This window comes from Cupriavidus sp. IDO, assembly GCF_000812465.1.
Lineage (GTDB): Bacteria > Pseudomonadota > Gammaproteobacteria > Burkholderiales > Burkholderiaceae > Cupriavidus.
In genome coordinates this window covers 1-52,685 of record NZ_JWMA01000025.1, presented here as the reverse complement: position 1 = coordinate 52,685, position 52,685 = coordinate 1, and the positions used below count along the sequence as shown (strand labels likewise).

The 52,685-nt window shown below is 67.5% G+C and carries 46 protein-coding genes and 1 pseudogene; 30 read left to right on the top strand and 17 right to left on the bottom strand.

Annotation, left to right across the window (positions count from 1 at the left end; all coding sequences use genetic code 11):
• Nucleotides 1-1,102, bottom strand: a pseudogene (locus RM96_RS08315) (mechanosensitive ion channel family protein); the annotation flags it as partial.
• A gap of 307 nt (nt 1,103-1,409) precedes the next feature.
• On the opposite strand from RM96_RS08315, the gene RM96_RS08310 reads away from it, so the two are divergent.
• Both RM96_RS08310 and RM96_RS08305 read left to right on the top strand, forming a co-directional pair.
• Nucleotides 1,410-2,192: an SDR family NAD(P)-dependent oxidoreductase gene (locus tag RM96_RS08310; protein ID WP_039009621.1), complete on the top strand. Its 783-nt coding sequence runs from the start codon at nt 1,410-1,412 to the stop codon at nt 2,190-2,192.
• 69 nt (nt 2,193-2,261) lie between these two features.
• Nucleotides 2,262-3,845: a fatty acid--CoA ligase gene (locus RM96_RS08305; RefSeq protein ID WP_039009619.1), complete on the top strand. Its 1,584-nt coding sequence runs from the start codon at nt 2,262-2,264 to the stop codon at nt 3,843-3,845.
• Between the two features lie 106 nt (nt 3,846-3,951).
• Here the strand turns inward: RM96_RS08305 and RM96_RS08300 are convergent, their stop codons facing one another.
• Complete coding sequence (locus RM96_RS08300) at nt 3,952-4,938, bottom strand: Bug family tripartite tricarboxylate transporter substrate binding protein (RefSeq protein ID WP_039009617.1); 987 nt, start codon at nt 4,936-4,938, stop codon at nt 3,952-3,954.
• A 195-nt stretch (nt 4,939-5,133) separates the two neighbouring features.
• Nucleotides 5,134-6,234, bottom strand: a complete 1,101-nt coding sequence (locus RM96_RS08295) for a porin (RefSeq protein WP_039009615.1) — start codon at nt 6,232-6,234, stop codon at nt 5,134-5,136.
• A gap of 600 nt (nt 6,235-6,834) precedes the next feature.
• Between RM96_RS08295 and RM96_RS08290 the strand changes: the two genes are divergently transcribed.
• The 13 genes from RM96_RS08290 (at nt 6,835) to RM96_RS08230 (ending at nt 20,156) form a co-directional block, all read left to right on the top strand.
• Nucleotides 6,835-7,728, top strand: a complete 894-nt coding sequence (locus tag RM96_RS08290) for an alpha/beta fold hydrolase (RefSeq protein WP_052279388.1) — start codon at nt 6,835-6,837, stop codon at nt 7,726-7,728.
• Nucleotides 7,729-7,958: 230 nt separating this feature from the next.
• Complete coding sequence (locus RM96_RS08285; protein WP_039009613.1) at nt 7,959-8,279, top strand: recombinase-like helix-turn-helix domain-containing protein; 321 nt, start codon at nt 7,959-7,961, stop codon at nt 8,277-8,279.
• A 23-nt stretch (nt 8,280-8,302) separates the two neighbouring features.
• Nucleotides 8,303-9,364, top strand: coding sequence for an aromatic ring-hydroxylating dioxygenase subunit alpha (locus RM96_RS08280; RefSeq protein ID WP_039009612.1), 1,062 nt, complete (start codon nt 8,303-8,305; stop codon nt 9,362-9,364).
• The gene (locus RM96_RS08275) at nt 9,357-10,130 is read left to right on the top strand and encodes an SDR family oxidoreductase (RefSeq protein WP_039009610.1); all 774 of its coding nucleotides are present in this window, start codon (nt 9,357-9,359) and stop codon (nt 10,128-10,130) included. The genes RM96_RS08280 and RM96_RS08275 overlap by 8 nt, the downstream gene beginning before the upstream one ends.
• 34 nt (nt 10,131-10,164) lie before the next feature.
• Nucleotides 10,165-10,701 (top strand): cupin domain-containing protein, encoded by a 537-nt coding sequence (locus RM96_RS08270; protein WP_039009608.1) that lies wholly within the window; start codon nt 10,165-10,167, stop codon nt 10,699-10,701.
• A 38-nt stretch (nt 10,702-10,739) separates the two neighbouring features.
• Nucleotides 10,740-11,597 (top strand): IclR family transcriptional regulator, encoded by an 858-nt coding sequence (locus RM96_RS08265; RefSeq protein ID WP_039009606.1) that lies wholly within the window; start codon nt 10,740-10,742, stop codon nt 11,595-11,597.
• 5 nt (nt 11,598-11,602) lie between these two features.
• Entirely contained in the window at nt 11,603-12,406 is an 804-nt protein-coding gene (locus RM96_RS08260) for an SDR family oxidoreductase (RefSeq protein ID WP_039009604.1), read from the top strand.
• Nucleotides 12,399-14,108 (top strand): thiamine pyrophosphate-binding protein, encoded by a 1,710-nt coding sequence (locus tag RM96_RS08255; protein ID WP_039009602.1) that lies wholly within the window; start codon nt 12,399-12,401, stop codon nt 14,106-14,108. Before RM96_RS08260 ends, RM96_RS08255 begins: the two co-directional genes overlap by 8 nt.
• Nucleotides 14,109-14,122: 14 nt before the next feature.
• Nucleotides 14,123-14,923: an aspartate dehydrogenase gene (locus RM96_RS08250; protein WP_039009599.1), complete on the top strand. Its 801-nt coding sequence runs from the start codon at nt 14,123-14,125 to the stop codon at nt 14,921-14,923.
• 41 nt (nt 14,924-14,964) lie between these two features.
• Nucleotides 14,965-16,443, top strand: a complete 1,479-nt coding sequence (locus tag RM96_RS08245) for an aldehyde dehydrogenase (RefSeq protein ID WP_039009597.1) — start codon at nt 14,965-14,967, stop codon at nt 16,441-16,443.
• Nucleotides 16,444-16,466: 23 nt separating this feature from the next.
• The gene (locus RM96_RS08240) at nt 16,467-17,441 is read left to right on the top strand and encodes a VOC family protein (RefSeq protein WP_039009595.1); all 975 of its coding nucleotides are present in this window, start codon (nt 16,467-16,469) and stop codon (nt 17,439-17,441) included.
• A gap of 19 nt (nt 17,442-17,460) precedes the next feature.
• Nucleotides 17,461-18,417 (top strand): PDR/VanB family oxidoreductase, encoded by a 957-nt coding sequence (locus RM96_RS08235; protein ID WP_039009593.1) that lies wholly within the window; start codon nt 17,461-17,463, stop codon nt 18,415-18,417.
• A 431-nt stretch (nt 18,418-18,848) separates the two neighbouring features.
• A complete protein-coding gene (locus RM96_RS08230) occupies nt 18,849-20,156 on the top strand; it encodes an MFS transporter (protein WP_238587156.1) in 1,308 nt (435 codons plus the stop codon).
• A gap of 70 nt (nt 20,157-20,226) precedes the next feature.
• Here RM96_RS08230 and RM96_RS08225 read toward each other — a convergent pair whose 3' ends face one another.
• From RM96_RS08225 to RM96_RS08215, 3 genes are all read right to left on the bottom strand, one after another.
• Complete coding sequence (locus RM96_RS08225) at nt 20,227-21,180, bottom strand: tripartite tricarboxylate transporter substrate binding protein (RefSeq protein WP_039009591.1); 954 nt, start codon at nt 21,178-21,180, stop codon at nt 20,227-20,229.
• Nucleotides 21,181-21,262: 82 nt separating this feature from the next.
• A complete protein-coding gene (locus RM96_RS08220) occupies nt 21,263-22,150 on the bottom strand; it encodes an isocitrate lyase/PEP mutase family protein (RefSeq protein WP_039009589.1) in 888 nt (295 codons plus the stop codon).
• Nucleotides 22,147-23,319 (bottom strand): TauD/TfdA family dioxygenase, encoded by a 1,173-nt coding sequence (locus tag RM96_RS08215; protein ID WP_039009587.1) that lies wholly within the window; start codon nt 23,317-23,319, stop codon nt 22,147-22,149. Before RM96_RS08215 ends, RM96_RS08220 begins: the two co-directional genes overlap by 4 nt.
• 106 nt (nt 23,320-23,425) lie before the next feature.
• Here RM96_RS08215 and RM96_RS08210 point away from each other — a divergent pair, with 106 nt between their 5' ends.
• Nucleotides 23,426-24,325 (top strand): LysR family transcriptional regulator, encoded by a 900-nt coding sequence (locus RM96_RS08210; protein WP_039009585.1) that lies wholly within the window; start codon nt 23,426-23,428, stop codon nt 24,323-24,325.
• A 34-nt stretch (nt 24,326-24,359) separates the two neighbouring features.
• On the opposite strand, the gene RM96_RS08205 is transcribed toward RM96_RS08210, so the two are convergent.
• Complete coding sequence (locus tag RM96_RS08205) at nt 24,360-24,878, bottom strand: MarR family winged helix-turn-helix transcriptional regulator (protein WP_039009583.1); 519 nt, start codon at nt 24,876-24,878, stop codon at nt 24,360-24,362.
• A 323-nt stretch (nt 24,879-25,201) separates the two neighbouring features.
• Between RM96_RS08205 and RM96_RS08200 the strand changes: the two genes are divergently transcribed.
• From RM96_RS08200 to RM96_RS08170, 7 genes are all read left to right on the top strand, one after another.
• Nucleotides 25,202-26,194 carry a Bug family tripartite tricarboxylate transporter substrate binding protein gene (locus tag RM96_RS08200; RefSeq protein ID WP_039009581.1) on the top strand — a complete coding sequence of 331 codons (993 nt, stop codon included), beginning with the start codon at nt 25,202-25,204 and terminating at the stop codon, nt 26,192-26,194.
• Between the two features lie 49 nt (nt 26,195-26,243).
• Nucleotides 26,244-28,535, top strand: coding sequence for a xanthine dehydrogenase family protein molybdopterin-binding subunit (locus RM96_RS08195; protein WP_039009626.1), 2,292 nt, complete (start codon nt 26,244-26,246; stop codon nt 28,533-28,535).
• Nucleotides 28,528-29,394 (top strand): FAD binding domain-containing protein, encoded by an 867-nt coding sequence (locus tag RM96_RS08190; RefSeq protein ID WP_039009579.1) that lies wholly within the window; start codon nt 28,528-28,530, stop codon nt 29,392-29,394. Before RM96_RS08195 ends, RM96_RS08190 begins: the two co-directional genes overlap by 8 nt.
• A 9-nt stretch (nt 29,395-29,403) precedes the next feature.
• Entirely contained in the window at nt 29,404-29,880 is a 477-nt protein-coding gene (locus RM96_RS08185) for a (2Fe-2S)-binding protein (protein WP_039009578.1), read from the top strand.
• Nucleotides 29,870-30,601 carry a CoxG family protein gene (locus RM96_RS08180; protein WP_039009576.1) on the top strand — a complete coding sequence of 244 codons (732 nt, stop codon included), beginning with the start codon at nt 29,870-29,872 and terminating at the stop codon, nt 30,599-30,601. Before RM96_RS08185 ends, RM96_RS08180 begins: the two co-directional genes overlap by 11 nt.
• A gap of 135 nt (nt 30,602-30,736) precedes the next feature.
• On the top strand, nt 30,737-31,558 hold the full coding sequence (locus tag RM96_RS08175) for an IclR family transcriptional regulator (protein ID WP_039009574.1): 822 nt from the start codon (nt 30,737-30,739) through the stop codon (nt 31,556-31,558).
• Between the two features lie 77 nt (nt 31,559-31,635).
• Nucleotides 31,636-32,631 (top strand): tripartite tricarboxylate transporter substrate binding protein, encoded by a 996-nt coding sequence (locus RM96_RS08170; RefSeq protein WP_443112245.1) that lies wholly within the window; start codon nt 31,636-31,638, stop codon nt 32,629-32,631.
• A 281-nt stretch (nt 32,632-32,912) separates the two neighbouring features.
• On the opposite strand, the gene RM96_RS08165 is transcribed toward RM96_RS08170, so the two are convergent.
• Together RM96_RS08165 and RM96_RS08160 are read right to left on the bottom strand one after the other, a co-directional pair.
• Complete coding sequence (locus RM96_RS08165) at nt 32,913-34,148, bottom strand: acyl-CoA dehydrogenase family protein (protein ID WP_039009570.1); 1,236 nt, start codon at nt 34,146-34,148, stop codon at nt 32,913-32,915.
• A gap of 49 nt (nt 34,149-34,197) precedes the next feature.
• A complete protein-coding gene (locus RM96_RS08160; protein ID WP_039009569.1) occupies nt 34,198-35,343 on the bottom strand; it encodes an acyl-CoA dehydrogenase family protein in 1,146 nt (381 codons plus the stop codon).
• Nucleotides 35,344-35,575: 232 nt separating this feature from the next.
• Here RM96_RS08160 and RM96_RS08155 point away from each other — a divergent pair, with 232 nt between their 5' ends.
• Both RM96_RS08155 and RM96_RS08150 read left to right on the top strand, forming a co-directional pair.
• A complete protein-coding gene (locus tag RM96_RS08155) occupies nt 35,576-37,120 on the top strand; it encodes an AMP-binding protein (protein ID WP_039009566.1) in 1,545 nt (514 codons plus the stop codon).
• Nucleotides 37,121-37,285: 165 nt separating this feature from the next.
• Nucleotides 37,286-40,063 carry a LuxR C-terminal-related transcriptional regulator gene (locus tag RM96_RS08150; protein WP_039009564.1) on the top strand — a complete coding sequence of 926 codons (2,778 nt, stop codon included), beginning with the start codon at nt 37,286-37,288 and terminating at the stop codon, nt 40,061-40,063.
• Between the two features lie 21 nt (nt 40,064-40,084).
• On the opposite strand, the gene RM96_RS08145 is transcribed toward RM96_RS08150, so the two are convergent.
• Nucleotides 40,085-40,756 carry a nitroreductase gene (locus RM96_RS08145; protein ID WP_039009562.1) on the bottom strand — a complete coding sequence of 224 codons (672 nt, stop codon included), beginning with the start codon at nt 40,754-40,756 and terminating at the stop codon, nt 40,085-40,087.
• A gap of 43 nt (nt 40,757-40,799) precedes the next feature.
• Complete coding sequence (locus tag RM96_RS08140) at nt 40,800-41,675, bottom strand: crotonase/enoyl-CoA hydratase family protein (protein WP_039009560.1); 876 nt, start codon at nt 41,673-41,675, stop codon at nt 40,800-40,802.
• Between the two features lie 65 nt (nt 41,676-41,740).
• On the opposite strand from RM96_RS08140, the gene RM96_RS08135 reads away from it, so the two are divergent.
• From RM96_RS08135 to RM96_RS08125, 3 genes are all read left to right on the top strand, one after another.
• On the top strand, nt 41,741-42,859 hold the full coding sequence (locus RM96_RS08135) for an NAD(P)H-dependent flavin oxidoreductase (protein WP_274520158.1): 1,119 nt from the start codon (nt 41,741-41,743) through the stop codon (nt 42,857-42,859).
• 5 nt (nt 42,860-42,864) lie between these two features.
• Nucleotides 42,865-43,308, top strand: a complete 444-nt coding sequence (locus RM96_RS08130; protein ID WP_039009556.1) for a PaaI family thioesterase — start codon at nt 42,865-42,867, stop codon at nt 43,306-43,308.
• 166 nt (nt 43,309-43,474) lie between these two features.
• Nucleotides 43,475-44,653 (top strand): acetyl-CoA C-acetyltransferase, encoded by a 1,179-nt coding sequence (locus RM96_RS08125; protein WP_039009554.1) that lies wholly within the window; start codon nt 43,475-43,477, stop codon nt 44,651-44,653.
• 153 nt (nt 44,654-44,806) lie between these two features.
• On the opposite strand, the gene RM96_RS08120 is transcribed toward RM96_RS08125, so the two are convergent.
• From RM96_RS08120 to RM96_RS08105, 4 genes are all read right to left on the bottom strand, one after another.
• Nucleotides 44,807-45,481: a histidine phosphatase family protein gene (locus RM96_RS08120; RefSeq protein ID WP_039009550.1), complete on the bottom strand. Its 675-nt coding sequence runs from the start codon at nt 45,479-45,481 to the stop codon at nt 44,807-44,809.
• A gap of 211 nt (nt 45,482-45,692) precedes the next feature.
• Entirely contained in the window at nt 45,693-46,382 is a 690-nt protein-coding gene (locus RM96_RS08115) for a TetR/AcrR family transcriptional regulator (protein WP_039009548.1), read from the bottom strand.
• 105 nt (nt 46,383-46,487) lie between these two features.
• On the bottom strand, nt 46,488-47,228 hold the full coding sequence (locus RM96_RS08110; RefSeq protein ID WP_039009546.1) for a VIT1/CCC1 transporter family protein: 741 nt from the start codon (nt 47,226-47,228) through the stop codon (nt 46,488-46,490).
• Nucleotides 47,228-48,118: a LysR family transcriptional regulator gene (locus tag RM96_RS08105; protein ID WP_039009544.1), complete on the bottom strand. Its 891-nt coding sequence runs from the start codon at nt 48,116-48,118 to the stop codon at nt 47,228-47,230. The genes RM96_RS08110 and RM96_RS08105 overlap by 1 nt, the downstream gene beginning before the upstream one ends.
• Before the next feature lie 110 nt (nt 48,119-48,228).
• Here RM96_RS08105 and RM96_RS08100 point away from each other — a divergent pair, with 110 nt between their 5' ends.
• A complete protein-coding gene (locus RM96_RS08100; protein WP_039009542.1) occupies nt 48,229-48,870 on the top strand; it encodes a glutathione S-transferase family protein in 642 nt (213 codons plus the stop codon).
• A 34-nt stretch (nt 48,871-48,904) separates the two neighbouring features.
• Entirely contained in the window at nt 48,905-49,870 is a 966-nt protein-coding gene (locus tag RM96_RS08095) for a pyridoxamine 5'-phosphate oxidase family protein (RefSeq protein WP_039009540.1), read from the top strand.
• Between the two features lie 239 nt (nt 49,871-50,109).
• Here RM96_RS08095 and RM96_RS08090 read toward each other — a convergent pair whose 3' ends face one another.
• Both RM96_RS08090 and RM96_RS08085 read right to left on the bottom strand, forming a co-directional pair.
• On the bottom strand, nt 50,110-50,442 hold the full coding sequence (locus RM96_RS08090) for a hypothetical protein (RefSeq protein ID WP_338011403.1): 333 nt from the start codon (nt 50,440-50,442) through the stop codon (nt 50,110-50,112).
• 234 nt (nt 50,443-50,676) lie between these two features.
• Nucleotides 50,677-52,275, bottom strand: coding sequence for a 3'-5' exonuclease family protein (locus tag RM96_RS08085; RefSeq protein WP_039009536.1), 1,599 nt, complete (start codon nt 52,273-52,275; stop codon nt 50,677-50,679).
• Between the last annotated feature and the right edge of the window lie 410 nt (nt 52,276-52,685).

Here is a 52,685-nt window from a genome sequence, read left to right as displayed (position 1 = left end):
CCACCACCGCCAGCACAGGCAGGTGCCAGGACTGTCCGGCCAGGCGCAGCAGATCGGTCATGGCGGGGTGGGTTTGCCGGAATTCCAGCGGCCGCTGGCTGATCAGTTGCCCGATCTGCCGGCGAAAGCGCAGCGCGAACACGCCGATCAGCAGTGCCGCGCCGATATTGGCAATGGTCGAGACCAGGGCGCACAGGTTGGTGCCGAGCACGGCAATCACGCGGCTGTCGGTGGCACTGTTGCCCAGCGCGGCCAGTGCGCCGGTGCAGAACAGCAGCATGCGCGAATGCGTCAGCAGCTGGCGCACCGCAAGGCTGCGATGGGCCGACCGGAACAGCGCAAAGATGACCTGGCTGACCGCCGATGCGAGGGCGCCGGCCACGATAGCATAGGCCACCAGTACCCCGGCAACGCTGGCCGGAGACTGGGAGAAGGCTCGGTAGGCCAGCAGTATCGTCAGCCCGAATGCCACGATCCACGGCACGATCCGCCGCAGCATATAGATACCGACGTCGATCCAGGAAGGCAGCTCCGGCAGGCTGCGCTGTGGCTGAGTCATGTGACGCAGGCGGATGCGGTGTCCGATCTCCCACAAGACCCATCCGCACAGCGCCCAGCCCACGATCACGGTAGCGAACTCGCGCAGCGAAACCAGTGCAGCGCGCGTGCCGTTCATGGTCACCCCGGCGCGCCATTCCTCGGCGGCGAACTGCGTGCGCCAGCGCCAGTAGTGCCAGGGGCCGTGGTCCTTGCGCAGGTGGGTATCCACCTCGTCGAGCGCCTGCGCGACGGCGCCGATCAGGCCGGGCGCGGATGCCGGTGCGGCGGGCGCCGCGGCCGATGCGTCCAGCCCGCGGCGCAGCACCTGCAACTGGTCGACCAGCGCTTTGCGCTGCGTGTCGTTCTGCAGGGTCCCGATGACCTGGTCGAGTGACTGAGCCAGGGGCTCGCTCGCCGCTGGCGGCCTGGCTTCGGCATGCTGCACCGCGGCGGCCAGTGGATTGGCCGCCGCGGCCAGCGCAGGCTGGACCAGCAGGAAGGCCAGCAGCAGCCAGCTGCACAGCCGGAGCAAAACGGGGGCGTCGGATTTGGTTTTGTGCATAGGCTCTCGGGCCGCGCCGGCTGGCGGACGTCCGGCAATCCGCCGCGGCGCGGAATGTCGCCGTCTATGCGCGACACTGTAGCGCATTGGCCCCTCCCCAGCTGCTGATTCGGGCCGCGCCGGCGCGCCCGAAAGTGCCTTATCCCTGCATTCGTCGCTTCCGACGATGCGTGAGAACGTCCGATCCACGAATCTCGACCCACTCCGGCGCATGCGTCTTTTCTGCGCGTGCGCCGGCCCTGTCACAACGGCTGGCAGCGCCGCGAATCCCGCGCGTAAGCCTGCACGAGAACACAAGGAAGACGGCATGGAACTCAATGCATCGGTATCGGCAGTGGTGACCGGCGGCGCCTCGGGACTGGGCGAAGCGACGGCACGCGCACTGGCAGCACACGGCGTTCGCGTCGCGGTGTTCGACCTCAACGCCGAAAAGGGCGAAGCGCTGGCGCGCGAGATCGGCGGCGTGTTCTGCCAGGTCAACGTGACCTCGGAGTCCGATGTCGAGGCCGGCTTTGCCAGGGCCCGCGCGGCCATCGGCCAGGAGCGCATCTTGGTCAACTGCGCCGGCACGGGCAATGCGTTCAAGACCGCGTCGCGTGCCAAGGAGGCGCCGGACCAGATCAAGTTCTTCCCGTCCGATGCCTTCGAGCGGATCATCCAGATCAACCTGATCGGCACCTTCCGCTGCATCGCGCGTTCGGCGGCGGGCATGCTGACGCTCGATCAACGCGACGGCGACCGCGGCGTGATCATCAACACCGCGTCCGTCGCGGCACAGGACGGCCAGATGGGCCAGGCCGCCTATTCCGCATCCAAGGCCGGCGTGGTCGGCATGACGCTGCCGATCGCGCGTGACCTGGCGGGCGAAGGCATTCGCGTCAACACCATCCTGCCGGGCATTTTCAATACGCCGCTGCTGCAGGGCGCGCCCGAGAACGTCAAGGCCGCGCTGGCCGCATCGGTGCCGTTCCCCAAGCGTCTCGGCCAGCCCGACGAGTTTGCCTCGCTCGCGCTGGAGATGTGCCGCAACGGCTATTTCAATGGCGAAGCGGTGCGCCTGGACGGCGCCATCCGCATGGCGCCGCGCTGAAGGCATAGCAGTCTTCGCGCAGGCCCGGATCTGCCGGGCCGCGCCACGCCAACAATCCAGGAGACGCGGATGGATTTCAGCTACCTGACGACCCTGCCTCACGCACTGCGTCATTTCGCCAGCCTCAGGCCCGATGCCGTGGCCTACTCGTTCGAAGGCAGGCAGACCACCTACGCCGGGCTCGACCGCAATACCGACCGGGCCGCGCAGGCGCTTGTCGCGGCGGGCGTCGGCCCGGGCGACCGCATCGGCTATATCGGCAAGAACAGCGATCACTACTTCGAGCTGCTGCTGGCCGCCGGCAAGACCGGCGCGGTGATGACGCCTGTCAGCTGGCGGCTGGCGCCGCCCGAGGTGGAATTCATCGCCGGCCACTGCGATGCCGTGCTGCTGTTCGTCGGCGCCGAGTCCGCGGCGATGGTGAGAAATCTGCTGCCGTCGCTGCCGATGGTGCGCAAGGTCGTCGCCATGGAAGCCGGCGCGGAGCAGGGCGACTGGCAGGCCTACACCGAGTGGCGCGACGCCTGGCCGGCCACGCCGCCCGCCCATCGGCCCGAGGCGCACGATGTCGTGCTGCAGCTCTATACCTCGGGCACCACCGGCAGGCCCAAGGGCGCGATGCTGACGCATCGGAACCTGATCATCGGCACTGAGGTCAGCGAGCGCGAGACCATCCCGTGGTCGCACTGGACTGCGGACGATATTTCACTGGTGGCGATGCCAGTCGCCCATATCGGCGGCTCCGGCTGGGGCCTGCGCAACCTGCTGTCCGGCGCCAGGGGCGTGGTGGCGCGCGAGTTCGATCCACGCACGGTGCTCGATTTCATTGAGCACGAGCGCATCAGCAAGCTGTTCATGGTACCGGCCGCGATGCAGATCGTGCTGCGCGATCCGCGTGCGCGGCAAGTCGACTACTCGCGGCTGAAGTACCTGCTGTACGGCGCGGCACCGATTCCCGCGGCGCTGCTGCGTGAAGGCATCGAAGTGTTCGGCTGCGGCTTCGTGCAGCAATACGGCATGACCGAGACCACCGGCACCATCGTGGCACTTCCGCCGGAAGATCACACCACCGAAGAAGTGCCCCGCATGCGCGCCGCCGGCAAGCCGCTGCCGGGCGTGGAGCTGAAGGTGGTCGACTATGAAGGCCGTGAGCTCGCGCCGGGCGAAGTCGGCGAAGTGGTGATCCGCTCCGCGCACAATATGGCCGGCTACTGGAAGCAGCCCGAGGAAACCGCGCGCGCCATCGACGCAGAGGGCTGGCTGCGCACCGGCGATGCGGGCTACACGGATGCCGACGGGTATCTGTACATCCACGACCGCGTCAAGGACATGATCATCAGCGGCGGCGAGAACGTCTATCCCGCGGAAGTGGAGAGCGCCATCTATGAGCATCCGCAGGTAGCGGACGTGGCGGTCATCGGCGTGCCCGACGAGAAGTGGGGCGAGGCGGTGAAGGCGATCATCGTGCTCAAGCCCGGCCAGGCGGCCGACCACGACAGCATCGTGGCGTGGGCGCGGCAGCGGCTGGCGGGGTTCAAGATCCCCAAGAGCATCGATTTTGTCGATGCCTTGCCGCGGAATCCTTCGGGCAAGCTGTTGCGCCGGAAGTTGCGTGAGCCGTACTGGGAGGGGATGGGGCGGCGAGTGAACTGATGCGTCCTGGTTGCTCATGCCGATTACATGGCACGTGGCGCCGAAGTGCAGAGGGCCCGGTCTCCCGTGAGGGAGCCGGGCCTTCTATCATGCAGCCTGCCTCAATTCAATCCGCCTGAATCCCGAACTCCTTCACGATCTTCGTATAGCGCGTGGTATCCGCGGCGATCAGCTTCGACAGCGCAGCCGGGTCGCCGCCGGCCGGCGTCACGGCAATCGTCGCCATGCGGGCGATCACGTCAGGCATCTTCAGGATCTCGTTCATATGCGTGTTGAGCGTGCGGACGATTTCAGGCGGCATGCCCTTCGGACCGAGCATGGCCTGCCACGCGCCGATCTCGACATCCTTGTAGCCAAGTTCCGCCAGCGTCGGCACGTTGGGTGCGAACGGCGAACGCTTCAGGCCGGCCACGGCCAGCGGCACCAGGCTGCCGTTGCCCACGTACTGCGCGACCGCGCCATAGGTGACGAACGTGACCGGCACCTGGCCGCCCAGTACGTCCACGATGGCGGGCGCCAGGCCGCGGTAGGGCACCTGGTTGATCTTGACCCCGGCCGACTTGTTGAACAGTTCGCCCATGATGTGCATGGGCGAGCCATTACCCGGCGTGGCATAGGTTTCGACCTTGCCGGCCCTGGCGCGCGCCACGAGGTCGCTCACCTTGGTGATCCCGCTGCCCTTGTTCACCACCACGAACAGCGACTGGGTGCCGATCTGCGAGACCGGCGTGAAGTCGTGCTGCACGTCATAGCTGGCGCCGGTGCCGGCCTTGAGCACCAGCGGCGCGATGGCGACGGTATTGGGGGCCACCAGCAGCGTGTAGCCGTCCGGGTTGGCGCGTGCCACGTAGGCGCTGCCGATGGTGCCGGCGGCGCCGGTGCGGTTTTCCACCACCACCGATTGCTTCAGGCGCGTGCCGAGCTTTTCGGCGAACAGGCGCGCCAGCACGTCGACGTCGCCGCCGGCCGGGTAGGCAACCACGATGGTGATCGGCTTGTTGGGGTAGGCACCCTGGGCCAGGGCAGTGCCCGCGGCGAGCAGGGCAGTGGCGGCGCCGAGGGTGGCCAGGACTTTGCAGCGTGCAGGTTTCATGTGGAGAACCTCTGGAAAACGATGTGTCCGGCGCAGTGCTTGCGCGCGAACGAATTGGCTAGTGATGGATGCAGCCGGCGGGCGGGAGAATTCAGGGAATGCACCGCAATCGGAGTTGTGCCAGGGGATGGTTTGCCGCCGGCGCGGCGGGCGGTGGCTGCTGCCACCCGCCGCGCCGGCATGCTGACCTTCTCTTCAGAAGATGTGCTTGATGCCGACCATGGTGCCGAACTGGTTGCCGCCCGGCTTCGGGTTCGAACCCGCCGAGCCGCCGCTGACCGACATGGCGAGCTGGCCGCCATTGTTGATGTAGCCGGCGGTGGCGTAGACCGAGGTCCGCTTGCTGAAGCTGTACATCGCGCGCAGCGCATACAGCATGGCCTTGTTGTCGCTGCCGTGATACTTCAGGTAGTAGACCTGGCCGGCCAGGTTGACGGCGGGCGTGATGTCGTGGGACACGCCGGCGTAGTACAGGTCGCTGAGCGGGGTGGGGCTGCCTTCGTTGTCGCGGCGGATCCAGCCCGCGCCGATCTTGGTGCGCTCCAGCAGCATGTAGCCGCCGAGCGAGAGACGGTCGTCGGTCAGGTTGCTGTTGGTGAGGCCGCCGAACGCGCCCGGACCGCCGCGCTGCGAGTCATAGGCAGCGCTGACACCCCAGGTCTTGTTGTCGTAGCCGATCATGGCGGACCACTCGCGGCAGGCCTTCTTGTCGGCCGGGTTCTCGCCGGCGCAATTGGTGCCGGACGGGCTCGGGCCCGCGTTGACCGAATCACGGCCGAAGCTGTACGTGCCGCCGAGGACCAGGCCGCCGAAATTGCCCTTGTAGGAGACCGCATTGTCGGCGCGGGTGTTGGGCAGGTAGCTGTCGAGCGAGCCTGAGCCGTACACGTTGGGGCCCAGGATATCGCTGTCGAGCGTGGCCCAGAACAGCATCGTGTACTGGCGGCCGAACGAGACCTGGCCGTACTGGTTGGTCAGGCCGACCAGCGCCTGGCGGCCAAACAGCCGGCCGCCCTGATTGGACGTGCCGGAGTCAGGCGAGAAGCCCGATTCCAGCACGAAGATGCTCTTCAGGCCGCCGCCCAGGTCTTCGGTGCCACGCAGGCCCCAGCGCGAGGGGACCGTCGCGGTCAGGTTGGGCATGCGCACCAGCCCGTGGCCAGCGGCGCCAACGTTGCTCACATATTCGACGCCGGTGTCGACCACGCCATACAGCGTGACCGCCTGCGCCGAGACCAGCAGGGGGGCCGCTGCCAGGACGCCCGCAGCGCCCGCAGCAAATCTTGCAAGTTTCATCTACCGTTTCCTTGTTGGTTCCGTCTTCTAATCTTTTTTGGCTCGTTGTGTATGTGGGGGCCCTAACGTCCTGGCGCCCGGTTGTGGCGTCATGCTCTGGTGCGGGGTTTCCTCCTGTCCTGTCAGGCTCTGTTCAGCTGGCGCCGGCAGGCGCCCCGGCTGGCTGGGCTGTTTTTCGTCTATGCGCTCTGTCAGCCTCTTTTGCGTTTCATATATAAAACAACGAACAACATAAGAAACGTTAAGGCAAAATATAGCGGCGCTGACGCGAAGGAGAGAGGAGGGTTATCCCTAGTGATGCCGCCGAGCGACGAGGCAGGCAGGGGCCGCGCCAGGCGAAATGCGCCTGGTGCCGCATGCCGCTGAAATGCCTTTCCCGGCTGGGATGGACGGCCACGAATATCAACCGATGCACCAGAAAGCCATGCGGGACGTACGTTTCGGGGTTTGCCGGCAGGCGCGCAGGAACGATGCCGGAATCAGGGCGCATCAGCGCAGCCGGGCACGGCTGCATTGCAGATTGATCGTTAACCCTGATCACACCTGTCCGCTGCAGCCTCTATATTCGAAAAGTTTTATGAAATAACTAAGGTTTCATATATGGAACAAATAAGCCGCAATTTTCCGCCGATGCCATCGCACGAGATGCTGGCCGCCCTCGACAGCGGGTTTGCGGAGCGCTCGGTCGAAGCCGGACCCGATGGCGCCCGCGTGAGCTACCGCAGCGGCGGCAGCCAGGGGCCGGTGATCGTGCTGTTGCATGGCATCAGTTCCGGCGCGGCATCGTGGCTGCCTTGCGCGAGCCTGCTGGCGGCGCGCGCGCGAGTGATTGCGTGGGATGCGCCGGGCTACGGAAACTCCACCCCGCTGCCACAGGCGGAACCGAAGGCGTCGGACTACGCGCAGCGGCTGGAAGGAATGCTCCACGCACTGGGCGTCTGCCCCGACCTGGTCGTCGGCCATTCGCTGGGCGCGCTGATGGCTGCGGCCTTCGTGGCACAGGCCGGGCCGGACTGCCTGCCCGAGCGGTTGCTGCTGCTCAGCGTGGCCCAGGGCTACGGGGCGGCCGGGAATGAGGAGAAGTCGCGCGAGGTTTCCCGCCAACGGCTCGATGCGCTGGCTTCGCTCGGCGTAGACGGGCTGGCGCAGCGCGGCCCGACCCGCCTGCTCGGCCAGACCGCCAGCGAGAGCGCCCAGGCCTGGGTGCACTGGAACATGCAGCGGCTGCGGGCCGATGGTTACCGGCAGGCGGTGGCCATGCTGTGCGGCGACGACATCAACGCCTATCTGGCGCGCCGTCCCGGTGGGCTGCCGGCGCAGATTGCCTGCGGCGTACAGGACATCGTGACCACGCCGCTCGCCTGTGGAGCACTGGCAGAGCGTTTCGGGTTGCCGTTCGCGATGGTGCCCGACGCCGGCCACGCCTGCTATATCGACCAGTCCGGCGCCACGGCGCGCCTGATCGCCGCGGCGCTTCCCCCCGGCGCAGCCTGATTGCACAAGCGGCGAGCCGCGCCGGCCTGCCGCTTGCTGCATTTTCACCCGTTGCCGTTCAAATCGCGGCGCATTTCGCGGGTTAACCCCAGTCTATTTTTCAGCTGTCGTTGTCTATAGTCGTATCTGTGTTCAATATCTAAACCACCGTTTCATTGGTAAAACAAAACGCCGCAAGATTCACGATGTCCGCGGCGCGATGAAACCCCGGTGTCCCCGCAAAAGCAGACATGGAGCAAAGCGCAATGGAGAGCCTCTCGTACAACCCGAACCTGGTCCCCTGGGAGCGCCCGGCTCCGAACAACGTTGCCGGCAAGGGCCATATCGAGCAGCCGGGCAAGGTCGCCAATATCGTCTGGCAGACCCGGGCCGCCGCGCCGAGCGCCTACGAGAACGCATTGGGTGATGCGCTGGAAGCGGCCTTCGAAGGCGGCGCCCGGAACCCGGCCGATATCGTGCGCGCCTTCAATGCCTCCAGTTTCCTGAGCGCCGACGGCCAGGCCTGGACCGAGGAGCGCTTCCTCTCCGAAATGCGCCGCCTGGGCGCCTGAACCGCGTCGACAGCGAGAACAACATGGAATCGAACAAGCAAGCCCGCGCAGAAGCCCGCCTGAACACCGGCCTGCGCAACTACTGGTACCCGGTGGCCGCCTCCTGGGCGGTCACGCATGCGCCGATCGGCATCACCCGCCTGAGCCAGAACATCGTGCTGTGGCGCGATGGCGCCGGCGAGGTCCACGCGCTGGAAGACCGCTGCCCGCACCGCGGCGCGCGCCTGTCGATGGGCTGGAACCTGGGTGACCGCGTCGCCTGCTGGTACCACGGCGTGGAAGTGGGCGGCGACGGCCAGGTCAAGAGCGTGCCCGCCGTCGAAAGCTGCCCGCTGGAAGGCCGCACCTGCGTGCGCAGCTACCCGGTGCAGGAAAAGGCCGGCGCGATCTTCCTGTGGTTTGGCGACCAGGCCCCGCAAGGCGAGGGCAGCCCCGACGAACTGCGCCTGCCGGAAGAGCTGGTCAGCGAAGAACACAGCAACTTCCTGTGCGTGGCGCACTGGGACTGCAACTACCGCTACGCCATCGACAACGTCATGGACCCGATGCACGGCGCCTACCTGCACGCGGTCTCGCACTCGATGGCCAGCGGCGAGAAGTCCGCCGTGATGCAGGTCCGCGAGACCGAGCACGGCCTGGTGTTCGAGAAGACCGGCCAGCGCGGCGTCAACTTCGACTGGGTGGAATTCGGCGAGACCGGCACGCTGTGGCTGCGCCTGGCCATTCCGTACCGCGCCAGCGTCGGCCCCGGCGGCCCGTTCGGCATCGTCGGCATGGCTACGCCGGTGGATGAGGACCACTGCATGGTGTTCTTCTGGCGCACCCGCCACGTGCAGGGCTGGGAACGCGACGTGTGGCGCTTCCTGTATCGCAACCGCCTGGAGCAGCTGCACTGGGACGTGCTGGAGCAGGACCGCGTGGTGCTCGAAATGATGGCGCCGAACGCGCGCGATCACGAGATGCTGTACCAGCACGATGCCGGCATCACGCGCGTGCGCCGTCTGCTCAAGCGCCGCGCCGACCAGGAGATCGCCGACGAGCCGGTCGCCATGATCCAACCCGCCGGAGCCGCCAGCCATGCCTGAGGCAATTTCCAAGAACACGCTGCTGGCCGGCCGCAAGGTGCTGGTCACCGGCGCTGCGCGCGGACTCGGCCTGGCCTTTGTCAAGGCGCTGGCCGAGGCGGGCGCCTCGGTGGCGATGGCCGACATCCTGGCCGAGCGCCTGCAGCAGGAAGCCGATGCGCTGCGCGCACGCGGACTGAAGGTGGTGCCGGTCACGCTCGACCTGTCTGATCCGGCTTCGGTGCAGGCTTGTGCCGACGCAGCCGTCAAGGCCCTCGGCGGACTTGACGGCCTGGTCAACAACGCCGCCGTGACCGACTCGGGTGGCCGCGACGCCGCCGCCATCGACATCGCCACCTGGGACCGCGTGATGAACGTCAACGTGCGCGGCACCTGGCTGATGACCACGGCCTGCCTGCCGGCGCTGCGCGCCAGCGGCCGCGGCGCGGTCGTCAACCTGGCGTCGGACACGCCGCTGTGGGGCGCGCCCAACCTGCTGGCCTACGTGGCGAGCAAGAGCGCCATCATCGGCATGACCCGTTCGCTGGCGCGTGAGCTGGGCCGCGACCAGATCACCGTGAATGCGGTGGCCCCGGGCCTGACGCTGGTGGAAGCCACCGAATACGTGCCGCAGCACCGGCACGACCTGTATCGCGAGCAGCGTGCGATTTCGCGCGAACAGCTGCCCGACGATGTCTGCGGCGCGGTGCTGTTCGCACTCTCCGACCTCGCCCGCTTCGTGACCGGCCAGACGCTGGCGGTCAACGGCGGCTTTGTCATGCACTGATCCAACTGATCCACTGAAAACAGAAGGAATCCAAATGAGCGATCTTTCCCAACAAGCCAACATCAAGCGTTCCTGGGAACAACCGGACGGCGCCTCGTTCGACCAGTGGATGGAAAGCCGCGTCGCGCGCTTCGCCACGCGCAAGTACGACTGGGACGCGCTGAAATTCCAGGCCGACCATGATCCCAAGTACCGTCGCGCGCAGATGCGCTACCTGGGTACCGGCGGCACCGGCGTGTCCGCGGATACCAATACCGTGCCGAGCGAGAACTTCACCTTCTCTACGATGATCATCCCGGCCGGCCATGAAGGTCCGTCGCATATCCACACCGATGTGGAAGAGGTGTTCTTCATCCTGCGCGGCAAGGTCAAGCTGATCCTGGAAAAGGACGGCGAGCGCTACGAAACCATCCTGACCGATCGTGACCTGGTCTCGGTGCCGCCGGGTGTCTACCGCGAGGAAATCAACATCGGCGAAGAAGACGCGCTGATGTGCGTGATGCTCGGCGCCAAGAAGCCGGTCACGCCGACGTACCCGCCCGAGCACCCGCTCTCGAAGATCAAGCGTTGATGCCGGCAACAGCCCGTCCTCCAGCAAGCACCGAAGCCATGAACACCATCGCTCTGCCGACCACGCAAGCCGCCGCCAGCGAGACCCCGGACAAGTACATCGTCCCGGGCCTGGAGCGCGGGCTGCGCCTGCTGGGCGAGTTCAGCAGCAAGGAACGCACGATGTCTGCAGCGGAACTGGCGCGCCGGCTGAAGGTGCCGCGCTCCACCGTGTTCCGCCTGCTGGCCACGCTGGAAATGATGGGCTTTGTCGAACGTGCAGACGGCGGCCGCGATTTCCGGCTCGGCATGGCGGTGCTGCGGCTCGGGTTCGAGTTCCTCGCGTCGCTGGAACTGACCGAGCTGGGCCGCCCGCTGCTGGAGCGGCTGCGCGACGAGATCGGCTACCCCACCAACCTGGTGGTGCGTGACGGGCGCTCGATCGTGTATGTGGCCAAGGCCGTGTCGCCGCGCCCGTTCGCGAGTTCCGTCAATGTGGGCACGCGCCTGCCGGCGCATGCCACGGTGCTGGGGCGCGTGCTGCTGGAAGACCTGTCGCTGGACGAACTGCGCAGCCTGTATCCGGAGGCGCAGCTGGAAGTGTTCTCCGAAAACACGCCGCGCACCGTCGGCGAGTTGCACGAGATCGTCCAGCACGACCGCCAGCGTGGCTACGTGCTGCAGGAAGGCTTCTTCGAAGCCAGCATCTCGACCATCGCGGCGCCGGTGCGCGATCGCAGCGGCAAGGTGGTGGCGGCGCTGGGCGCCACCATCCCGGCCGCGCATATCGATCCGGAACAGCTCGACGTGATGGTGGAGAAGGTCAGGCATACCGCGGGCGAGCTGTCGCGCCTGCTCGACTACCGCCCGTCGCCGCAAGGCACCGGCCGCAAGGTAGTGAATCTGTATCGGGAGTGAGGACAATGTCCATGATTGAACTCGACGGCATGGTTGCCGTCGTCACCGGCGGGTCCTCCGGCATCGGGCTGGCGACCGTCGCACTGCTGCTCGATGCGGGCGCTTCCGTCGCCATGTGTGGCCGCGATGAAGCCCGCCTGCGCAGTGCCGAAGCGCGCCTGCGCGAAACGTATCCGGGCTGCCGGCTGTATGCGGCCACCTGCGACGTGCTCAAGCCTGAACAGGTCGCTGCCTTTGCCGCCGCCGTGCAGGCCACGCTGGGCAATGTCGACATGCTGGTCAACAACGCCGGCCAGGGCCGCGTGTCCACCTTCGCGAACACCGAGGACGCGGCCTGGATGGAAGAACTGCAGCTCAAGTTCTTCTCCGTGATCCACCCGACGCGCGCGTTCCTGCCGCAGCTGGAGCAATCGGGCCAGGGCGCCGTTGTCTGCGTCAACTCGCTGCTCGCGCAGCAGCCGGAGCCGCACATGGTGGCGACTTCCGCCGCGCGCGCCGGCGTGCTCAACCTGGTGCGCTCGATGGCCACCGAGTTCGCGCCCATGGGTGTCCGCGTCAACGGCATCCTGATCGGGCTGGTCGAATCGGGCCAGTGGCGCCGCCGCTTCGAGGCGCGCCCCGAAGAAGACCGCCACCTCGACTGGGCCGCTTGGACCGCGCGCCTGGCCCAGCAGAAACATATTCCCCTTGGCCGCCTGGGCCTGCCTGTCGAGGCAGCCCGCGCCATCCTGTTCCTTGCCTCGCCGTTGTCTTCGTACACCACGGGCAGCCATATCGATATCTCCGGAGGACACTCCCGTCATGCCTAATCAACCACAGTACGAACAACAGCAGGTCACCGTGGGCTGCGCCATCACGGCGTTTCTCGAGCAGTGCGGCGTCAAGGCCGCGTTCGGCGTGATCTCGATCCACAACATGCCGATCCTCGATGCCATGGGTGAGCGCGGCAAGATCCGCTTCGTGCCGGCGCGCGGCGAAGCGGGCGGCACCAATATGGCCGACGCCTATGCCCGCACCACCGGCGGCCTGGGCGTGTGCCTGACCAGCACCGGCACCGCCGCGGGCAATGCCGCCGGCGCCATGGTCGAAGCCCTGACCGCCGGCACGCCGATGCTGCATATCACCGGCCAGATCGAGACGCCGTACCTCGACCAGAGCCTCGCCTATATCCACGAAGCGCCGGACCAGCTCACCATGCTGAAGGCCGTGTCGAAGGCCGCCTTCCGCATCCGCAGCGCCGATACCGCCATCAGCACCATCAAGCTGGCCGTGCAGACCGCGCTGACGGCACCGACGGGCCCGGTCAGCGTGGAGATCCCCATCGACATCCAGGCCGCGCTGATCGACATGCCGGCCGACCTGCAGCCGCTGCCGGTGCCGCAGCACGTGCCGTCGGCGCACGCGCTGGACGCGCTGGCCGAGCGCCTGGTCAAAGCGAAGCGTCCGCTGCTGTGGCTGGGCGGCGGTGCCCGTCACGCCAGCAAGCAAGTGCAGCGCCTGCTGGACCTCGGCTTCGGCGTGGTCACCAGCACGCAGGGCCGCGGCATCGTGGCGGAAGACGATCCCCGCTCGCTGGGCGCCTTCAACCTGCACAAGCCGGTCGAGAACTTCTACCAGACCTGCGACGCAATGCTGGTGGTGGGCTCGCGCCTGCGCGGCAATGAAACGCTGAAGTACGAACTGAAGCTGCCGCGCCCGCTGCTGCGCATCGACGCCGATCCGGCCGCAGAAGGCCGCTGCTACCAGAGCGACTACTTTGTCAGCGGCGACGCCGCGCTGGCGCTGGATGCACTGGCAGACCGCCTGGAAGGCCGCATCAAGGTCGATCCGGCCTTCGCCGCCGACCTGCGCCGCGCGCACGACGTCGCCGTCAATGGCCTGGTCGATGGCCTCGGCCCGTATTCGGCGCTGGTGCAGGCGCTGCAAGGCGCAGTGGGCCGCAACTTCAACTGGGTGCGCGACGTGACCGTGTCGAACAGCACCTGGGGCAACCGCCAGCTGCGCATCTTCGATTCGCGCGCCGGCGTGCATGCGCTGGGCGGCGGCATCGGCCAGGGCCTGGCGATGGGCATCGGCGCCGCGATCGGCGCCGCGGCGACCGCATCGGGCAAGAAGACCTTCACGCTGGCCGGCGACGGCGGCTTCATCCTGAACCTGGGTGAACTGGCCACCGCCGTGCAGGAACGCGCCGACATGGTCATCGTGCTGATGAACGACAAGGGCTACGGCGTGATCAAGAACATCCAGGACGCGCAGTACGGCGGCCGCCGCCACTACGTGGACCTGCATACGCCGGATTACGCCACGCTGGCCAGGTCGCTGTCGTTGCGCCACGCACGCGTGAGCAGCCTGGCGGAAGTTGGCACGGCGCTGGAACAGGCCACGATCGAGCCCGGTCCGTTCCTGCTGGAAATCGACATGCTGTCGATCGGCAGCTTCAAGACCGTGTTTGCCGGCCCGCCGGTGAACAAGGAAACCCCGGCTTCGGAACAGGCCACCATCAGCGCCTGAGGGAGAGCATAAAAATGCTGCATGTGTCCATGATTGGGTGCGGTGCGATCGGCCGGGGCGTGCTCGAGTTGCTCAAGAGCGATCCCGACGTCGCCTTCGACGTAGTGATCGTGCCGGAGAACGCGATGGACGAGGCCCGCGGCGCGCTCTCCGCGCTCGCGCCCGGCGCCCGCGTGGCCACGCACCTGGACGACCAGCGCCCCGACCTGCTGGTCGAGTGCGCCGGCCACCATGCGCTGGAAGAGCACATCGTGCCGGCGCTGGAGCGCGGGATCCCGTGCATGGTGGTGTCGGTGGGTGCGCTGTCGGAGCCCGGCATGGCCGAGCGGCTGGAAGCGGCCGCGCGCCGTGGCGGCACGCAGGTGCAGCTGCTGTCCGGCGCGATCGGCGCCATCGACGCGCTCGCCGCGGCACGTGTCGGCGGCCTGGACGAGGTCATCTACACCGGCCGCAAGCCGGCGCGGGCCTGGGCCGGCACGCCGGCCGAGCAGTTGTTCGACCTGGGCGCGCTGACCGAGGCGACCGTGATCTTCGAAGGCACGGCGCGCGACGCGGCACGCCTCTATCCCAAGAACGCCAACGTGGCCGCGACGGTCTCGCTGGCCGGCCTCGGGCTGGATCGCACCTCGGTGAGGCTGCTGGCCGATCCGCATGCGGTGGAGAACGTGCATCACGTGGAAGCGCGCGGCGCCTTTGGCGGCTTCGAGCTGACCATGCGCGGCAAGCCGCTCGCGGCCAATCCCAAGACTTCGGCGCTGACGGTGTTCAGCGTGGTGCGCGCGCTGGGCAACCGGGCCCACGCGGTATCGATCTAGCCCCGGCAGCCACGCTCCCACAGACTTAGCAGGCAACGACAATGAAGACGCAAGAAGTACTCCCCATCTGTATCGCGGGCGAATGGCGCCTGGGGACCGGCGACCGCTACGGCACGCGCTACCCGGCCACCGGCGAAGTAGTGGCCGAACTGAACGCCGCCAGCCTGGCGGACGTGGAAGAGGCGGTGCAGGGTGCCCATCAGGCTTTCCTCACCAGCGGCTGGGCTCAGCGCAAGCCGCACGAGCGCGCCGCCGTGCTGTACCGCGTGGCCGAGCTGATCCGCGCCCAGGCCGAGCCCCTGGCGCAGCGCCAGCGCCTGGACAACGGCAAGCCGATCAGCGAGACACGCGCCCTGGTGGCCAGCGCCGCCGGCACGTTCCAGTTCTTTGCCGCCGCCTGCGAAACGCTGGAGGAAACCATCACGCCGCAGCGCGGCGACTGCCTGACCATGAGCGTGTATGAGCCGATGGGCGTGGTCGCGGCGATCACGCCGTGGAACTCGCCGATCGCCAGCGAGGCGCAGAAGATGGCCCCCGCGCTGGCCGCGGGCAATGCCGTGGTGGTCAAGCCCGCCGAGGTCACGCCGCTGATGGCGCTGGAACTGGCGCGCATCTGCGAACAGGCTGGCGTGCCCAGGGGCCTGGTCAGCGTGCTGCCGGGCAAGGGCTCGGTGATCGGCGACGCCATCACCAAGCATCCGCTGGTGCGCCGCGTGTCGTTCACCGGCGGCACCACCACCGGCAAGCACATCGCGCATATCGCCGCGGACAAGATGATGCCGGTGTCGCTGGAGCTCGGCGGCAAGTCGCCGACCATGGTGTTCGACGACGCCGACCTGGACCACGCGGTCAACGGCGTGCTGTACGGCATCTTCAGTTCGTCAGGTGAATCGTGCATCGCGGGATCGCGCCTGTTCGTGGCACGCTCGCAGTACGAGGCCTTTATCGACCGCCTGGCGGCCGGCGCCGCGCACCTGCGCGTGGGCGACCCGGCCGACGAGCGCACCCAGATGGGGCCGCTGATCACCGATCGTCACCGCGACAGCATCGAATCGTACGTGGCAGCAGGCGTCGATGAAGGCGGCCAGCTGCGCACCGGCGGCCTGCGTCCCGACGTGGCCGGCCTGCCCAACGGCTATTTCTACACGCCGACCATCATCGAAGGGCTGGATAACAACGCCCGCACCTGCCAGGAAGAGATCTTCGGGCCGGTGCTGGTGGCGATCCCGTTCGACGACGAGGACGACCTGATCGCGCAGGCCAACGACAGCGTCTACGCGCTGGCCGCCGGCATCTGGACGCGCGACTACAAGCGCGCCTGGCGCGTGGCACGCGCCGTGCAAGCCGGCAATGTGTGGATCAACACCTACAAGCAGTTCTCGATCGCGACGCCGTTCGGCGGCTGGCGCGACAGCGGCCTGGGCCGCGAGAAGGGGCGGCTTGGCATCCTGCAGTACATGGAGCAGAAGAGCGTGTACTGGGGCCTGAACGAACAACCGCTGCCGTGGGCCAACCACTGAACCCGGCAGGCAGGAGCAAAGCAATGATCAAGGTATTGGGGATCGACGAGATCGTCTACGGCGCGGATGACTTTGACGCCTGCCGTGGCTTTTTCTCCGACTGGGGCCTGGCCATCAAGCGCGACGACGCGCAGGGCCTGGACTTCGAAACGCTCAACGGCTGCCGCGTGCTGGTGCGCCGCATCGACGACGCCACGCTGCCGCCCGCCATCGAGGCCGGCCCGACGCTGCGCGAAGTGGTCTGGGGCGTGGACTCGCAGGCGTCGCTGGACCACATCGCGGATGCGATTGCCGACGCGCCGGGCTTCGTGAAGCAAGGCGAGGGCAATACGCTGCGCGTCGGCTGCACCGACCCGAACGGCCTGGCCGTGCGATTCCAGGTGACGCGCAAGCATGATGTGCAGGTTGAATGCGCACGGATGAACACGTGGAACGAGAAGCCGCGCCTGAACCAGCGCAGCCCGATCTATGACCACGCCACGCCGATCGAAGTGGGCCACGTGGTGTTCTTCGTGAAAGACGTAAAGGCCACGGAGCGCTTCTATGTCGAGAAGTTCGGCTTCGTGCCGTCTGACCGCTACCCGGACCGCGGTGCCTTCCTGCGCTGCACGCCCGAGGGCGGCCACCACGACCTGTTCCTGCTGCAGCTGCCGGAACCGAAGAGCGGCCTGAACCATGTCGCCTTTACCGTGCGCGACATCCATGAAGTCTTCGGCGGCGGCATGCACGTATCGCGCAAGGGCTGGGATACGCAGCTCGGCCCGGGCCGGCACCCCATCTCGTCGGCCTACTTCTGGTACTTCAAGAACCCGGCCGGCGGCCTGATCGAGTACTACGCCGACGAAGACCAGCTCGACGAACACTGGGAGCCGCGCGCCTTCGAGCCGGGCCCGACCATGTTCGCCGAGTGGGCGATCGAAGGCGGCATCGACGGCAACACCCGCCGCCAGAAGAACGCGGGCGGCCCGGCAGGGAAGTTCCTGACCGAGAAGCGCTAAAGCAACGAAGGAAGCAGCAATGAGTGCCCACCAGACCCTGACCCTGCGCGTCCAGGCCATGCGTTTTGAAGCGCGCGGCGTGGTCAGCATCGAACTGCAAGATCCCGACGGGAAGACCCTGCCTGAGTACAGCCCCGGCGCCCATATCGACCTGCATTTGGGCAATGGCCTGGTGCGCAGCTATTCGCTGAGCGGCGCGCCGGAAGTGCGCCAGCGCTACACCGTGGGCGTGCTGCTGGACCGTGGCAGCCGCGGCGGCTCGCGCTATGTGCACGAACAGCTGCGCGTGGGTGCCACGCTGACGGTGGGCGTACCGCGCAACAACTTTGCGCTGGACGAGAGCGCCACGCATACCGTGCTGGTGGCCGGCGGCATCGGCGTCACGCCGATCGTCTGCATGGCGCGCCGTCTGGCCGAGCTGGGCAAGTCGTTCACGCTGATCTACTGCGCGCGGTCGCGTGCCGAGGCGGCGTTCGTCGAGGAGCTGTCGGCCCATGGCGACGCCGTGCGCTTCCACTTTGACGACGAAGCGGGCGTACCGCCCGACCTGAACGCCATGCTGGCGGGGCAGGACGCGCAGACGCATTTCTACTGCTGCGGACCCGGCCCGATGCTGAAGGCGTTCGAGGCGGCCTGCGAGGCGCATGGCTACCCGAACGTCCATATCGAACGCTTTGCCGCCGACCCGTCGACCGAGGCCGTGCAGGAAGGCGAGTACACCGTGTCGCTGTCACGCACCGGCACCATCGTCAGGGTGCCGTCGGGCAAGTCGCTGCTCGACGCGCTGCTCGACGCGGGCGTGCAGATGGACTACAGCTGCCGCGAAGGCGTATGCGGCTCTTGCGAGACTGCCGTGCTGGAAGGCTGCCCCGACCACCGCGACAGCGTGCTCAGCAACAGCGAGCGCGCCAGCAACAAGACCATGATGGTCTGCGTATCCGGCTGCAAGGGCAGCAAGTTGGTGCTCGACCTGTAATTTCGCGATTGTTTCTCCCCTCTCCCGCGCGCGGGAGAGGGGCGGGGGAGAGGGCCAGCGCAGGCCGTAGCCAGCACACTGCCAATTCTCGACTTCCTCATCCACGGCCGCCGGGCAGTCGCCGTGTATGCCGATAGCAAGTGTCTGCCCTCTCCCCCAACCCCTCTCCCGCAAGCGGGAGAGGGGAGCAAACCGAAGCAGTGGCGCCCCGCCTCAGACCGGCGAATGCCTGCCCCACCACAGAACTAGACGAGACCACCGTGTTGATCCAGAGACAAGAAGCAGCGTCCCCCGGCGCACAGGTTGCGGCCAGCGCAAGTATCGTGACCCCGGCCGACGGCGCCGGCATTTCCGGCGGCCGTGCCGCGGCAGGCTCGGCGAGCGAGGCCGGTACCGTCACGCGTGGCGAGATCGTCGCCCGCATCGAGCGCATGCCCGGCAATGCCATGCACATCCGCGCCCGCCTGCTGATCGGCCTGGCGACATTCTTCGATGGCTTCGACGTCATCGCCATTGCCGCCACGCTGCCGTTGCTGATCGCCAAGTGGTCGCTCACGCCCGGGCAGATCGGCTTCCTGATCGCCGCTCCTTCGGTGGGGCAGCTGGTAGGCGCGCTGGCATTCCCCGCACTGGCCGAGCGCTTCGGCCGCCTGCGCTCGATCGGCTGGAGCGCGGGCATCATCGGCCTGATGAGCATTGCCTGCGGCTTTGCGCCGTCGTTCGAGATCTTTGCGCTGCTGCGCATCGTGCAGGGGCTGGGGCTTGGCGGTGAACTGCCGGTGGCCGCGACCTATATCAACGAAGTCACGCGTGCCCACGGCCGCGGGCGCTTCGTGCTGCTGTACGAGGTGGTGTTCCCGATCGGGCTGATGGTGTCCAACGGCGTTGGCGCCTGGCTGGTGCCACACTATGGCTGGGAGGTGATGTACTTCCTCGGCGGCGTGCCGCTGGTGCTGTTCTTCATCCTGCGCCGCGTGGTTCCGGAATCGCCGCGCTGGCTGGCGGAGAAGGGCCGCATGGCCGAAGCCGACAGCGCCCTGCGTGCGTTCGAGGCCCGCGCGAAGACGCCGCTGCCGCCGCCGGCCAACGTCAGCGCCTACGACAAGCTGGGCCAGCACCCGCGCCGCCGCGTGCGCGACCTGGTCAGCAAGCCCTATATCGGCCGCACGCTGGCGGTGTGGATGCTGTGGGCGACCTGCGGCTTTATCCAGTACGGCCTGTCGACGTGGCTGCCCACCGTCTACAAGACTGTCTATCACGCGCCGCTGCAGCTGGCGCTGAACCTGGCTGCCGGCGCATCGGTGCTGGGCGTGGTTGGCTCGCTGGTGTGCGCGATGCTGGTCGACAAGGTCGGCCGCAAGCCGGTGATCAATGTGTCGTTCCTGCTGTGCGCGCTGTCGCTGGTGCTGGCGGGCGTGTTCCACGCTTCGACGGTTTACGTGGTGGCGACGTTCTGCGCGCTGGCGATGGGCTTCCTGGCCAGCGGCTTCATCACGGCCTATGTCTACACGCCGGAGCTGTATCCCACCAGCGTGCGCGCCATGGGCTGCGGCATGGGCGGCGCCTGGCTGAAGCTGGCGGCGATCTTTGCGCCGTCGCTGATTGCCGGCACCATCGGCAGCGGCAACCTCAGCAGCGCATTCTTCGCGCTGGCGGTGGTGCCGGCGCTGGCTGCGCTGACGGTGCACTTCCTCGGGATCGAGACCAAGGGGCAGGTGCTGGAAGAACTGGAGGTCTGAACGGGCGCATGCTCGTCCCGTTCCCTTGGGGGCCGCGCCGGGATCCGGTGCGGCCCCTTTTTTCCTTTCTTCAGCTCAGGCGCGTGCCGGTGACCGCCACCACCTTCGCCCACCTTGCAATCTCTTCCTGCAGGAACTGCCTGAACTGCGCAGCGTCATTGCCTACCGGCACCAGCCCTTCACCGGCCAGCCGCTTGCGCATTGCCGGTGAAGCCACCGCCGCTCGCACTGCCGCCTCCAGCTGCGCGACCGTATCCGCCGGCATGCCGGCGGGGCCAAGCAGGCCATACCAGGAGTTGTAATTAAAGGAGGGCACCACGTCCGCAATCGGCGCGATATGCGGAAACGCCGCCAGCCGCTGCGGGCTGCTGACCCCCAGCCCTTTGATCTTGCCCGCCTGCAACAGGGGTTGCACCGTGGCGACGTTGCCAAGCAGCAGGTCGGCCTGGCCGGCGACCACGTCGGCCACCGCCGGCGCCGCGCCCTTGTAGGGCACGCTGACCAGGTCGATGCCGGCCTCATGTTTCAGCATCTCGCCCGCCAGGTGGTTAGCGCTGCCAACGCCGGCCACGGCGAGGCTGAGCTTGCCCGGCCTGGACTTGGCCAGCGCGATCAGCTCGCGCACGTTGGACACACCCAGGTCAGGCCGCGACACCAGCAGCAGCGGCGACGTGGCGATCAGCGAGATCGGCGTGAAATCCTTGATCGGATCAAACGGCTTCTTGTCGAACAGGGCCGGATTGATGGCGTGGCTGGTGTAGCAGAGCAGCAGCGTGCCGCCATCGGGATCGGCCTTCGCCACGGCCGTCGCGGCAATATTGCCGGCCGCGCCGCCGCGGTTTTCTACGATGTAGGGCTGCTTGCGGCGCTGCTCCAGTTCGGCGGCCAGCGCGCGCGCCACCAGGTCGGTGCCACCGCCCGGCGTGGCCCCGACCATTATCCTGGTGACCGAGGGTGCCGCGCGCAGGCTGGCGGGCAGCATCGTGCTGGCGGCCAGCAGGGCGAGGAATTCGCGTCGTTGCATGGTTTGTCTCCGTTTCTCTCTTTATGGTTCTGGCGATGGGGGCATCGTTTAATGGTGTGCGGTGTTGCCGCGGTTCCTGCCGTCAGTCGTCTTCCGCATAGCGGCGGCCGGCTTCGAGCAATTGGGGCGTCCCGATCAGCCGGTTCAGTGCGTCGAAGTCGTTCATTTCATCCATGAAGGCGCGCGTGCTGCCGCCGGCCTTGATCCCGGCGAAGTAGCGCTGCAGCTGGTGCGAGGCAAAGCGCACGGTCCCGCCCGGGTAGATCACGATGCGGTAGCCGCGCTCGCCCAGCTCCGATGCGCTCTGGATCGGCGTCCTGCCGCCCTCGACCATATTGGCCAGCATCGGCACACGCGCGGCGAAGCGGCCGCAGACGCGGTCCATGTCTGCCGCGGACACCACCGCCTCGATGAACAGTGCATCCACGCCGCATGCCAGGTAGGCCTCTGCGCGCTCGATGGCGGCGTCCAGGCCTTCCACGGCCACGGCATCGGTGCGCGCCAGGATCAACGTATCCTGATCGTGGCGCGCATCGAGCGCGGCCCGCAGCTTGCCGCACATCTCGCGCACCGTGACCAGCGATTTGCCGGCGAGGTGACCGCAGCGTTTGGGAAAGCCCTGGTCCTCGAGCTGGATCATCGCGGCGCCGGCGCGCTCGAAGGCGCGCACGGTGCGCTGCGTGTTGAGCGCGTTGCCGTAGCCGGTGTCGCCATCGACGATCACCGGCAGCGAGACCCGGTCGGTGATGCGCGCCAGCACGTCGGCGGTCTCGGTGGCCGTGGTCAGGCCCACGTCGGAGCGGCCCAGCAGCGTGTAGGCGACCGCGCCGCCCGACAGGTACAGCGCTTCGAAGCCGGCCTGCTCGGCCAGCAGCGCGCTGAGCGCATCGTAGACGCCCGGTGCCAGCACCGGCTCGCGCCGGCGCAGGCGTTCCTGCAGCGAGGGAGATTGCGTGCCGGTGGCGCTCATGCGGTGGCTGCCTCGGAAGCCCTGGCCGCGTGTTCGGCCAGGATGCGCGCCATGTCTTCCTGGCGCACTTGCGGGCGCCAGGTCTCGAACGCCATGCCCAGCGCGGCCGCCTGGCGCTTTTCGTAGTCGAGGAAGGCCTGCGTGATGGCGCTGCCACGCACGCCGCCGCGCACCGATCCGGCACGCACGTCGCCATAGTATTCCTTCCAGTCGTCGGGCAGCGGTTGCGAACCCGGCACGGCCAGCCACAGGCGGAACAGGTGGCGCTTGCGGTCCGGCTCTTCATAGTCCTCGAACGGCGTGCGTGAGTGCAGCGTGACGTAGTTGTTCAGCAACTGCATGTCGCCCTGTTCCAGCGCCATGGTGAAGCAGAGTTCGTCGCTCGGCATCAGTTCGTCAAGCAGGTCCAGCGCCTCGACCTGCGCCGGCGTCAGGCGCGGCAGCTCGGGGAAGTCGCGCTGGGCGGCATCGGTGTTCTTGCGGTTGGTGCGGGCGGAGAAGTACTCAGGGTGGCTGCCGAAGATCGGGCAGCGGTAGTACGGCGGCTGCGACGGGTCCTGCGTGCCCTGGTAGCTGTGGAAGAAGGTGCCTTTGAGCACCGGAATCAGGTTCGGGCGGCGGCGTTGCACGGCGTCATGCAGCGCGATCGAGCTGATCACCTTGCTGGTGCCGCCGGCCCTGGCGGTGCGGCGGCACAGCAGGCCCACCACGTCGCAGGAGTCCTGGTGGAAGTCCAGCCCGACATTGGTGTTGTAGCCGCGGCCGCCCTTGACCTTGTACTCGCCGCCCTCGTTGCGCACATCGTTCATGAACTGGCTGGCGCGGTTCTGCGTGCGCCCCACGCCCATATACAGGCTCATGCCCCAGTAGGCCAGGCGCGATTCTTCCTCGCTCCATTCGTCCACCGGGAAGCCCTTGACCAGGCACATGCCCCAGCCGCCCTGCGTGATGCCGATGGCGCGCCGGAGCACGCCGCGCGCGGCCTCGTTCAGCGGGAAGTCCGCCTGCACCATGGCCAGCAGCGGCTTGCCCAGCGTCCTGGCATGGTTGAGGGCGTCGCGCATGCCCTGGACCTCCGCCTCGGTCATGCGCAGGACCCAGCCGCGGTCTTCGCGGGCTTGTCGGGCGGTCCAGGGCAGGGGGCGTTCGGATGCGGCAATGGCTGACATGTCGGGGTCTCCTCCGTGTGTTGTACGTGACGTTGGAAGGCAGTCTAGCGAGGTGGCATATCATTAGAAAAGCGAACTTATTTGAGTTTCTTCATAAGGGTTTTTGATGAAGATTGAGACCTTCCATACGCTTGAAGCGGTGCTGCAGACCGGTACCTTCGCGGGGGGCGCGCGCCAGGCCAACGTCACGCCAAGTGCCGTCAGCATGCAGATGAAGCAGCTCGAGCAGTACCTGGGCAAGCCGCTGTTCGACCGCTCCGGACTACAGGCACGGCCGAACCAGCTCGCGCATGAGGTGGCCGAAACCATGCGCCAGGCGCTGCAGAACCTGGAGGCGTTGCGCGTCGGCGGCGGGCTGGTGGTAGAGGGGGTGGTGCGGCTGGGAGTGATCGAATCGCTGCAGCCGATCGTGCTGCCCGGGATCGTGCGCTATGTACGCGAGCGGCATCCGCGGCTGGACCTGCGCCTGGTGCGTGGCCGCAGCAGCACGCTGACGGCGGCGGTCAAGGCTGGCGATATCGATGCGGCGCTGGTGGCGCAGCCTGAGTCCGGCGGTTCGGCCCGCTTGCGCTGGACGCCGATGATGCGGCGCGAACTGGTGCTGATCGCGCCGCCCGGCGCGACCGAGACCAATGTGGCTTCACTGTTCCGCCTGTATGACTGGATTCGCTATGACCGCAATACGGTATCGGGCGCGATGGCGGCGCAATACGTCCATGCGCATGTATCGGAGATCCGGGGCACGCTGGAGTTCGACAGCGCCCCGGCCATCGTCGCGATGGTCAGCGCCGGGCTGGGGGTGTCGATCCTGCAAGGTCCCGACCCGGCACTGGTGCAGAACTATCCGGTGCGGCTGGTGCGGCTGGGCCGGGCGGCGCCGATACTGACCATGTCGATGGTGACCCGCAAGAGCGATGACGACAACCGCTCGGTCGCCGCGGTGCGCGATGCCATGCGGCTGGCACTGGCTTCATACCAGCGCCAGCAGGTGGTAGGGCGGCACTGAAGCGGCGCGCCCCGCGGTTTTCCTGCGCTTGCGCTCAGGACTGGGCGCGCAACAGCTTGCGCAGCCCCAGGTAGACCGCTTCACGCTCCGCCGGCGATAGCTGGCGGATCACCTCCGCCTGCCCGCGCCGCGCCAGCGGCATCACCTGGTCGTGCAGCGCCGTGCCGGCCTCGGTCACCGCGCAGATCAGCTTCTTGCGCGGCGTGCTGCCCGCCGAGGTCAGGTGAACCAGGCCGCGCTCTTCCAGCAGCCGCAGCGTGCGGCTGACCAGCGCCTTGTCCGAGGTCGACTGCTCGACCAGCTCAGCGAACGGCAGCTCCTTCGCGTGCGCCAGGAGCGCCAGGATGCGCCATTCCGGCACGGTCAGTCCGAACTGCTCGGCATAGGGCCGGGTCACGGTGCTGCGCAGCGCTGTAACCAGCTGGCTGAGCATGGTGGTCAGGAAATTGTCGACGGTCAGGCCGCTGCCGGCTTCGTCAAGGTCGGTCCACGGGCTGGTTGCTGCGTCATCGGGCGTGGGCTGGTCCCTGGCGGGCGCGGCGTCACGGGGCATGCGGTCCTCTTGATCTGGTCTCTGCCGGCCGCGGATTCAGGGCCGGTTGGCGGGCCCGATTGTCTCACAGCCATGGCCCTTGCTGCGGCCATGTGCTTACCTTGCCGCATAAAAAACGACTCGATAAAAAGAATCAAGTCAATTGGTGGTTAACGTAAGTTGAGTTGTCAACTTAAGCCACCTAGGATGCAAATGTTCCTTTTGTGAACATACGTTTTACCAATGAAACAACGAAGTGTTGTGAACCGAGCCAACCCTGTTTTTCGCGGTGCGCACAACAGCCCACTCCAACGCCGCGAATGCGCCTCCCACAGGAGCTGTTGATGAGACAAGATCGCCCCCGCCGCCTTTTCCTTGCCGCCACCGCCATGGCCGCGCTCGCGCTTGCCGCGGGCAGCGCGCTGGCCAGCGCCCCGTATCCGTCCAAGACCGTAACCATGGTCGTGGCCTATCCGCCAGGTGGCGACACCGATGCCATGGCGCGCCTGTACGCCGACAAGCTGTCCGCCCGCCTCAAGCAACCGGTCATCGTCGAAAACCGCCCCGGCGCGGGCGGCGTGGTAGGCGCGAGCTTTGTCAGTCGGGCGCCGGCCGATGGCTACACGCTGCTGTACACGCCCAACCCGTTCACGCTGGCGCCGATGGTGCTCAAGCTCGCGCCCTCGGCCAGCTATGACCCGCTGCATGGCTTCACGCCCGTGATCCAGACCGCGGTGCAGGCGGTGCTGCTGGTGGCCAACCCGGCGGCGGGCGTGAAGACCGTGCCGGAGATGATCGCCGCGGCGAAGTCGGGCAAGGCGCTGACCTACGGCAGCCCCGGTGCGGGGTCGCCGATGCATATCGCCGGCGAGATGCTCAACCGCGCCGCCGGCGTGAAGATCCAGCACGTGCCGTACAAGGGCGTGGCGCCGGCCGTCAACGACGTGGTGGCGGGCCATGTGAACTTCGCCTACGTCACGCTGGGTCCGGTGGCGCAGTACATCAACACCGGCCGGCTGATTCCGCTGGCGATCACCGATGCGAAGCGCTCGCCGCTGCTGCCCAACGTGCCGACGCTGGCCGAGCTCGGCTACAAGGACGTGGTGGTCGGCGCCTGGCATGGCGTGATGGCGCCAAGGGGCACGCCGGCCGAAGTGGTCAAGGTGCTGAACCAGCAGCTCAACGAGGTCATCCGCCTGCCCGACGTGGCGGAGAAGATGGCCACCTTCGGCGCCAGCCCGGTGGGCGGTGCGCCCGCCGCGCTGGACAAGGTCAATGCCGCCGACTACGAGCGCCTGGGCAAGGTCATCCGCGACCTGGGGATCACGGCCGAATGATCGCGGCCGGCGCATCGCATTCATGCAACACGACAAGCAGGAGGCCGGCATGAGCAAGGCCATCGTGGGAACGTCCCCGCCGCAGGTGACCGCGCGGGAGAAGGTCATGGGGCGCGCGCAGTATGCCGGCGACATCAAGCTGCCCGGCATGCTGCACGCCAGGGTGCTGCGCAGCCCGCATCCGCATGCCCGCATCGTCAGCATCGATACGTCGGCGGCGAAGGCGCTGCCCGGCGTGAAACTGGTGGTGACCGGCTGCGATACGCCCGCGCGGCTGTGGGGGCCGCACCGCAAGGAGCACCGCATTCTTGCCACCGGTGTGGTGCGCCACGTTGGCGAAGAGGTGGCCGCGGTGGTCGCGGTGAGCGAGGAGATCGCACGCGATGCGCTGGACCTGATCCGCATCGAATACGAAGCATTGCCCGCCGTGCTCACGCCCGACGCCGCGCTGGCCGAAGGGGCGCCGGAGATCCACGCCGGCACCCGCAATATCGGCCACGAGATGCGCATCGAACGCGGCGACGTGGAGGCCGGCTTTGCCGCCGCCGCTGCCGTATACGAGGCCACTTACGAGATGCACTCGCAGTATCCGGGCTACCTGGAGCCGATGGCGTCGGTGGCAGCGCAGGACGGCAACGAGCGCCTGACGGTGTGGGCATCGACGCAGTCGGTGTTCCTGGCCCGGGCCCGCATGGCCGAGGCGCTGGATCGTCCGGCCTCGACCATCCGCGTGGTTCAGGCCACTACCGGTGGCGGCTTTGGCGCGAAGATCGTCGAGGAGAACAACAGCCTGATCTGCGCCTTCCTGGCGAGCCGGCTCGATCGGCCCGTGCGGCTGGTGAACAACCGGCTGGAGGATTTCCAGGGTGCCCGCGCAAGCGTTCCCGCAAAGGTGTGGTTGCGCATGGGCCTGTCGGCGGCCGGCATGATCGTTGCCAAGGCCGTGCGCATCGTTGCCGAGTGCGGCGCCTACTCGGGGCTCGCCGGTGACGTGATGCATGTGACTGCCATGCGCAGCGACAATATGCACCGCGTCGGGAACGTGCGCTCGCACGCGGTGCTGGCCTACACCAACAATCCGCCGCGCGGCGCGTTCCGCGGCTTCGGCGGCCAGCAGATGCAGTTCCCGCTCAACTGCCACCTGACCGTGCTGGCCGGCATGGTCGGCATCGATCCGGTGGAAGTGCACAAGCGCAACGCCATCCGCACCGGCGACACCAGCGTGCACGGCTGGAAGATCGGCAGCACCGGCATGGTGGAGTGCCTGGACATGACGCGCGCCGCCATCGGCTGGGACGAAAAGCGCGCCGCTCCGCGCGGCACCGGCACGCGCCGCCGCGGCGTCGGGATCGCCGCCGCGATGCACGTCAGCGGAAACCGCACGCTGGGCAACTGGGACGGCTCGACCATCCTGCTCAAGCTCAACGAAGACGGCCGCGTGATACTGCAGACCAGCGAGTGCGACATGGGGCAGGGCGCCAACACCATGCTCAGCCAGATCTGCGCGCAGGAGCTGGGCATTCCGCTGTCGCACGTTACCGTGATGGCACCCGATACCGATGCCGCGCCGTTCTGCCTGGGCTCGCTGGCCTCGCGCGTGACCATCATCGCGGGCAATGCCGTGTTGCGTGCGGCTCGCGAGGCGCGCGAAAAGCTGCTGGCGCTGGCGGCCGGGAAGCTGGGAGTGGAAGCCGACAAGCTGGTAATTGCCGACGGCCGCATCAGCGCCACTGGCCAGCCGGACAAGTCCGCCACGCTGGCCGAGATCGCCCGCCTGCACATCTTCCGCCACGGCGGCGAGGGCATTCATGTGCGCGCCACCTACGACGCCCCAACCGTCATGCATGACGCCAACTACTACGGCAACATCGCGCCCGCCTATTCGTTCGCGGCGCAGGCGGTGGAAGTTGAGGTCGACACCCAGACCGGGCAGGTCACCGTGATCGACAGCTTTGTCGCCGACGACTGCGGCAAGGCCATCAACCCGCTCGCCGTGCACGGCCAGACCCACGGCGCCACGGTGCAGGCCATCGGCTGGACGCTCTACGAAAACCTGCACTACGAAGACGGACGCCTGATGAACGGCAACTTCGCCGACTACACCATGCCCACTGCCGATGCCGTGCCGATGCTGCGCACGGACGTGGTCGAATCCAATGACCCCAACGGCCCCTACGGCGCCAAGGGGGCCAGCGAGACGGCCATCCTGCCGGGCGCCGCGGCGATTGCCAACGCGGTGCACGATGCCATCGGCATACGCATCCATTCGCTGCCCATCACGCCGGAAAAGGTGCTGGCGGCACTGCGTGAGCAGAATCAGAAGGAGGCCGCGCATGCGTGATTTCGAGTTTCTCGAACCGGCGTCCGTGGCCGAGGCCAGCCGCATGCTGGCCGACCTGGGCGACAGCTGCCGCGTGTTTGCCGGCGGCACCGCGCTGATGCTGGGCATGCGCCAACGCATGCTGACGCCGAGCCATCTCGTCTCGCTCGGCCGGCTAGAAGATCTGCGCCGCATCGGGTTCGATCCGCGCGGTGGCCTGCGCATCGGCGCGCTGGCGCTGCATGCCGATGTCGCGCGCTCGCCGGTGGTGCAGGCGCACTACCCAATGCTGGCCAGCATGGCCTCGCGCGTGGCCAACCCGCAGGTGCGCAACCAGGGCACCATCGGCGGCAATCTCTGCTATGCCGACCCTGCCACCGATCCGCCGGGCTGCCTGATGGCGCTGGGCGCGCAAATCGTCGTCAGCGGCACCGGCGGCGAGCGCGTGATCGGTATCGAGGATTTCCTGGTGGACTACTACGTCACGGCACTGGCCGGCGACGAAGTGGTCACGGAGATCCGCCTGCCGCCGCCGGCTGCGGGCGCGGACGGCCTTTACTCGCGCTTCCTGCGCACCGCGGCCGAGCACCGGCCGCTGGCCAGTGTGGCGCTGTCCGTGCGGCGCGAAAGGGCGTTCTGCGTGGATGTGCGGCTGGCTGTCGGCGCTTCCACGCCGATCCCCGCCCGCCTGCGCCGTGCCGAGGCACTGCTGGCCGGCAAGACCGTCACCGCGGAGCTGGCCGCCGAGGCAGCGGATATCGTCGCCGCCGACATCAACGCCGTCTCGGACCTGCGCGGCTCGGCGTCATACCGGCGCGAGATGGTCCGCGTTGTCGCCCGCCGCACCATCTCCGGCCTGTTCGGCGTGGCATCGGAGTAAGGAACTGCCATGAACAAAGTCAGCATTGAACTCACCGTCAACGGTGAAGAACACCAGGTGGAAGTGCCCGCGCGGCGCCTGCTTTCCGACCTGCTGCGCGACGACCTGAACCTCACCGGCACCAAGCGCGGCTGCGAGACGGGCATCTGCGGCGCGTGCTCCGTGCTGGTCGACGGCGAGGTCGTCAAGTCCTGCCTGATGCTCGCCGTGCAGGCGCGCGGGCGCCACGTCATGACCGTGGAAGGCCTGGCCGCCGATGGCGAGCTGCATCCGTTGCAACAGTGCTTTATGGACAACGGCGGCCTGCAGTGCGGCTATTGCACGCCAGGCTTCCTGATGACGTCGTGCGCCATGCTCGCGCACAACCCCAACCCTACGGAAGAAGAGGTCCGCCACGGGCTGAACGGAAACCTGTGCCGCTGCACGGGCTATGTCGGCATCGTCGAGTCCATCCTGTCCGCCGCGGAGAAAATGCGTGGAAATTGAAAAGACCCTGGTCACCGCGGCGCCCCCGGCGCGCGTGTGGGAGCTGCTGCTCGACCCCAACGTGATGGGCGCCTGCGTGCCCGGCATGGCGTCGATCGAAGTCATCAGCGATGTGGAATACGTCGCGCACATGGCGGTGAAGATCGCCTTTATCAATGCGCGCTTCCGCCTGAACACGAAGATCGTCGAGACCCGCGCGCCGCACTACCTGCGCACCGAAGGCACCGGCGAGGATGCCTCCGTGGCCAGTTCGCTGCGCCAGTCCAGCGAGATCTTCCTGACCGAACAGGACGACGGCTCGACCCAGCTGCGCATCAAGGTGCAGGTGGATGTGCTTGGCCGGCTCGGCACCTTCGGCCTGAGCGTGATGAAGACCAAGGCCGACCGCATGTGGGACGAGTTCGGTGCCAACCTGCTGGCGCGGCTGGCACCGGGCGGGGCGCAGGCCGCTGCCGTGCCTGCGGCGCCCCTTGCGAAGGCTCCGGCATCCGCGCCTGCAGCGCCGGCTCCGGCTGTGCTGGCCAGCCACAACAGCCACGCGAACGGCGTCGCCAACGGCACCGGCTTGCTCTCGCGCCTGTTCGGCCGCGCCGGCAGTGACCGCGGTCCGGTGTCCGACATCTGCGTGGAAGTGCGGCGTCGTGACGAGACCATCGTGGTGCGCTGGCCGGCGCAGCACGGCGAGCAGTGCGCGGCCTGGCTGCGCGACTACCTGAAGTAGGCAGCGTGGGACTGCATGGCGGTGGGCGGCCGGCCCGCCGCCGTGCAGGGTTTGTCTGCATTCCGGTTACCCTATGGGTTCCAAGGCGTGATATATGGGAAAGTCACGCCAGCCACGTATTTGCAGAGACAAACCATGACCACCGAATTGCCGCCGGATGACGCCCAGGACAAGTACATCGTGCCGGGGCTGGAGCGCGGGCTGAGGCTGCTGGGCGAGTTCAGCAGCAGGGAACGCACCCTGTCCGCGGCCGAACTGGCGCGCCGGCTGAAGGTACCGCGCTCGACCGTGTTCCGGCTGCTGGCCACGCTGGAGATGATGGGCTTCGTGGAGCGCACTGACGGCGGGCGCGAGTTCCGGCTGGGCATGGCCGTGCTGCGGCTCGGCTTCGACTACCTGGCCTCGCTGGAACTGACCGAACTGGGGCGCCCGCTGCTGGACCGCCTGCGCGACGAGATCGCCTATCCGTGCAACCTGGTCGTGCGCGACGGGCGCTCGATCGTGTACGTGGCCAAGTCGGTGGCGACGCGCCCGTTCGCCAGCACGGTCAATGTCGGCACCCGTTTGCCGGCCCACGCCACCGTGCTGGGCCGTGTGCTGCTGGAAGACCTGTCGCTGGAGGAACTGCGTGCGCTGTATCCGGAGTCGCGCCTCGAGGTGTATTCGGAAAGCACGCCGCGCACGGTGGAGGAGCTGTACGAGATGGTGCAGCGTGACCGCCAGCGCGGCTATGTACTGCATGAAGGCTTCTTCGAAGCCAGCATCTCGACCATCGCGGCGCCGGTGCGCGACCGTAGCGCCAAGGTGGTGGCGGCGCTTGGGGCCACCATCCCCGCTTCGCGCATCGATCCGGAACAGCTCGACATGATGGTCGAGAAGGTCAGGAGCGCGGCCGCCGAGCTGTCGCGGCTGCTCGACTACCGGCCACAGGAAGTCCGGCCATTCGGTCAGGGCTGAACAATTGGATGGATGCGGGCTGCCCTGAGCGCGGTCAGCCATGGAAGGGAAGCACGATGCAGGAAACGGGAATCCCGATGACGAAAAGCCGTATCCGGCGCCGATGGCTGGCCGGGCTTGCATTGGGGCTGCTTGCCTGCGCGGGCATGTCCGCGCAGGCTGCAGCGCCTGCCTGCACCAATGTGCGCATCGTCGTGCCGTTCCCGGCCGGCGGCCCGGCCGACCTGCTCGCCCGCACGCTCTCGCACGGGCTGCAGCAGCGCCGCGGCACCACCTTTATCGTCGACAACAAGCCGGGCGCCAACGGCAATATCGGCATCGACGCGGTGCGGCGCGCGCCGGGCGACGGCTGCACGCTGCTGGTGGTGCCGGCCGGCAACCTGACCATCAATCCGACGCTGTACCCCGCGCTTTCGTATCAGGTCGAGCGCGATTTCCGGCCGGTTTCCCTGCTGGCGACTTCGCCCAACGTGCTGGCGGTGCATCCGTCGGTCAAGGCGAATTCCGTGCAGGACCTGATCCGGCTGGCGAAACAGGCCGACAAGAGCGGTGCGCCGATGGGCTACGCCAGCCCGGGCGTCGGCAGCGGCCTGCATCTGGCGGGCGAACTGTTCCGGCACAAGGCGGGCGTGACGCTGATGCACGTTCCGTACAAGGGCACCACCCAGGCGCTCAACGACGTGGTGGGCGGGCAGGTGCCTGTGCTGCTGGGCACATGGCCGACGCTGGCGCCATTTATCCAGTCCGGCGCGCTGCGCGCGCTGGCTGTGACGCAGGTGAAACGCTCGCCCGCGGCGCCCGGCGTGCCGTCGCTGGCAGAGCAGGGTGTGGCCGGCATCGATGTCAGTTCCTGGTACGCGCTGCTGGTGCCGCGCGCCACGCCGCAAGCCGCTGCCGACGCGCTGAGCGCGGATGTGCGCGCCCTGTTTGCGACGCAGGCGGTTCGTGCAGACCTGCAGCGGCAAGGCATGGAACCGGTGGCCAGCACGCCGGAGGCGCTGGCTGGGCGCATCCGCGAGGAAACCGCGGCATGGGCAAAGCTGATCCGCGAATACGGGATCACCGCGGAATAAGCGATAACCTCAGATCAGGCACTTGGTACCCGCAGGTTTGCTCTCCTATCCAGGAAATGCTTCCCTGGTTCGAGCGCAGCTTGAGGGCGTCAACCAAGGGTGAACCCTAGGCTTTCGACGGATGTGCGGGATTGGAGACGCCGCAGCGAGGCGCGCGTCTGTCGCATGCCGTTGGCAGGGCAGCGACGAAAAGAAAGGGCCAGCCGCTGACTATCGGCTGGCCCCTGCAGGCGGAATAGTTGCCAGGCCTGGACCGATGTACGGCAGGCCCGGCCCGGGCGTCAGAGCCCGAGAATCAGCTTGGCAATGATGTTCCGCTGAATCTCGTTCGAGCCTCCGTAGATCGAGGCTTTCCGATAGTTGAAGTAACGCGGCGCCAGCGGGCCGGCATAGCCGGGCCCCACGCGCGGCGGCGCTTCGCGGCCCTGGACTTCCGCCCATGAATCCTGCACGAACGGCAGCGCAGCAGGACCGGCGGCATCGACTGCAAGCTCGCTGATCGCCTGCAGGGTTTCCGTGCCGACCAGCTTGAGCATGCTCGACGCCGCGCCGACCGACGTGCCTGACTCCACGCCCGAGAATAGCTTCAGCTCGACCGCTTCGAGCCCGGCAGCCTTGAGATGCAGCGCGGCCAGCTTCTGCCGGAACACCGGATGGTCCAGCAGGCGCCCGCCGTTGTCGCTGGCCTGGTCGGCGGCGATGGCCGCCACCTTCTCCAGCTGCTTCTGCAGCGTCGGGCCGTAGCTGCCGCCGCGCTCGAACTCGAGCAGGTACTTGGCATAGGTCCAGCCCTTGTTCTCCTCGCCGATGCGGTTTGCCACCGGCACGCGCACATTGTCGAAGAACACCTGGTTGACTTCCTGCTGGCCGGGCATCGGGCCGTCGAGCGTCGGCAGCGGCGCCACCGTGATCCCCGGCGTGCGCATGTCCACCAGCAGGAACGAGATGCCTTCCTGGCGGCGCGATTCGCGGCTGGTGCGCACCAAGCAGAACATCCAGTCGGCCCACTGCGCATGGGTGGTCCAGATCTTCGAGCCGTTGAGCAGGTAGTGTTCGCCCTCGCGGTCGGTGCCGTGGTCGGCGCGCAGTTGCAGCGAGGCCAGGTCGGAGCCGGAGTTGGGCTCGGAATAGCCCTGGCACCACCACACATCCGAGCTGAGGATGGGCGGCAGGAAGCGCGCCTTCTGTTCCGGCGTGCCGTATTTCATGATGACGGGCGCCACCATCTTCAGGCCCATCGGCGAGACCGGCGGGCAGCCGGCCGCGGCGATCTCGGCCTGGAACAGGTAGCGTTGCGCCGGCGTCCAGCCGGGACCGCCGTACTCCTTCGGCCAGTTGGGCGCGATCCAGCCGCGTGCATGGAGCTTCTTCTGCCAGCGCACCATGCCGGCCTTGTCGAGGTAACCGTTCTTGGACTGCGCCATCATGGCGCGCAGGTCGGCATCGAACGCCTCGGCGATCCAGGCGCGCACTTCGTCGCGGAACTGCAGGTCTTGCGCGGAAAATTCGAGATTCATCGGCTGGCCTCGTTGGCAGGTGCTTGGATGATGGGGGCGTGTGGCTGCATCAGGCCGCCACCGGATAGAGCAGGTCGGCGTAGCGGCGCAGTTGGTGCTCCGCCGAGCCCAGCTGCAGGTCGATGGCCGTCACGCGCTTGAAGTAGTGGCCCACGGCCAGTTCTTCGGTCACGCCCATGCCGCCATGGATCTGCACGGCGGCCTGCCCGACGAACTTGCCGGCGTGGCCCGCCTGCGCCTTGGCGGCGGCTGCCGCGAGCGCGCGCTCGCGCGGCGCTGCGCCCGCCTGCATGGCGGCGACCTGGGTCAGCGCCACCGACTGTTCGATCTGCATGTACATGTCGGCCATGCGGTGCTGCAGCACCTGGAAGGTGCCGATCGCCACACCGAACTGCTTGCGCTGGCGCGCGTAGTCGATGGTGTCGGCGAGCATGCGCGCCATGGCGCCATTCGCCTCGGCGCACAGTGCGGTCATGGCTGCATCGCACAGACGATCGATCAGCGGCAGCGCCTGGCCTTCCGCGCCGAGCATCTGGCTGGCGGGCACGCGCACGTTGTCGAGAAGCACTTCGCCGGCGCGTGCGCCGTCGATGGTCGGGTACTCGCGCACGGTCACGCCGGCGGCGTCGCGCGGAATCCAGAACAGGCTGATGCCGCCGGTGTCGCGCGGTTCGCCAGACGTGCGCGCGCTGACGACCAGATGGGTAGAGAAGGGCGCGCCGACCACCACGGTCTTGTGGCCGCTCAGTATGTAATCGCTGCCGCCGCGCGCGGCGCTGGTCCGTACCGCGTGGCGGCAGTACCGGCTCTCGGGCTCGGCGTGCGCCCAGCCGGCGATGACCTCGCCGCCGATAATGGCCGGTACCCATTGCGCCGCAAGATCCTTGTTGCCATGCAGCAAGGCGCCCCCGCCCAGCACCACGGTCGACAGGTAGGGCTCCAGGACCAGGTGCCGCCCGAACTGCTCCATCACGATCATGTGCTCGGGCGCGCCGCCGCCCAGGCCGCCCAGCTGCTCGGGAAAGCCGGCGCCCAGGATGCCCAGCTCGCTGGCAAAGGCACGCCAGCACGCCGGACGCCAGCCCTCTGCCGAGCTCGCGGCAGCGCGGCGCGCTTCGAAATCATAGTGGTCGGCCAGGTAACGCGCGAGGGTGTCGCGCAGCATCGATTGTTCTTCGCTGAACTGGAAATCCACCTTGGCTCCTCGGGAAGGGGTTGGGTTGGCGCAATGAAGGGAGAAGTCCATCTTCGGGGCAAAGCGGCGGCTCGCGCATCGTCGCATCAGACGATCGGCAGGGACACGCGGTTTCTTGTACTGCGGCAAAGCCGGGCGAGGGCGCTTCGTCGGTTCCGACGATAGCCTGAACGTGCACAGCTATCCAGAATGGCCTGTTCGTGCAGTGACCACCCTCGAGGAGATCAACGCCATGCATCCGCATATCCACGCGCAGCGCACGCCGGACAAGCCGGCGGTCATCATGGGCAGCGGCGCCGTCATCACGTATCGCGAGCTGGACGAGCGATCCAACCAGGTGGCACGCATGTTCCGCGACCATGGGCTGCGGGCGGGCGACCGGGTGGCGTTCCTGGTGGAGAACCATGCGCGGCTGTTCGAGCTTTGCTGGGGCGCCCAGCGCAGCGGTATCGTCTATATCTGCCTGAGCACGCGGCTCAACGTGGCGGACGCCGCCTACATCGTCAACGACAGCGGGGCGCAGTTGCTGGTGACCACGCATGCACAGGCCGAGGTCGCGGCGGCACTGGCCGACCAGACGCCAGGGCTCAAGGCCCGCCTGATGATGGATGGCGCGATTCCGGGCCATGGCTGCTATGAGCGGATGCTGGCCGAATATCCCGGCTGGCGCATCGAGGACGAAATCACCGGCGGCGACATGCTGTATTCCTCGGGCACGACCGGCCGGCCGAAGGGGGTGTTCGCGCCGCCGGCGAGCCCGCGCATTGACGATCCCACCACGCTGACATCGCTGTGCCAGAAGCTCTATGGCTTCGGCCCGGACACGCGATATCTTTCGCCGGCGCCGCTGTACCACGCGGCGCCGCTGCGCTACAACATGACCGTGCAGGCGCTGGGCGGCACGTCGGTGGTGATGGAGCACTTCGACGCCGGGCAGTTCCTGCAACTGGTGGAGGCGCACCGCATCACGCACACGCAGGTGGTGCCGACCATGTTCTCGCGCCTGCTCAAGCTGCCCGAAGCGCAGCGCCTCGGCCATGACGTATCGTCGCTGCGGGTCGCCATCCACGCCGCCGCGCCCTGTCCGGTGCCGGTCAAGGCGCAGATGATCGAATGGTGGGGCCCGGTGATCTGGGAGTACTACGCGGGCACCGAAGGCAATGGCGTGACTGTCGTCAGCGCCGGGGAATGGCTGCAGCGCCCCGGTACCGTGGGCCGCGCCATGGTCGGCAAGCTGCGCATCTGCGATGCCGGCGGCGAGCTGCTGCCGCCCGGCCAGCCCGGCACCATCTATTTTGCGGAAGGGCGGTCGTTCGCCTATCACAACGACGAGGCCAGGACCGCCGAATCGCGCCACCCGGTCCATCCGGACTGGACCACGATTGGCGATGTCGGCTACGTGGACGACGAGGGCTACCTGTTCCTGACCGACCGCAAGGCCAACATGATCATCTCGGGTGGCGTGAACATCTACCCGCAGGAGGCCGAGAACCTGCTGATGACGCATCCCAAGGTCATGGACGTCGCTGTGATCGGCGTGCCCAACGAAGACTTCGGCGAAGAGGTCAAGGCGGTGGTGCAGCCGATGAACATGGCGGACGCCGGTCCGGAGCTGGCCGAGGAACTGCTCGCGTTCTGCCGCGCGGGCCTGTCGGGCATCAAGTGCCCGCGTTCGGTGGACTTCGAGCCCGAACTGCCGCGGCTGCCGACCGGCAAGCTGCTCAAGCGGCTCCTGCGCGACCGCTACTGGACCGGGCACGCCAGCAAGCTGGTGTAATGGCGGATGGGTGCCGCACCCGCAGAGCGGCACACCTTCGCGAGCGGCCGCCGGGCCGCTTCCCTGCGTTTACGCCATAATTCCCCGTTCAATCAGAGGCACGGGCGCGCGGCCGCATGCAGACGGGCGCGGCCCGGCGTGATGCGCGCAACACAGAACAGGCCAATGGCAAGTATCGAGGAGACAGGCCGGCGCACGGTGCCGGGCACGGGCGCAGCCGCCCTGGCGGCGAAGCTGCGGCCGCCGCTGCTGACGCCGTTCCAGGTGCAGCGGCAGGCCATTTGCGACGCCGTGTGCGGAGCGGGCTTCGTCCGGCTCGTGCTGGTGCGGGCGCCGGCAGGCTTCGGCAAGACCACCGCCATGCTGCAATGCCGGGCCCGCCTCGACGCCGCCGGCGTCGCCACTGCCTGGCTGACGCTGGATCGCGCTGACAACGATGCCACGCGCTTCCTCGGCTCGCTCGAAGCCGCTATCTCGCAAGTCCTCGGCAATGACGGCCGCAGCGCCGACGGCTCGGGCGCGCAGGATCCGGGCGAGCAGGCGCTGGCCCTGATCGATCAGGTCGCCCGGCATACCGCGCCATTCGCGCTTTTCCTCGACGATTTCGAAGCGATCCAGAATCCCGCCGTGGCCGGGCTGGTCTGGCAACTGGTGGAAAGCCTGCCGCCCGGCTCCCGGGTGGTGCTCGGCACGCGCTGGGTGCCGGAGAGCGGCCTTGGCCGCCTGCGCGCACGCGGAGAACTGCTGGAGATCGAACCGGCGCAACTGCGCTTCAGCGCCGGCGAGACTGAAGCCTTCCTGCGGCAGGCGCGCGGCCTGACGCTGCAGCCCGCCGCCATCAGCGCCTTGCACCGGCGCACCGAGGGATGGGCCACGGCCCTGTGGCTGGCGTCCGTCGCGCTAGAGCGGCGCACGCAGCCGGAAGTCTTTATCGCGGGATTCTCGGGCTCCAACGCCGCGATTGCCGACTATCTCGTCGAAGACGTGTTCCTGCACCTGCCCGGGCCCGTGCGCGATTTCCTGCTGCGTACATCCATTCTCGACCAGCTGTGCGGGCCGCTGTGCGATGCGGTATGCCAGCCCGACACGAAAGCCGGAGAGCCGGGCGAGCGCGGCAGCGCGGAGATCCTGGCCTGGCTGGAACGCGCCAACCTGTTCCTGCTGCCGCTGGAAGGCGAGCGCTACGGGGAGCGCGGCACCGGCGCGGAGCCGGAGCAGTGGTATCGCTATCACAGCCTGTTTTCCAGCTTCCTGCGCGGGCAGTTGCTGCAGGCCATGCCGGAGGCGGTGCCGGGCCTGCACCTGGCGGCTTCGCGCTGGTACGAAGCACAGGGCCGCCCGGTGCCGGCCATTGAACACGCGCTGGCCGCAGGCGGACTTGAGCATGCGCTGCAACTGCTGGCCGGCTCGGTGGACGACCTGCTCGCGCAGGGGCGCATGCGCCTGCTGACGCGCTGGCTGGAGGCGGTGCCCGCCGAGGAGATGGCACGCTGGCCGAAGCTGCAGATCGCGCACGTGTGGGCGGTGTCGTTCACGCGCGGCCCGGCTGATGCGATCGCGCTGCTGCAGGCCATTCCGACCGACAACGCTGCGGGCGACCTGCTCGCGCATATCCGTGCGCTGCGGCACATGCTGCTGAACATGATGGACCGGTTCGACGACGCCCGCGTGTTCGCCTGCACCGAGCTGCCGCCGCTGCCGATGGGCTATGCCTTTCCCGATGCCATCCTGGCCACCTCGATGGCGCGGCTCGCGGCGGTCAGCGGCGACTATCCGGAAGCCCGCCGGCTGCTGGCCGTGGCGCGGCAGGCGGTGCGTGGCTCGGACAGCAATTTCAACAAGATCTTCTCGGAGTCGGTCGAGGGGCTGATCGACCTGCGCCAGGGGCGCCTGCAGCAGGCGCTGGGGCGGTTCCGCATCGCGGCGCGCACCATGCTGCCCAACCGCTTTGGCCCCACCAACGGCAATGCCATGGCCGGCATCCTGCTGGCGGAAGGCCTGTATGAGAGCGGCGACACCGATCGCGCCGGCCGGCTGCTGAACGTCTACCTGCCGCTGTCGCGCGATCTTGGCCTGCCCGACCAGATCATCACCGGCCACGTCGTGCTGGCGCGCATTGCCTTCGAGCGGGGCGAGGTGGACCAGGCCCACGAATGGCTGGCGGCGCTGGAACACCTCGGCCACTATCGCGGCCTGACGCGGCTGGTCATGTCCGCGATGCTGGAGCGTGCCCGGCTGGCCCTGCGCCAGGGCAATCGCCATGCCGCCGAGGAGGCCATCCAGCGCGCCAGCGATCCGGCACTGTGGAAGACGCGCCCCGGCGTGAGCTCGTTTGCCAGCGAAGTGGAGGACATCACCGTCGGACGGCTGCGCCTGGCCCTGCATGCCGAGCCAACGGCGCAGGTGCGGGAGTCAGTCGAACGCGAACTGGCGGCCGCGACAGCCAACCAGCTGATGCGGCGCGCACTCAAGTTGCGCATCCTGCTGGCGCAGGCATGCCAGCGCACCGGGGACGGCGCACAGGCGTTGGTGGTCATGGGCGAAGCCCTGCGCTTTGGCGCGGCCGAAGGCTTTATCCGCATTTTTGCCGACGAGGGCGACGAAGTTCGCCGGCTGGTGGCCGATGCATGCGCGCGCCAGGGAGGCAGCCTGCCCGGCCCCTATGTCGAACGGCTGCTGGAAGCGTGCGGCGTCAGCGCGGGCGGCTCAACTGCCGCTCCGGCAGGCAAGCCCGCGCCGGCAGCGCTGGTCGAGCCGCTGACGCCCAAGGAGCTGAAGGTCCTGCAACTGCTTGCCGAAGGCTATTCCAACGTGGCCATGGCCGAGCGGCTGTTCGTCTCCGAGACCACGGTGCGCACGCATTTGCGCAATATCAGCGCCAAGCTGCACGCGAGCAACCGCACGCAGGCGGTCGCGATCGCGCGTCAGATCGGCCTGCTTTAGGCGTACCGGAAGCCTGGCGGGTCAGATGCCGATGAACTCGGCAAACTCTTCCAGCTGCGCCCGGATCGCGCGCAGCTGGTTGGCCGGCGCTTCGGGGTCTTCATAGCCGATCGCCATGCCGGTAAACAGCATCCGCTCCGGTGGCAGCGACAGGAAGTTGCCGATGGTTTCGGGGTAGATCGCCCAGCATTCCTGTGCGCAACTGTGCAGCCCTTCCTCGCGCAGAAGCAGCATCACCGTCTGCAGGTACATGCCGAGGTCCGACCATTGCGGCGGCCCCATGCGCCGGTCCACGGTGCAGAACAGCGCCAGCGGCGCCCCGAAGAACGTGAAATTGTTGGCGAACTGGGCGAGCCGGGCGGGTTTGTTATCGCGTGGGATATCCAGGCACTGATAAAGCGCCTCGCCAACCTGGAAGCGCCGGTCGCGATAGGGCGATACCAGCTCGCGCGGGTAGATGTCGTACTCGCGCGCCTCGCCGCCAGGCGCCTGCGCGACGCGCTCGCGCATGATGCCCTTGAGCTGCTGCAGCGGCTCGCCGCCGATCACATGGATATGCCACGGCTGCAGGTTGCCGCCCGAGGGCGCGCGCGCCGCCGCGTCGAGCACGCGGCGGATGGTGTCGGGGGCGACCGGTGCGGGCAGGAAGCCGCGCACCGATTTGCGGCTGTCCACCGCCTCACTGACTTTCATTCTGGGCTCCGCTGGATCGTTGGGGCTGTCGGCTCGCTTTCGGTCAGACGAAGGGCGGCTCGCTGCCCCAGTCGAAGAAATCGGGCATGTCCTGCGACACGCGTTCGGGGAACGCTGCCGGCCGCTTTTCGAGGAACGCGCCGACGCCTTCCTTGACGTCCGCGGAGCGCCCGCGCGACTGGATCGCGCGGCTGTCCAGCTTGTGGGCTTCCATCGGATGGCTGGCGCCGGCCATGCGCCAGATCAGCTGGCGCGAGATCGCCACCGATACCGGCGCGGCGTTGTCGGCAATCTCGCGTGCAATGGCGCGCGCTGCCGGCAGCAGGTCCTCCGGCGCGTGCACGGATCGCACCAGGCCGCGCTCCAGCGCTTCGTGTGCGGAGAACACGCGGCCGGTGTAGCACCACTCGAGCGCGGTCGAGATGCCGACCACGCGCGACAGGAACCAGGACGATGCCGCTTCCGGCGTGATGCCGCGGCGGGCGAACACGAAGCCGAATTTGGCATCGGTGGAGGCGAGCCGGATGTCCATCGGCAGCTGCATGGTGACGCCAACGCCGACTGCAGCGCCATTGACCGCCGCAATGACCGGCTTGAGGCTGCGGAAGATGCGCAGCGACACACGGCCGCCGCCATCGCGATGGGCCGTGTCGGGCGCGGCGCCGTAGCGCTTCTCGTAGTCGAAGGTGGAACCGCCGCCGGACAGGTCGGCACCCGCGCAGAATGCGCGGCCCGAGCCGGTGACGATGACTGCGCGCACGTTGTCGTCGGCGTCGGTGGCATCGAAGGCCGCGATCAGGTCTTGCATCATCTGCGCGTTGAAGGCATTGAGCTGGTCGGGGCGATGCAGCGTGATGGTGGCGACGCCGGCTTCTACGGCGTACTGCAGCGTTTCGAAAGAGGGGGTGGCTTGGGTCATGGCTGCTCCGGCTGGTCCGTCTGTGCGGGGGGATTCAGGGCACTAGCTCAGGACACTAGTGCAGAATGCGCCGCCCGCAATCGTCGAAACCGACGAGGCTTGTGGCTGCCTCGCCCTTTACACTCGCCTGCGTGGCCGCACCGGCGCTCATTTCAAAACGCGGAAGCCAGCCTTCCGTCTTTCGAAATGAGTGCTTTCAGCAAAGGACAATCATGAAGACACGCATCACCGAGTTGCTTGGCATTCGCTACCCGATCATCCAGGGCGGCATGCAATGGGTAGGCTACGCTGAAATGGCGGCCGCGGTTTCGAACGCGGGCGGCCTGGGCATCCTGACCGCGCTGACCCAGCCTACCCCGGAGGATCTGGCCGCGGAGATCCGCCGCTGCCAGGAGATGACCGACAAGCCGTTTGGCGTGAACCTGACGCTGCTGCCGTCGATCAATCCGCCGCCGTATGCGCGCTACCTCGACGTCATCATCGAGAGCGGCGTCAAGGTGCTCGAAACCGCGGGCAACAACCCCAGGGAACACATCGCGCGCGCCAAGGCCGCGGGCATGAAGGTGATCCACAAGTGCGTGGCAATCCGTCATGCGCTGTCGGCGGAGCGCCTGGGCGTGGATGCGGTATCGATCGACGGCTTCGAGTGCGCCGGCCACCCGGGCGAGGACGACGTGCCGGGCATGGTCCTGATTCCGCTGGCAGCGCGCCGGCTGTCGATTCCGGTGATCGCTTCGGGCGGCATTGCCGATGGCCGCGGCATGGCTGCGGCGCTGGTGCTGGGCGCCGAGGGCGTCAACATGGGCACCCGCTTCTGCGCCACGCGCGAAGCGCCAATCCATGACAACGTCAAGCAGGCGCTGGTGGAAGCGAGCGAGCGCGACACCAACCTGATCTTCCGCACGCTGCACAACACGGCGCGCGTGCTGAAGAACGCCGTGTCGGACGAGGTGGTCACGATCGAGCGCCAGCCGGGCGGCGCGAAGTTCGAGGACGTCAAGCACCTGGTGGCCGGCGTGCGCGGCAAGGCGGCGCTGAAGGCAGGTGAAACCAACGGCGGCATCATCAGCGCGGGTCAGTGCGTTGGCCTGATCGACGACGTGCCGAGCTGCGAGGAGCTGATCGTGCGCATGGTCTCGGAGTGCCGCGAGCAGCTTGGCGTGGCTTCCCGCTACTTCGCGTAAGCCCCATGGCCGAAGCCGAGATCCCGACTGTGACTGCCCCGGATGCCGGCGTGCCCGAGGGTTTTGTCGCCTTGCGCAAGCTCGGCGGCTACATGGCGAACTTCGGGCAGCTCTACCTGCACGCGGAGCGCCGCACGCTTGCGGTTCGCATCGACGAAAGCCACCTGAACAACCTCGGCATTCCCCACGGCGGCATGCTTGCCACGCTTGCCGATACCGCGATCGGCATGATGATGTCTCTGGAAACGGGCCGCTCGAAGAGCGCGGTCACGGTCAACCTGAGCCTGGACTACCTGGATTCGGCGCGGCCGGGCGACTGGGTGGAGGCACGGGTGGAGTTCGACAAGCTCGGCTCGCGGCTGCGCTATGGCACGTGCAAGCTGGTCAGCGGCGAGCGCTGCCTGCTGCGCGCCACGGCGATCTTTGCCGTGCTGGCGCCGCGCACGTAGCGAAGACTGCATCGATACGCCGGGGCAGCGCCGGTTTCGTCGCTTCCGACGACGCGCCCTGGAGGTGGCATCGCCAGAATACGCAGCATTGCCGCCGGCCCGACAACCGGCGCACCGACAACGCAGCATGCCGGCCTGATGCGCTGGCACCGATCAAGGAGATCACATGGCAGAGGCATACATCGTAGCCGCGGCGCGCACCGCCGGCGGACGCAAGGGTGGCAAGCTGGCGGGCTGGTATCCGGCCGACCTGGCCGCGCAGGTGCTGGACGCGCTGATCGAACGCACCGGTGCCGATCCCGCGCTAGTCGAAGACGTCATCATGGGCTGCGTGAGCCAGGTGGGCGAGCAGGCGGGCAACGTGGCGCGCAATGCCATCCTGGCGTCGCGCCTGCCGGAAAGCGTGCCGGGCACGTCGGTTGACCGCCAGTGCGGCTCGTCGCAGCAGGCGCTGCACTTCGCGGCGCAGGCGGTGATGTCGGGCGCGATGGACATTGTCATCGCTGCCGGCGTGGAAAGCATGACGCGCGTGCCGATGGGCCTGTCGTCGCAACTGCCGGCCAAGAACGGCTTTGGCGTGCCGATGAGCCCCGCCATGGAACTGCGCTATCCGGGCGTGAAGTTCAGCCAGTTCACCGGCGCGGAAATGATTGCGCGCAACTATGACCTGTCGCGCGAGCAGCTGGACCAGTACGCGCTGCTGAGCCACCAGCGCGCCATCGCCGCAACACAGGCTGGCCGCTTCAACAGAGAAATCGTGCCGGTCGAGGTGCGCCTGGCCGACGGCACCCGCAACGGCGAGATGCACACCACCGACGAAGGCATTCGTTACGACGCGACGCTGGAATCGATCGGCAGCGTCAAGCTGATCGCCGAAGGCGGGCGCGTGACCGCTGCCACCGCCAGCCAGATCTGCGACGGCGCGGCCGGCCTGATGGTTGTCAACGAGACCGGCCTGAAGAAGCTGGGCGTGAAGCCGCTGGCGCGTGTCCACCACATGACCGTGATCGGCCACGACCCGGTGATCATGCTCGAAGCGCCGCTGCCGGCGACGCTGCACGCGCTGAAGAAGGCCGGCATGCGCATCAACGACATCGACCTGTTCGAAGTCAACGAGGCGTTCGCACCGGTGCCGCTGGCCTGGCTGAAGGCCACCGGCGCGGACCCGGAACGCCTGAACGTGCACGGCGGCGCGATTGCACTGGGCCATCCGCTGGGTGGCTCGGGCGCCAAGCTGATGACCACGCTCGTGCACGCGCTGCACACGCATGGCAAGCGCTACGGCCTGCAGACCATGTGCGAGGGCGGCGGGCTGGCCAACGTCACCATCGTCGAGCGGCTGTAGGGCAGGACGGACTGGTAAGGCCGCAAGGCGAACCGGTCAGCAAGGTGTGAAGGGAGAAGGACCGGCGGCGCGGGCATGTCAAAGTGCCCGCGCCAATCGCCGGAAGCTCCGTCGCCGGCGTGCTTTCTCTGCGCGTTCTCAGGCGAATTTCATTCAGGCGAACGTGAGTGCGCTGCGGCGCTCCGGGCGCTCCAGATGCGGCACGTTGTTGAAGCTCAACAGCCGCCGCGTGCTCCGTCCGACGATAATTTCACAGAAGCCGGTATTGCGGAACTGGAGGTTCAGTTCGATGGCAGTCTGCGCGGGTGCTCCCAGCAGGTCGGCCGTGGCCCGGCCGATTGCCCCGCCGGAGCTGACCACCAGGATGGCGTCCTCGCGCGCGGCGCCTTCAGCGGCATGCGCCAGGGCCGTGCCGATGCGTGCGCCGAAGTCTGCCCACGATTCCGGCATGCCGGTGAGGCCTTCCTGCGTCCAGGCGTGGTAGGCCGCGCGGAATGTGCGCCAGTAATCCTGGTAGTCGCCGTTCTGGTGGGCACGATGATCCGCGCCGCCGGTGTGGCACCGGTACAGGGCCTCGCCGTCATATTCGTTGAGGCCGGGGTGCGACTCGATCGGAGCTTGCGGGCAGCCCATGCCTGCCAGGATCTCGCTGGCAGTATCCTGCTGGCGCTCCAGCGTGCCTGCCACGACGCGGCGGAAGGCAACGCCGCGATCCCTGAAGTATTCGCCCAGCCAGCGCGCCTGCTGGCGGCCGGTGTCGGACAGGCAGTCGTAGTTGGCGGCGCCGAACGAGGCTTGCCCGTGCCGGACGAGGAATAGCGTAGCCATGGATGATCTCGATGCGCGGGCATCGCGTAGGAAGGTCGGCAGACCGGATGCGCGCCCGGACGGGCCGGGCGCGCGGCGTGATCGCATTCTAGGGGAGTGCGCGGGCCTGACCAAGCAAGCCGCGCCGAATTCATAGCGGCCATGGCCGGGCCGCATGACCGGGCCGGTGCGCGGTGCCCGTGGATGCGATGTTGGTGCCGCGGCTGTGCGCTTATGCGCCGCTGGAAGCCTCGAGCCCGAGATAGCCGGCAACCATTTCGCTCATTTCTCCGGGCAGCCTTTCGTCGTCGAGGTGCAGAGGGCCCGTGTCGTTGAGCACCGCATTGACCAGCATGCTGAACACGACCTGCATGGCAAAGCGCACGCGCAGTTCGGCCTGGTCGGCCGGCAGCGCGAGGCGCGGCACCAGCAGCAACACCATGCGCTCGACGATCTCCTCGCCGCTCTGGCGGTGCGGCAGCCATTCCTCCGGGCGTGCCGACGCATGCTTGAGCGAGGCCCGGATCACACCACGATTGGCGAGCACGCCCCGCACCATGAAGCGCATGGTCTTTTCCAGCATGACCCGGGTCGGAATGTCTTCCCAGCGCTGCCGGGACAGGTAGCGCTCGGTGGATTCGGCGGTCTCCTCCATGACCAGGGCGCGCAGGGCCTCGAAGTAGGCCATCTTGTCGCGGAAACGGCCATAGAAGGCGCCCACGGACACCTGGCAGGCCGCCGCAATCTGCGCGACGGATACGGCGGAAAAGTCGCGCTGTGCGAGCAAATCGCGTCCGGCGCTGAGTAATGCCTGCTCGGTTTCGCGGGCGCGGCGTTGCCGGGGAGGTTGAAAGATCGAAGGGGTGTCGATGTGAGGGAACGCCGGGGTGGCGCCGGAGGCGCTCGTGTGACTGTCTCGCATATTTATTTTCGTATTCGAATTCGGATTCGCTTTTTAAAAATACGGCCCTCACTGCGGTACGTCAAGGGGCGATTTATATTTCCAACAGGCCGGCAAGCTGCGCGCCTAGCTGATCGAAACCCCGAACAGCGCGCCCATCCCGTAGGTGAACGCCGCGGCAATGCCACCGATAAACATCTGGCGGGCCGCGGAAAACCATCCGCCGCGGCCATTGAAGGACGCTGTTCCCAAGCCGACCAGGCCCAGGGCGGCCAGGCAGGCAATCATGCTGGCAAACTGGGCCAGCGGCCCTACGCCCAGCAGGAAGGGCAGCAAGGGCACAAGCGCGCCGCTGCTGAACAGCACGAAAGAGATCACGGCGGCTTGCAGCGGGTTGCCGCCGCGCTCCTGTGGATTGATGCCGAGAACATCGCGCGCGAAGGTATCGAGGGCGGACTTCGGGTGGCGCATGATCTCGCTGGCGGCGCGCTCGGCGCTGGGCGCGTCTACGCCTTTGGCGAGGATCACGCCGACCAGGCGTTTTCGCGCTGTCTCGGGCGAGTTGGCGATTTCGTGCGCCATGTCGCGCAGGCGCTTGTTGTTCATCTCGCGGCTGTTGGTCACCGAGAGCCATTCGCCCAGCGCCATCGAACTGGCGCCCGCGATCAGGCCGGCAAGCCCGGCGAGCACAACCGCTGCCTGCGTTGCCGCGGCGCCCTCCAGCCCCATCACCAGGCAGAAGCTCGACACCAGGCCGTCGTTGACACCCAGCACGCCCGCGCGCAGCGCGTTGCCGGTGGGACGATGAATCAGCCGGCGCACGCGCGCGGCGAATGTCTTTGGAGGCGGTCCGTCGGTATGGGGCATCAGCGGAAGCGGGGGCTGAGGTCTTCCTTCATCCATTCGATGAAGGCTCGGGTGCGCGCTGGCAGCAGGCGCGCGTGGGGGTAGATCAGCGAAAGCGGCCACGCGGGTTGCTCGAACTTCTCCAGGACGATGCGCAGCTGGCGGCTGGCAACCAGCGGCGCCACCTGGTACGACAGGAAATTGCCGAAGCCCGCGCCTTCGGCGCACGCGGCTACCGCAGGGGCGGTCTGGTTGAATTCCAGGTTGCCCGTGACCGGCACATGGAAGGTGCGGCCGTCTTGCTGGAACGTCCACCAGTGCGCGGCGCTGCCGGTGAACTGCACGCAGCTGGCGCGCGCCAGTTCGTCCGGATGGCGCGGCATCCCGTACTTGCGCAGGAACGCGGGGCTGGCCACCACCACGCGGCGAATGCGGCCGACCGATTGCGCCACCAGCGTCGAATCGGCCAGCGGGCCGATGCGGATGCCGACGTCGAGGTCTTCTTCCAGCAGGTTGACCACGCGATCGGTAAATTCCATGCGGCAACGGACCTTCGGATAGCGCTGCGCAAAGCGGGTGACCGCGGGAGCCACGTACATCTGGCCGAACAGCACGGGTGCGGTGAGCGTCAGCTGGCCGCTGGGCTCGACATGGCTGGCCGTCAGCCCGGCTTCCGCTTCGTCGATGGTGGCAAGTATCCGCCGGCAGCTGTCCAGGTAGCTGCGGCCTTCGTCGGTCAGCGAGAGCCGGCGCGTGGTGCGGTTGAGCAGCCGGACCTGCAACTGGGCTTCCAGCGCGGCCAGCATACGCACCACGGCTGGCAGCGACGTGCCCATCGACGCGGCCGCCGCGGTCAGGCTGCCGTCATCGACGATGCGTACGAAGGTCTGCATGGCGCGGAGTTTGTCCATGGGGCGATCATTACTCCGATTTCTGGAGTAGTCAAATACGGAATTGCCTCTTTATTGCAAGGTTGCCGGCAACCAGAATGCGGGTATCCCAACCGGCCCAGGAGCCTGCCATGCCAGTCCCGAATCGCCCGTCGACCCCGCTCGTGCTGTACCGCTCGCCGCTGTCCGGCCATGCGCACCGCGCCGAATTGTTCCTGTCGCTGCTCGGCCTGCCATACCGGCTGGTCGATGTCGACCTGCGCGGCGGCGAACACAAGCGCGAGCCTTTCCTGAAGCTCAATCCATTCGGCCAGGTGCCGGTGCTCGATGACGCCGGCACCGTGATCGCGGATTCCAATGCCATCCTGGTCTACCTCGCCATGTGCTACGACGACGGCCGCTGGCTGCCGCGCGATCCGGTGGCAGCAGCCGGCGTGCAGCGCTGGCTGTCGGTGGCGGCAGGGGAGATCGCATTCGGCCCTGCCACAGCGCGGCTGGCGACGCTCTTCGGCGCGCCGGTGCACGCCGACGACGCGATTGCGCGAGCCAGCCGCCTGTTCGCGCTCATTGACCTGCTGCTGCAGGCGCAGCCATTCCTGACCGGCGGCCACCCCACGCTGGCCGATGTGGCGGCCTACAGCTACATCGCGCGTGCCGAGGAGGGCAATGTACCGCTTGCGCCGTATCCCGCGCTGAATGCATGGCTGCGCCGGATCGAGGCGCTGCCCGGTTTTGTGCCGATGCCGGTATCGCGGGTCGGCCTTGCCGCCTGACAGCTGAGGCACGTCAATCCACAAGGAGCGCATCATGGATCTCCCCATCTGGCCGCATCCCGGGCTTCCCTTTCACGCTGGCGAACTGGCGGCGCAGGAACGCGCCGGCAAGCGCGAGCGCATGGCAGCGGTCGGCGGACGGGTGATCCGCGGGGAGATGCCTGACCAGCACCGCGAGTTCTTTGCCCAGCTGCCGTTCCTGTTGCTGGGGGCGGTAGATGCTGCCGGCACGCCCTGGGCCACGGTGCTGGCCGGTTCGCCAGGCTTCGCCCGATCCCCCGATCCCACGCACCTGCGCATCGATGCGCGACCGCAGCCCGGAGATCCGCTGGCCGATGCGCTTGGCGCTGGCGCAAGCGTGGGCCTGCTCGGGATCGAACTGCATACCCGCCGCCGCAACCGCATGAACGGCATCGTGAGCGCGTCCGACGAGGCCGGACTGTCGGTGGCCGTCGAGCAGAGCTTTGGCAATTGCCCGCGCTACATCCAGCTACGGGACTTCAGCCTGGTCGCGCCGCCAGCGACGCCGCTGCCTGCCTGGCGAGGCGAGGCGCTTGATCAAGCTGCGATCGCGCTACTCCGTGGCACAGATACCTTGTTTATTGCCTCCTATCACGATGCGGATGCCCACACCGGCGGCGCCGACGTTTCGCATCGCGGCGGCAGGCCCGGCTTCATTCGCGTCGACGGCGAGCGGACGTTGACATTCCCGGACTTCAACGGCAACAACCTCTTCAATACCGTCGGCAACCTGGTGGCCAATCCGCGCGCCGGTATCGTCGTGCCGGACTTCGGTGATGGATCGCTGCTGCATGTCGGCGGCCGGGCCGAGGTGATCTGGGATGGCCCGGAAGTCGAGTCCTTTGCCGGCGCCGAGCGGCTGGTGCGGCTTCATGTCGAGCAGGTCGTGCGCCGGCCGGGCGTGCTGCCGCTGCGCTGGACGTTCCGGGAATACTCGCCGGTGCTGGAGGCTACCGGCAGCTGGAAGCAAGCGAGCTGATCGGTTTGCGGGTTGGCCGGCTTGTGTCTTCTCGTCTTTGTCGGTTGCCGTGCGCCGGAGCGTCGCCGTTGCGGGGGGGACGGGCAGGCTGACAAGGAGAGACAAGAATATGCACGAGTCGAACAACGAGCCCCGGTCCCGGCGGCATTCCCTGAACAATCGCTGCTGGGGCTCGCCCGCCTCGGGCCAGGATCGACTGAGCGGTTGATCTGCGAGGGCCAGGGCTGGCGGTGCGGCCGTCAGCCAGCCTTGGGCCTGAGCTTGTTGATCAGCGCGGCGCATTTGCCGATTCGTGTTGTGATACAGCAGGCGTCGCCCTGCCATTCTCCGCCGATCACCTTGCCGTCGGGGCCGGCGATCAGCTTGCGCTGGCAGTGGCCAAAGGCGGGTGGCGGCTCGGCGCCGGGACGTACGTCACGTGGCCCGGTGCCGGGCGGGCGGGCCATCGGGATTTCGTCTTGCCATACGTAGGCCGTGCCGCCGGCTACGGCCTGCACCTTCAGCGGCGGACCCCATTGCTCCTTGGCCTGCTCGATCGGCGCTGCCTTCCATGAATCGAACAACGTCTCCATGGCGTTCGCTTCCATGCCAGAGCAGGCGCCCGTCAGTGCCATGGCAACGGAAGCGGTCAGACTGGCTCGGGAAACTCGGAAGACAAGGCGGGATGAAAAGGCCGACATGGCGACTCCGCAACTGCGATGGGCGCATGGGCCCGTCTGTGCAGACTAGCGGAGCGCTGCTGCAGCGAGCAAGGCTGCTATGCGCGGTGAGACACAGAATGCATGAGCGGTCTGGCCCAGGAGCGCCTACTCCCCGAACAGGCTCAGGCTTTGCGGCCCCGACGGAGTTTGTACGCGGCGGTGAGGCTTGGCTGGTGCGAGTGTCGGGGCAGAAGTCGGGCCGGACTCCAGTGCTTGCTGGGCCGACAGCTCGAATATGCGCACCGCCTGCAGCGGCACCGCGCCCGGTGCCCAGTGCGACAGGCGCGGCGCCAGGATCTGGTAGGTATCCAGGTCAAAGCGTGCCGGGGCCCGGAGCACGTCGGCGGCTTCCTCCAGCTGCGGCACCGAGCCGAGGTAGCACCAGTCTTCGACCACGTGCCACCACTCGCGTGAACCGTCCTGTTCGCGCCAGGCCACCGCGCCATCGAATGGCCACGGTACCAGCGCCAGCTCAGTCATCGCCTCGGCGATGCGGCCGCGATGGCTGCCCTGGGCTTCCTCGCCGACGCATGCGCCTGCGCAGCGATGCAGTTGCCGGGCGAAGCAGGGGTGACCGCGCGAGGTGGTCTTCTCCAATGACAGCGTTGCCAGGCAGAGCTGATGCGCATCGGCAAGCTGGCGCAGCCGGGCCTCGGCGGCGGCGCGGCTGCCGAATACGCCATACAGGCCGTGGTGGCGGCTGAAGTCGGTGTCGCGGTCCGAGCGCAGCCGTGGCACCGGCAAGCCATCGGGCAACTCCCACGAGAATAGGCGGGCGTTCTGGCGCAGCATCTGGTTGTGAACGGGCTGCATCGTCTTGATTAGCCGGGCTTCCAGCAACAAGGCGCCGATCTCACCGCCGGTCTCCCGCCACTCCACACGCCTGACCAGGCGAGCCAGCCGCATGTCCTTGCCTAGCCGGTAGTCGCCCGAAAAGTGGGAGCCGATCCGCTGGCGCAGATGCACGCTCTTGCCAATGTAGAGCGGCACGTCCTGGTCACCGTAGAACAGGTAGACGCCGGCGGTATTGGGGACGTCATCCAGCGCGGTCTCTTCCAGTCCGGCAGGGAGGCTGGCGCGCTTGACCAGAGACTGGACCGCGGCTTCCACCAGGTCGACGGAATAGCGTGCGTGGACCTGCTGCCAGAACTGCCAGAGCAGCTCGGCGTCGGCCAGGGCGCGATGGCGTGCCTTGGGTTGGAGGCTGAAGCGGGAAATCAGCGCGTCCAGCCCGTGCCGCTCCACCGATGGGAATAGCGCCCGGGACAGCCGTACCGTGCAGAGCACATCCGCGCGAAAGGTCAGGCCGGCACGGCGGAATTCGTTTTTCAGGAAGCCATAGTCGAATCGTGCGTTGTGGGCGATGAAGAGTTTGCCTTGCAGGCGTTCTTCAAGCGCTTCGGCAATCGATGCGAATTTCGGCTGGCCGCGCACCATGTCATCGGAAATACCTGTCAGGCGCTGAATGAAGGGTGGAATGCCGATGCCGGGGTCCAGCAGCGTGTCCCACTCCACGATGCCGTCGGGCCCAACCTCCACGACGCCGATCTCCGTGATGCGGTCGCGCTGCGCATCGGCGCCGGTGGTTTCGAGGTCGACAAAGACGATGGGGCGTGACAGCGCAGCGGCCAGCGCCTGGGCGTCCAGATGGCGCGTACCGCTGACGGGCAGTCGCGAGGGGAGGTAGGTGGGTATGTCCGACATCCGCCGATTTTAAGGCGCTGTCCGAGGCGTCAAAATTTCTTTTCAGAAACCTCTTGCCAGCCCGGCGTTCGTCCCTTAATATTCGCCCCCTCGCAACACAACGCGGCGCTGCAAGGCAGCACTGGCAAGGGTTGCGGGGTCGGCCGGTGAGGTTGGCGACGTGCAAAGCGCGACGCTGACGCAGCAAAAAAAGATTGCTGAACCAGTTGACGAAACGAAGAAAGCTCTGCATAATCTCGTTTCTCTGCTGCAGACAACAACGCAGCGACGCAGACGGCAAAGCCGGTGCGGGTCCGAACGGTAACGAACGGGCGAGTTCTTTAACAACCAAACAACCGATAAGTGTGGGCGCTTGGTAGCGGATGCCCGAGGTCTTCGGACTTCGGAAGCTTCAAAAGTTATCAGTGCTC

What these genes read in the sequence shown, in the direction of transcription:
- RM96_RS08310 (WP_039009621.1), top strand. Translation starts at nt 1,410, where the DNA reads ATGGAACTCAATGCATCGGTATCGGCAGTGGTGACCGGCGGCGCCTCG.
- RM96_RS08305 (WP_039009619.1), top strand. Translation starts at nt 2,262, where the DNA reads ATGGATTTCAGCTACCTGACGACCCTGCCTCACGCACTGCGTCATTTC.
- RM96_RS08300 (WP_039009617.1), bottom strand. Translation starts at nt 4,938, where the DNA reads ATGAAACCTGCACGCTGCAAAGTCCTGGCCACCCTCGGCGCCGCCACT.
- RM96_RS08295 (WP_039009615.1), bottom strand. Translation starts at nt 6,234, where the DNA reads ATGAAACTTGCAAGATTTGCTGCGGGCGCTGCGGGCGTCCTGGCAGCG.
- RM96_RS08290 (WP_052279388.1), top strand. Translation starts at nt 6,835, where the DNA reads ATGGAACAAATAAGCCGCAATTTTCCGCCGATGCCATCGCACGAGATG.
- RM96_RS08285 (WP_039009613.1), top strand. Translation starts at nt 7,959, where the DNA reads ATGGAGCAAAGCGCAATGGAGAGCCTCTCGTACAACCCGAACCTGGTC.
- RM96_RS08280 (WP_039009612.1), top strand. Translation starts at nt 8,303, where the DNA reads ATGGAATCGAACAAGCAAGCCCGCGCAGAAGCCCGCCTGAACACCGGC.
- RM96_RS08275 (WP_039009610.1), top strand. Translation starts at nt 9,357, where the DNA reads ATGCCTGAGGCAATTTCCAAGAACACGCTGCTGGCCGGCCGCAAGGTG.
- RM96_RS08270 (WP_039009608.1), top strand. Translation starts at nt 10,165, where the DNA reads ATGAGCGATCTTTCCCAACAAGCCAACATCAAGCGTTCCTGGGAACAA.
- RM96_RS08265 (WP_039009606.1), top strand. Translation starts at nt 10,740, where the DNA reads ATGAACACCATCGCTCTGCCGACCACGCAAGCCGCCGCCAGCGAGACC.
- RM96_RS08260 (WP_039009604.1), top strand. Translation starts at nt 11,603, where the DNA reads ATGTCCATGATTGAACTCGACGGCATGGTTGCCGTCGTCACCGGCGGG.
- RM96_RS08255 (WP_039009602.1), top strand. Translation starts at nt 12,399, where the DNA reads ATGCCTAATCAACCACAGTACGAACAACAGCAGGTCACCGTGGGCTGC.
- RM96_RS08250 (WP_039009599.1), top strand. Translation starts at nt 14,123, where the DNA reads ATGCTGCATGTGTCCATGATTGGGTGCGGTGCGATCGGCCGGGGCGTG.
- RM96_RS08245 (WP_039009597.1), top strand. Translation starts at nt 14,965, where the DNA reads ATGAAGACGCAAGAAGTACTCCCCATCTGTATCGCGGGCGAATGGCGC.
- RM96_RS08240 (WP_039009595.1), top strand. Translation starts at nt 16,467, where the DNA reads ATGATCAAGGTATTGGGGATCGACGAGATCGTCTACGGCGCGGATGAC.
- RM96_RS08235 (WP_039009593.1), top strand. Translation starts at nt 17,461, where the DNA reads ATGAGTGCCCACCAGACCCTGACCCTGCGCGTCCAGGCCATGCGTTTT.
- RM96_RS08230 (WP_238587156.1), top strand. Translation starts at nt 18,849, where the DNA reads ATGCCCGGCAATGCCATGCACATCCGCGCCCGCCTGCTGATCGGCCTG.
- RM96_RS08225 (WP_039009591.1), bottom strand. Translation starts at nt 21,180, where the DNA reads ATGCAACGACGCGAATTCCTCGCCCTGCTGGCCGCCAGCACGATGCTG.
- RM96_RS08220 (WP_039009589.1), bottom strand. Translation starts at nt 22,150, where the DNA reads ATGAGCGCCACCGGCACGCAATCTCCCTCGCTGCAGGAACGCCTGCGC.
- RM96_RS08215 (WP_039009587.1), bottom strand. Translation starts at nt 23,319, where the DNA reads ATGTCAGCCATTGCCGCATCCGAACGCCCCCTGCCCTGGACCGCCCGA.
- RM96_RS08210 (WP_039009585.1), top strand. Translation starts at nt 23,426, where the DNA reads ATGAAGATTGAGACCTTCCATACGCTTGAAGCGGTGCTGCAGACCGGT.
- RM96_RS08205 (WP_039009583.1), bottom strand. Translation starts at nt 24,878, where the DNA reads ATGCCCCGTGACGCCGCGCCCGCCAGGGACCAGCCCACGCCCGATGAC.
- RM96_RS08200 (WP_039009581.1), top strand. Translation starts at nt 25,202, where the DNA reads ATGAGACAAGATCGCCCCCGCCGCCTTTTCCTTGCCGCCACCGCCATG.
- RM96_RS08195 (WP_039009626.1), top strand. Translation starts at nt 26,244, where the DNA reads ATGAGCAAGGCCATCGTGGGAACGTCCCCGCCGCAGGTGACCGCGCGG.
- RM96_RS08190 (WP_039009579.1), top strand. Translation starts at nt 28,528, where the DNA reads ATGCGTGATTTCGAGTTTCTCGAACCGGCGTCCGTGGCCGAGGCCAGC.
- RM96_RS08185 (WP_039009578.1), top strand. Translation starts at nt 29,404, where the DNA reads ATGAACAAAGTCAGCATTGAACTCACCGTCAACGGTGAAGAACACCAG.
- RM96_RS08175 (WP_039009574.1), top strand. Translation starts at nt 30,737, where the DNA reads ATGACCACCGAATTGCCGCCGGATGACGCCCAGGACAAGTACATCGTG.
- RM96_RS08170 (WP_443112245.1), top strand. Translation starts at nt 31,636, where the DNA reads ATGACGAAAAGCCGTATCCGGCGCCGATGGCTGGCCGGGCTTGCATTG.
- RM96_RS08165 (WP_039009570.1), bottom strand. Translation starts at nt 34,148, where the DNA reads ATGAATCTCGAATTTTCCGCGCAAGACCTGCAGTTCCGCGACGAAGTG.
- RM96_RS08155 (WP_039009566.1), top strand. Translation starts at nt 35,576, where the DNA reads ATGCATCCGCATATCCACGCGCAGCGCACGCCGGACAAGCCGGCGGTC.
- RM96_RS08150 (WP_039009564.1), top strand. Translation starts at nt 37,286, where the DNA reads ATGGCAAGTATCGAGGAGACAGGCCGGCGCACGGTGCCGGGCACGGGC.
- RM96_RS08145 (WP_039009562.1), bottom strand. Translation starts at nt 40,756, where the DNA reads ATGAAAGTCAGTGAGGCGGTGGACAGCCGCAAATCGGTGCGCGGCTTC.
- RM96_RS08140 (WP_039009560.1), bottom strand. Translation starts at nt 41,675, where the DNA reads ATGACCCAAGCCACCCCCTCTTTCGAAACGCTGCAGTACGCCGTAGAA.
- RM96_RS08135 (WP_274520158.1), top strand. Translation starts at nt 41,741, where the DNA reads ATGCGCCGCCCGCAATCGTCGAAACCGACGAGGCTTGTGGCTGCCTCG.
- RM96_RS08130 (WP_039009556.1), top strand. Translation starts at nt 42,865, where the DNA reads ATGGCCGAAGCCGAGATCCCGACTGTGACTGCCCCGGATGCCGGCGTG.
- RM96_RS08125 (WP_039009554.1), top strand. Translation starts at nt 43,475, where the DNA reads ATGGCAGAGGCATACATCGTAGCCGCGGCGCGCACCGCCGGCGGACGC.
- RM96_RS08120 (WP_039009550.1), bottom strand. Translation starts at nt 45,481, where the DNA reads ATGGCTACGCTATTCCTCGTCCGGCACGGGCAAGCCTCGTTCGGCGCC.
- RM96_RS08115 (WP_039009548.1), bottom strand. Translation starts at nt 46,382, where the DNA reads ATGCGAGACAGTCACACGAGCGCCTCCGGCGCCACCCCGGCGTTCCCT.
- RM96_RS08110 (WP_039009546.1), bottom strand. Translation starts at nt 47,228, where the DNA reads ATGCCCCATACCGACGGACCGCCTCCAAAGACATTCGCCGCGCGCGTG.
- RM96_RS08105 (WP_039009544.1), bottom strand. Translation starts at nt 48,118, where the DNA reads ATGGACAAACTCCGCGCCATGCAGACCTTCGTACGCATCGTCGATGAC.
- RM96_RS08100 (WP_039009542.1), top strand. Translation starts at nt 48,229, where the DNA reads ATGCCAGTCCCGAATCGCCCGTCGACCCCGCTCGTGCTGTACCGCTCG.
- RM96_RS08095 (WP_039009540.1), top strand. Translation starts at nt 48,905, where the DNA reads ATGGATCTCCCCATCTGGCCGCATCCCGGGCTTCCCTTTCACGCTGGC.
- RM96_RS08090 (WP_338011403.1), bottom strand. Translation starts at nt 50,442, where the DNA reads ATGGAGACGTTGTTCGATTCATGGAAGGCAGCGCCGATCGAGCAGGCC.
- RM96_RS08085 (WP_039009536.1), bottom strand. Translation starts at nt 52,275, where the DNA reads ATGTCGGACATACCCACCTACCTCCCCTCGCGACTGCCCGTCAGCGGT.